39 protein-coding genes (2 of these 39 cut by a window edge) are annotated in these 57,671 nt (G+C 67.7%); 26 read left to right on the plus strand and 13 right to left on the minus strand.

Annotation, left to right across the window (positions count from 1 at the left end; translation table 11 throughout):
* On the plus strand, positions 1 to 1,133 hold the 3' portion of the coding sequence (locus GGR47_RS08970) for a tryptophan halogenase family protein (RefSeq protein ID WP_183949514.1). Its footprint begins 346 nt before the window's first position; the window shows 1,133 of its 1,479 coding nt (coding positions 347-1,479); the start codon falls outside the window, past its left edge; the stop codon is at positions 1,131 to 1,133.
* A gap of 171 nt (positions 1,134 to 1,304) precedes the next feature.
* Here GGR47_RS08970 and GGR47_RS08975 read toward each other — a convergent pair whose 3' ends face one another.
* From GGR47_RS08975 to GGR47_RS08985, 3 genes are read right to left on the minus strand one after another with little or no spacing between them, the layout of a single operon-like run.
* On the minus strand, positions 1,305 to 2,762 hold the full coding sequence (locus GGR47_RS08975) for an amidohydrolase (RefSeq protein WP_147035167.1): 1,458 nt from the start codon (positions 2,760 to 2,762) through the stop codon (positions 1,305 to 1,307).
* A gap of 23 nt (positions 2,763 to 2,785) precedes the next feature.
* A complete protein-coding gene (ggt, locus tag GGR47_RS08980) occupies positions 2,786 to 4,522 on the minus strand; it encodes a gamma-glutamyltransferase (RefSeq protein ID WP_147035165.1) in 1,737 nt (578 codons plus the stop codon).
* On the minus strand, positions 4,522 to 7,920 hold the full coding sequence (locus tag GGR47_RS08985) for a TonB-dependent receptor (RefSeq protein WP_147035163.1): 3,399 nt from the start codon (positions 7,918 to 7,920) through the stop codon (positions 4,522 to 4,524). Before GGR47_RS08985 ends, ggt begins: the two co-directional genes overlap by 1 nt.
* Positions 7,921 to 8,088: 168 nt before the next feature.
* On the opposite strand from GGR47_RS08985, the gene GGR47_RS08990 reads away from it, so the two are divergent.
* The gene (locus tag GGR47_RS08990; RefSeq protein WP_043059201.1) at positions 8,089 to 8,634 is read left to right on the plus strand and encodes an RNA polymerase sigma factor; all 546 of its coding nucleotides are present in this window, start codon (positions 8,089 to 8,091) and stop codon (positions 8,632 to 8,634) included.
* A complete protein-coding gene (locus GGR47_RS08995) occupies positions 8,631 to 9,566 on the plus strand; it encodes a FecR family protein (protein ID WP_147035162.1) in 936 nt (311 codons plus the stop codon). Before GGR47_RS08990 ends, GGR47_RS08995 begins: the two co-directional genes overlap by 4 nt.
* A 6-nt stretch (positions 9,567 to 9,572) precedes the next feature.
* On the opposite strand, the gene GGR47_RS09000 is transcribed toward GGR47_RS08995, so the two are convergent.
* The 5 genes from GGR47_RS09000 to GGR47_RS09020 form a co-directional block, all read right to left on the minus strand.
* Entirely contained in the window at positions 9,573 to 10,622 is a 1,050-nt protein-coding gene (locus tag GGR47_RS09000; protein WP_183949515.1) for a LacI family DNA-binding transcriptional regulator, read from the minus strand.
* Entirely contained in the window at positions 10,622 to 12,115 is a 1,494-nt protein-coding gene (locus tag GGR47_RS09005; RefSeq protein ID WP_147035159.1) for a tryptophan halogenase family protein, read from the minus strand. Before GGR47_RS09005 ends, GGR47_RS09000 begins: the two co-directional genes overlap by 1 nt.
* Entirely contained in the window at positions 12,112 to 13,143 is a 1,032-nt protein-coding gene (locus tag GGR47_RS09010) for a cupin-like domain-containing protein (protein WP_147035157.1), read from the minus strand. Before GGR47_RS09010 ends, GGR47_RS09005 begins: the two co-directional genes overlap by 4 nt.
* Entirely contained in the window at positions 13,136 to 13,858 is a 723-nt protein-coding gene (locus GGR47_RS09015) for a SapC family protein (RefSeq protein ID WP_147035155.1), read from the minus strand. Before GGR47_RS09015 ends, GGR47_RS09010 begins: the two co-directional genes overlap by 8 nt.
* Positions 13,859 to 13,966: 108 nt before the next feature.
* Positions 13,967 to 16,993, minus strand: a complete 3,027-nt coding sequence (locus tag GGR47_RS09020; RefSeq protein WP_147035153.1) for a TonB-dependent receptor — start codon at positions 16,991 to 16,993, stop codon at positions 13,967 to 13,969.
* A gap of 201 nt (positions 16,994 to 17,194) precedes the next feature.
* Here GGR47_RS09020 and GGR47_RS09025 point away from each other — a divergent pair, with 201 nt between their 5' ends.
* Positions 17,195 to 19,471: a beta-glucosidase gene (locus GGR47_RS09025; protein WP_147035174.1), complete on the plus strand. Its 2,277-nt coding sequence runs from the start codon at positions 17,195 to 17,197 to the stop codon at positions 19,469 to 19,471.
* A 55-nt stretch (positions 19,472 to 19,526) separates the two neighbouring features.
* The gene (locus GGR47_RS09030; protein ID WP_147035151.1) at positions 19,527 to 20,720 is read left to right on the plus strand and encodes an MFS transporter; all 1,194 of its coding nucleotides are present in this window, start codon (positions 19,527 to 19,529) and stop codon (positions 20,718 to 20,720) included.
* A 66-nt stretch (positions 20,721 to 20,786) separates the two neighbouring features.
* Here GGR47_RS09030 and GGR47_RS09035 read toward each other — a convergent pair whose 3' ends face one another.
* Entirely contained in the window at positions 20,787 to 23,282 is a 2,496-nt protein-coding gene (locus GGR47_RS09035; protein ID WP_147035149.1) for a TonB-dependent receptor domain-containing protein, read from the minus strand.
* A 207-nt stretch (positions 23,283 to 23,489) separates the two neighbouring features.
* On the opposite strand from GGR47_RS09035, the gene GGR47_RS09040 reads away from it, so the two are divergent.
* The gene (locus GGR47_RS09040) at positions 23,490 to 24,593 is read left to right on the plus strand and encodes an SGNH/GDSL hydrolase family protein (RefSeq protein WP_147035148.1); all 1,104 of its coding nucleotides are present in this window, start codon (positions 23,490 to 23,492) and stop codon (positions 24,591 to 24,593) included.
* Between the two features lie 97 nt (positions 24,594 to 24,690).
* Here the strand turns inward: GGR47_RS09040 and GGR47_RS09045 are convergent, their stop codons facing one another.
* A complete protein-coding gene (locus GGR47_RS09045) occupies positions 24,691 to 27,060 on the minus strand; it encodes a hypothetical protein (RefSeq protein ID WP_147035146.1) in 2,370 nt (789 codons plus the stop codon).
* A 139-nt stretch (positions 27,061 to 27,199) separates the two neighbouring features.
* Between GGR47_RS09045 and GGR47_RS09050 the strand changes: the two genes are divergently transcribed.
* Together GGR47_RS09050 and GGR47_RS09055 are read left to right on the plus strand one after the other, a co-directional pair.
* Positions 27,200 to 28,192 carry an alpha/beta hydrolase gene (locus tag GGR47_RS09050; protein WP_147035144.1) on the plus strand — a complete coding sequence of 331 codons (993 nt, stop codon included), beginning with the start codon at positions 27,200 to 27,202 and terminating at the stop codon, positions 28,190 to 28,192.
* Positions 28,193 to 28,234: 42 nt separating this feature from the next.
* Complete coding sequence (locus GGR47_RS09055; protein WP_147035142.1) at positions 28,235 to 29,560, plus strand: MFS transporter; 1,326 nt, start codon at positions 28,235 to 28,237, stop codon at positions 29,558 to 29,560.
* 158 nt (positions 29,561 to 29,718) lie between these two features.
* On the opposite strand, the gene GGR47_RS09060 is transcribed toward GGR47_RS09055, so the two are convergent.
* Positions 29,719 to 31,995 (minus strand): glycoside hydrolase family 3 N-terminal domain-containing protein, encoded by a 2,277-nt coding sequence (locus GGR47_RS09060; RefSeq protein WP_147035140.1) that lies wholly within the window; start codon positions 31,993 to 31,995, stop codon positions 29,719 to 29,721.
* 180 nt (positions 31,996 to 32,175) lie between these two features.
* Here GGR47_RS09060 and GGR47_RS09065 point away from each other — a divergent pair, with 180 nt between their 5' ends.
* The 6 genes from GGR47_RS09065 to GGR47_RS09090 all read left to right on the plus strand — a co-directional run bounded on the left by GGR47_RS09065 (position 32,176) and on the right by GGR47_RS09090 (position 41,984).
* Positions 32,176 to 33,177 carry a LacI family DNA-binding transcriptional regulator gene (locus GGR47_RS09065; RefSeq protein ID WP_147035138.1) on the plus strand — a complete coding sequence of 334 codons (1,002 nt, stop codon included), beginning with the start codon at positions 32,176 to 32,178 and terminating at the stop codon, positions 33,175 to 33,177.
* The gene (locus tag GGR47_RS09070; RefSeq protein ID WP_147035136.1) at positions 33,174 to 34,595 is read left to right on the plus strand and encodes a glucoamylase family protein; all 1,422 of its coding nucleotides are present in this window, start codon (positions 33,174 to 33,176) and stop codon (positions 34,593 to 34,595) included. The genes GGR47_RS09065 and GGR47_RS09070 overlap by 4 nt, the downstream gene beginning before the upstream one ends.
* A 56-nt stretch (positions 34,596 to 34,651) precedes the next feature.
* Entirely contained in the window at positions 34,652 to 36,199 is a 1,548-nt protein-coding gene (locus GGR47_RS09075) for a tryptophan halogenase family protein (protein ID WP_147035135.1), read from the plus strand.
* A gap of 212 nt (positions 36,200 to 36,411) precedes the next feature.
* Positions 36,412 to 39,456: a TonB-dependent receptor domain-containing protein gene (locus GGR47_RS09080; RefSeq protein ID WP_147035133.1), complete on the plus strand. Its 3,045-nt coding sequence runs from the start codon at positions 36,412 to 36,414 to the stop codon at positions 39,454 to 39,456.
* Between the two features lie 60 nt (positions 39,457 to 39,516).
* Positions 39,517 to 40,197, plus strand: a complete 681-nt coding sequence (locus GGR47_RS09085; protein ID WP_147035132.1) for a DUF6445 family protein — start codon at positions 39,517 to 39,519, stop codon at positions 40,195 to 40,197.
* Entirely contained in the window at positions 40,194 to 41,984 is a 1,791-nt protein-coding gene (locus GGR47_RS09090; protein ID WP_147035130.1) for a discoidin domain-containing protein, read from the plus strand. Before GGR47_RS09085 ends, GGR47_RS09090 begins: the two co-directional genes overlap by 4 nt.
* Here the strand turns inward: GGR47_RS09090 and GGR47_RS09095 are convergent.
* Positions 41,962 to 42,243: a hypothetical protein gene (locus tag GGR47_RS09095; RefSeq protein WP_147035128.1), complete on the minus strand. Its 282-nt coding sequence runs from the start codon at positions 42,241 to 42,243 to the stop codon at positions 41,962 to 41,964. The genes GGR47_RS09090 and GGR47_RS09095 overlap by 23 nt on opposite strands.
* A gap of 34 nt (positions 42,244 to 42,277) precedes the next feature.
* Positions 42,278 to 42,688, minus strand: a complete 411-nt coding sequence (locus GGR47_RS09100; protein ID WP_147035126.1) for a hypothetical protein — start codon at positions 42,686 to 42,688, stop codon at positions 42,278 to 42,280.
* Between the two features lie 212 nt (positions 42,689 to 42,900).
* On the opposite strand from GGR47_RS09100, the gene GGR47_RS09105 reads away from it, so the two are divergent.
* The 12 genes from GGR47_RS09105 to GGR47_RS09160 all read left to right on the plus strand — a co-directional run.
* A complete protein-coding gene (locus GGR47_RS09105; protein ID WP_147035172.1) occupies positions 42,901 to 45,450 on the plus strand; it encodes an ATP-binding protein in 2,550 nt (849 codons plus the stop codon).
* Between the two features lie 10 nt (positions 45,451 to 45,460).
* Complete coding sequence (locus tag GGR47_RS09110; RefSeq protein WP_017979773.1) at positions 45,461 to 45,715, plus strand: hypothetical protein; 255 nt, start codon at positions 45,461 to 45,463, stop codon at positions 45,713 to 45,715.
* A 308-nt stretch (positions 45,716 to 46,023) separates the two neighbouring features.
* Positions 46,024 to 48,513, plus strand: coding sequence for a sulfite reductase flavoprotein subunit alpha (locus GGR47_RS09115; protein WP_147035124.1), 2,490 nt, complete (start codon positions 46,024 to 46,026; stop codon positions 48,511 to 48,513).
* 241 nt (positions 48,514 to 48,754) lie between these two features.
* On the plus strand, positions 48,755 to 49,069 hold the full coding sequence (locus GGR47_RS09120; RefSeq protein ID WP_226341841.1) for an STAS domain-containing protein: 315 nt from the start codon (positions 48,755 to 48,757) through the stop codon (positions 49,067 to 49,069).
* A complete protein-coding gene (locus GGR47_RS09125; protein WP_017979769.1) occupies positions 49,066 to 49,434 on the plus strand; it encodes a response regulator in 369 nt (122 codons plus the stop codon). The genes GGR47_RS09120 and GGR47_RS09125 overlap by 4 nt, the downstream gene beginning before the upstream one ends.
* The gene (locus tag GGR47_RS09130; RefSeq protein WP_147035123.1) at positions 49,431 to 51,446 is read left to right on the plus strand and encodes a chemotaxis protein CheA; all 2,016 of its coding nucleotides are present in this window, start codon (positions 49,431 to 49,433) and stop codon (positions 51,444 to 51,446) included. Before GGR47_RS09125 ends, GGR47_RS09130 begins: the two co-directional genes overlap by 4 nt.
* The gene (locus GGR47_RS09135) at positions 51,433 to 51,954 is read left to right on the plus strand and encodes a chemotaxis protein CheW (protein WP_147035121.1); all 522 of its coding nucleotides are present in this window, start codon (positions 51,433 to 51,435) and stop codon (positions 51,952 to 51,954) included. The genes GGR47_RS09130 and GGR47_RS09135 overlap by 14 nt, the downstream gene beginning before the upstream one ends.
* Positions 51,955 to 51,995: 41 nt before the next feature.
* Positions 51,996 to 53,792, plus strand: coding sequence for a methyl-accepting chemotaxis protein (locus GGR47_RS09140; RefSeq protein WP_420877041.1), 1,797 nt, complete (start codon positions 51,996 to 51,998; stop codon positions 53,790 to 53,792).
* 119 nt (positions 53,793 to 53,911) lie between these two features.
* Positions 53,912 to 55,987, plus strand: coding sequence for a HAMP domain-containing methyl-accepting chemotaxis protein (locus GGR47_RS09145; protein WP_183949517.1), 2,076 nt, complete (start codon positions 53,912 to 53,914; stop codon positions 55,985 to 55,987).
* Positions 55,984 to 56,463: a chemotaxis protein CheW gene (locus tag GGR47_RS09150; protein WP_043059177.1), complete on the plus strand. Its 480-nt coding sequence runs from the start codon at positions 55,984 to 55,986 to the stop codon at positions 56,461 to 56,463. Before GGR47_RS09145 ends, GGR47_RS09150 begins: the two co-directional genes overlap by 4 nt.
* Positions 56,464 to 56,571: 108 nt before the next feature.
* Positions 56,572 to 57,426, plus strand: coding sequence for a CheR family methyltransferase (locus tag GGR47_RS09155; protein ID WP_043059176.1), 855 nt, complete (start codon positions 56,572 to 56,574; stop codon positions 57,424 to 57,426).
* Position 57,427: 1 nt separating this feature from the next.
* Positions 57,428 to 57,671: the 5' end (the start) of a protein-glutamate methylesterase/protein-glutamine glutaminase gene (locus GGR47_RS09160; RefSeq protein ID WP_147036844.1), read on the plus strand. Its footprint extends 830 nt past the window's final position; 244 of the gene's 1,074 nt are visible here — the first part of the coding sequence; it begins with the start codon at positions 57,428 to 57,430; the stop codon falls past the right edge of the window.

Raw genomic sequence — 57,671 nt, forward strand, 5'->3', positions numbered from 1 at the left:
TCCGCGCGCGCGCCGATGGCGATACCGCGTCCACCGAAGCCTATTCGTTGACCGCGCAGGCCGCGCGCGCCGGCCGCTTCACGCGACCGGTGCCCGATCGACGCTCGCTGCTGTCGACGCTGGGCTATGCCTATCACTTCGATGCCGGGCTCTACGCGCGCTACCTGCGCGGGCTCGCCGAACGCGCGGGCGTCACCCGGATCGAGGGCATGGTCGCGTCGGTCGAACGGCATGACGACAGCGGATACGTCCGGTCGCTGACGCTGGCGGATGGACAGGTCGTCGCCGGCGACCTTTTCATCGACTGTTCGGGGCTGCGCGGCCTGCTGATCGGCGAGACGTTGGGTGTGGGCTATGACGACTGGTCGCACTGGCTGCCCTGCGATCGGGCCTGGGCGGCGCCGAGCGCGGCGGAGGTCGGCCGCACGCCCTTCACCCGTGCGACTGCGGCGGAGGCGGGCTGGCGCTGGCGCATTCCGCTCCAGCACCGGGTCGGCAACGGCTATGTCTTCGCGAGCCGCTTTCAGGACGAAGAGGCGGCGCGCGCGTCGCTGATCGCCGGAATGGACGGGCCGCCGCTCACCAATCCGCGCCTGATCCGCTTCACGCCCGGCATGCGACGCGAGGCGTGGCGCGCCAATGTCGTCGCGATCGGCCTGTCGAGCGGCTTCCTGGAGCCGCTGGAATCAACCAGCATCCACCTGATCCAGAGCGGCATCGCCAAGCTGCTGTCGCTGTTCCCGGGGGCCGGTTGCTCACCGCTGTTGGCGCGACAGTTCAACCGCGTGTTCGGGCAGGAAATGCTCGACGTGCGCGACTTCCTGATCCTGCACTATCACGCCACGATGGGCCGTACCGAGCCGATGTGGCAGGAGCGGCAGGCCATGGCGATCCCGGATACGCTCGCCGAGAAGATCGCGCATTTCCGTGCTTCGGGCCGGATCGTGCTGTCGAGTGACGAGCTGTTCCGCGACGCGAGCTGGTTCGCCGTGCTTGACGGGCAGGGGGTGCGGCCGGGCGATCATAACCCGTTGATCGAAGCGGTGGGGCGCGACGACAATCTGCGCCAGCTGGCGGCGTTGCGCGCCGACATTGCGAAGGTGACGGCCACGTTGCCACCTCTACCGGCGTGATACGCCGCTGATGTTGCGCCCCGTCCTGCGTCGGAACCGTGTCCGCGGGCGGTGAGGTCACCCCGCTCCGTGTTATGGTCTGGCGAACGCGGCGGGCAACGCCGCGCTCGCCACGCGGCTTCTCGGGCGGCTGGCGGATGCGCTCCCCGACCTGCCGGCCCGATAGGCCGGTCAGCTCGCCGGCGTCGCGGTCTTGCGATAGTCGAGCGGGGGTTTGCGGTCACCGAGCATCGCCTTGTAGGTGAAGCCGTGGCCGCGGCGGCGGTTGAGCTCGGCCTTGGCCTCGGTGAGGGTCTGCGGGCTGCGCATCAGATCGGCGGCAGTGAGCGCGATCGTCTTCGCCGCGACCGTACCGCCCTTCGCGCCGATCGACATGCCCGAGGCGGCGACCGCCTGCCAACTGTGGGCGGGCGTGCCCGGCACCCAGGTCGCCGCGCCGAGGCCGATGGTCGGCACCACCCACGATACGTCGGCGACGTCGGTCGATCCGCCGCCATCGCCATCGGAGATCGGCGCAACGGCGGAGACGCTGTCCAGCGCCCGCTGCGTCGGCAGCGTCGGTTGCAGGCGACCGGCCCAGGCGGTTTCCTCCGCCGTCCAGCGCGGGCCGCCGACGGCGTGCAGGTTCGCATCCATCACCTTGGCCAGCGTCTCGCTCGCCAGCATCGAATAGACGCCGCCGGTCGCCTCGAACTCGGATGTCGTGCCGGTCGCCAGCGCCGCGCCCTCGGCCGCCTTCTGGACGCGCGCCATGACGTCGCGGACGACCTGCGGGTCGGTGTGGCGGACGTAATAATAGCTCTCGGCGAAATCGGGAACGACGTTGGGGGCCTCGCCACCGTTGGTGATGACATAATGGATGCGCGTCTTCATCGGGATGTGTTCGCGCAGGTAATTGACCGCGACGTTCATCACCTCGACGCCGTCGAGCGCGGAGCGGCCCTTGTCGGGCGCGGCGGAGGCGTGCGCCGACACGCCGTGGAAGCGGAACTTGCCCGAGATATTGGCCTGGCTGGCGCCAGTGCTGACGCCGTTCGAATCGCTGGGATGCCAGTGAAGGACGGCGTCGACGTCGTTGAACAGCCCGGCGCGAACCAGATAGACCTTGCCCGATCCGCCTTCTTCCGCCGGCGAACCGTAGATGCGGACTTCGCCATCGATCGCGTTCGCAACCATCCAGTCCTTGACCGCGATCGCCGCGGTGACCGACGCCGCACCGAAGATGTTGTGGCCGCAGCCGTGGCCGGCGGCCTGGCCGGGAATGGGATCGCGCTTGGTATCGGCGCGCTGGGCGAGGCCGGGGAGGGCGTCATATTCGGCGAGGATGCCGATCACCGGCCCCTTGCCGCCGCGCTTGAAGCTGGCGACGAAGGCGGTCGGCATGCCGGCGACGCCCGGCGTGACGGTGAAGCCGGCGCGCTTCAGTTCGGCCTGGAGCAGCGCGCTGCTCTTAGTTTCCTGGTAGCCGACCTCCGCCGCGTTCCAGATCGCGAGCGCGGTCTTGGCGAGATCGGGCGAGCGGGCGTCGACGTCGGCAAGGATCGCCTGTCGCTCCGGGGCGGCAATCTGCGCGGTGGCCGGGGTCGCGGTGAGAAGGGCGATGATGGGGGCGATGGCGGGGCGGTGCATGGCGGGCATCCTGCTTCGGTGCGTCACTTGACGGGAACGGCGGCGGCGTCGGGGCGGCGGGTGTCGGCGGCGCCGAGGAAGCGGTCGCCCTCGACCATGATCGACTGGATCGAGCCCATCGTGTTCGAGCGGCGCACCTTGTGGCCCTTCGCCTCGAGCAGCGGCACGATGTCGGGCGAGAAGCCTTCCTCCAGCTCCAGCGCGGCATCGCCGCCGCCCTGGTTGATGCGGGGCCGTTCGGCTGCCTCGCTGACGTTGAGGCCGTGGTCCATGACGTTGGATAGCAACTGCACCATCGTCGCGATGATATAGCCGCCGCCCGGTGTGCCGGTGACCAGCCACGGGCGGTCGTTGTCGAAGACGATGATCGGCGTGATCGTCGATCCGACGCGCTTGCCAGGAACGGGCAGTGTGGCTCGGCGCTCGGCCGCGGCGGCGCGGCGACCCCAGGCGAGATTGCCGAGCGAGTTATTGAGCAGGATGCCGGTGCCCGGTGCGACGACGTGCGCGCCATAAGAGGCGGACAGCGTATAGGTGTTGCTGACCGCGTTGCCCGCCGCGTCGGCGACCGAGAAGTGCGTCGTGTCGCGGCTTTCGTACGGATAGGGGTTGCCGTCGGGCACGTCGTCCTTGCCGAGGGCGCGGTCGGGGCGGATCAGCTTGGCGCGCTGCGTCGCATAGCCCTTGCTGGCGAGGCCGATCGCCGGTGTCCGCCAGTCCGGGCCGCCGCCGACCAGCCGGCGGTCGGCGGACACGATCTTCATAGTTTCGGACAACAGATGCAGGTTGGCGACGCTGCCCCATTTCTGCGCGCCGACGGGGAAGGTTTCGAGGATGTTCATCGCTTCCGCGACGCTGACGCCCGAGGCGGTCGGCGGCATATAGGCGATGCGCTTGCCGCGATAGCTCGACCAGATCGGCGTCGAGACGATCGCGTGATAGCCGGCAAGATCGGCGGCATCGATGACGCCGCCGCCGGCGCGAATGCCCGCCGCGATGCGGGTCCCGAGCGGGCCGGTGTAGAAGCCGTCGCGACCCTTGGCGGCGATCGTCTTCAGCGTCGCGGCGAGATCGGGCTGGCGGAACGTCTCGCCAGCGGCATAGGCCGCCCCGTCGGGCTTGAAGAACATCGCCATCGCCGCGGGATCGTCGGCCATCAGCTTGCGCTGTGCCGACTGAGCCTGCGCCTCGTCATCGGAGAGGATGACGCCCTGTTCGGCCATGGCGATCGCGGGAGCGATCAGCGTACCCCATGGCAATGAGCCGAAGCGGCGGTGCGCCTCCCACAGTCCGGCGACGGTGCCGGGGATGGCGACGCCCTTCATCGACATCACCTTCTTGGCGTCGACCTTGCCGTCAGGACCAAGCAACAGATCGTCGGTGATGTGGCGCGACGCCTGGCCATAATAGTCGATCGCAATGTCCTGCGCCGGCTTGCCGTCCTTCGCCGCCATATGGACGAGCATATAGCCGCCGCCGCCGACATTGCCCGCGCGCGGCAGCGTCACCGCCAGCGCGAAGCCGACCGCCACCGCGGCGTCGACCGCGTTGCCGCCCTTGCGCAGGATGTCGGCACCGACCGCGGCGGCGAGCTTGTTCTGGCTGACGACCATGCCGCCGCGCCCGACGATCGGCTTGTGGATCTGGTCGTAGGCGACGATGTCACCGCCCGATGGCGAGCGCGCCTGCGGCTCTTCCTCCTGCGCGATGGCGAGCGACGGGACGAGCAGCAGGGCAAGGGTGAGGTGCTGCACGCGCATCAGAAGGACGCCCGGATGTTGGCATACCAATAGCGGCCGTACGGATTGTACAGCGACCCGAGGAAGCCGTTCGACGACAGCGGCGGGGTCGCGTTGGTGAGGTTTCGGACGCCGATTCGCATGCGATACTGGCCTTCGCGTTTGTTGCCGACACTGACTTGGCCGTAGAGGTTGTACGTCATCTGGTCCTTGATCAACCAGGCCGCGCCGGTCGAATCGATGAGGCCGGTGTCGTCGACGTCACTGGTATATTGGGTGAAGCCGCCGAGCTGGAACCAGCGGTAATTCCACGTCGCGGTGCCCGTCACGCGCCAGCGCGGCTTGCCGTTCTGGCGGACGAGGTCGCCCGCATCGGCGATCGCGGTGCCGGCGTTGATCGTGCCCGCCGCGCGCGCGTCGATCAGCTGCTGGATCGGTTGCGAGGGTTCGAGGAAGAAGCGGCCTAGGTAGGCGGCGTTGGCCGACAGCGTCAGGCGCCCCGCGCCGAAGTCCGGCAACCGCCAGTTGAGACCGAGGTCGAGGCCGGACGCCTCCTGCGGCAGTAGGTTGACGTAGCGGTCGTTGACGAACAGCACGCGGCCCGCCGGTTGCAGGCCGGAGCCGGCGAACAGCGCGATATCGTCTGCGGTCGGCGCGGCGCGCACGACATTGGCGTTGGTGGTGCCCTGTACGCGAGCCAGATAGTCGGCGATCAGCGCATTGCCTTCGCCGAAGATGCCGACGATCCCCTTCTGCTTCACGTTCCAATAATCGGCGGTCAGCGTGATCCGGCCGATGGCGGAATCGAGGAAGTGCGGCTCCAGCACGACGCCCGCGCTCCACGTCGTGGAGGTTTCGGGCTTCAGGTCCGGATTGCCGGCGCGCTGCGCGCTGATCGCGAAGGATTGGGCGCAATTGGCGAAGGAGCTGATCGCCCCGGTGCGCAGCTGCGCCTCGCAGCGGACATAGTCGACGCGGGTGTTCGAGCGCGTGACGACGCGTGCGTTGATCTGTTCGAGGTTAGGCGCCTTGAACCCTTGCGCATAGCTGCCGCGCAGGCGGATGCCGCTGACCACGTCCCAGGCGCCTGCGATCTTGGGCTTCGCGACCGAGCCGACGTCGCTGTAATGTTCGAACCGTCCCGCCAGCTGGAATTCGAGATTGCGCACCAGCGGCACGTTCATCGACGGGCTGATGACCGGGACGGCCAGTTCGGCATAGGCGGCGGCGACGATCCGCCGGCCGCTGGTGTCGGGCGATGGGCTGGTGCCGACGAGGTCCGAGCCATAGGTGATGCCGCTGACGCTGTCGGTGAAGGTCGTCGTGCCGTCGACGCGCGGATCGCGGTCGTCGAGCTGCGTTTCGCGGCGGATTTCGGCACCGAGCGCCAGGCCGAGATTGCCGCCGGGCAGCGACAGCAGACGGGCGTTGGATAGCTTGAGGTCCGCCAGCGCCAGCGTCGCCTTGCTGAAGCGCGTCGTCTTGATGCGGATCGCCTGCAGCGCCGCGTCGTTGCTGGGCGTCGCATCGCGGCCCGAGGGCGTGGTGAGGTCGCTGCCGTTGAAGGGGTTGTAGGCATCCGGTGTCGACAGCGCCAATTGGCGCTGGAGCAGCGTCGCGCTGATCCCGTCCGACGTGTCGCGCACGCGCGCTTCCGAATAGAGCGCGGCGCTTTCCCACTGGAAGCCGAGCCAGTCCCAGCGCAGGCCGGCGAGCACTCGGTACTGGTCGTTTTCGACGTGGACGAGGTTCGGGCCGGCGTCGGCGACATTGTAGCTCGACAGCGTGACGGAGAGGCCGCTGGCGGGTGCGTTGATGCCGGGCAGGCGGTTGGGGTTGGCCGCACCGTTCAGCGTCGTCGGACCGAAGGGATTATAGTAATTGGTCGCCGGCACGATGATCGGCAGCGAGCTGAGCGTGCCTGACGACGACTGAATGCTGTCGGTCGTCGCCTTGTAATAGCCGGCCTCGCCGAACAGCTCGAGGCCCGGCGTCAGCTCGTAATGGCCGTTGGCGAACAGGTTGATCCGCTCGACCGAGGGGATGATGTAGGTGTCGTAGGCCGCGCGTGGATCGAAGCGCAGATTGCGGTCGGCAGCGGCGGTGTTGGTGCCATCGTCGATGCACAGGCCGTTCTTGAGGCCGGTCGTCGCAGTGGTCTGGCAGCCGGCATTGGTGAGCGGCTGGATGTGGAACTGGCCCGAGGCGTTGGTCAGCACGGTCGTGCCCTGCCGCACCTGGACGTTGCCGACCGTCTGAAACGAGCCCCAGGGCGTGATCGACGAGCGGCCGTCGAGCGCGGTCGCGCCGTCGAAGCGCGTGCCGGCAAACAGCGGGCGCTTGTCGTCGGAGGCGGTGTAATCCTGTTCCGAACTGCGCAACGGCGTGCGGTTGGTGTAATTGGCGAACAGCGTGATGTTGCCGCGGCCCTTGCCGATGTCGGTGCCCACAAGCAGGTTGACGGTGCTTTCGGTCTGGCTGGTGCGCTCGGGGTAGCCGACCTGCCCTTCGATCTGGACGCCGGTGAAGTCGGTGCGCAGCACGGTGTTGACGACGCCCGCCACCGCGTCCGAGCCGTAGATGGCGGCGGCGCCGTCGCGCAGCACCTCCAGCCGCTCCAGGCCGAAGACGGGGATGGCATTGGTGTTGTAGGTCAGCACGGGGACGAGATTGTCGTCGGCGCGGCTGGTCGGGTGGTTCACCACGCGGCGGCCGTTGAGCAGAACCAGCGTGTTGCCGACGCCCAGGTTGCGCAGATTGACCGAACCGACGTCGCCGCGCGCCGCGTTCGAACTGTTGGGCAGATACGAACTGTTGAATGTGACGTCGCCCAGCTGCGGGATCGAGCGGAACAGCTCGTCACCGCTGACCGCGGCGGTGGCGGCGATCTGCTGTTCGTCCACGATCGTGACGGGCAGAGCGGCGGTGTTCTTCGCGCCCTTGATCTGCGATCCGACGACGACGATGTCCGATGCGGGCGCCGATGCGCCGGGGTCGGCGTTGACCGCCGCTTCGACCGCGGCGTTCGAAGGCGCGAGGCGTTCGTCGCCCACCTGTTGCGGGGCCGGCGCCGTCTGAACGAAGTTGACGGGCGCGAGCGACGCCGTGTCGACCGGCATGACGCGCACGGTGCGCGGGCCGGTATAGCGCCAGCCGAAGCCGCTGCGCGCGAGCAGCATGTTCAGCGCAGCGTCGGGCGTGTAGCGGCCGGCGATCCGCGGCGCCTGCCGATCGGCGACGGCGGGATCGGTGAAGACGAGCTGCAGCCCGGCCTGCCGCGCCACGCGCATCAACGCTTCGTCCAGACGGCCGGCCGGCACGTCGATCGCAACGATCCGCTGTTCTTTCGCCGCCGCCGCGCTCGGCAACATCATCGCCGTCGCGCATGCGGACAGCAGCAGTCGATAGGCCCTGGTCATATTGTGTCCCCCCGGATCGGTATCGCAGCTTTCCGCTGCCCCCGATCCTATCGACGCAACGCGGCCACCAATGCGAACCCCATGCACGACATTTCTTTACATTTTTACGTCTCGGGGTTCGCGATCCGACTGAACCCGCGTCATAGAGGACAGGGGGGACGCACAGACGTGCAGCAGGATGCGAACAACCGGATGGCGCCAGCCGGCGAGGGGGAGGGCGCGACGATCGTCGCCGACTCGCTCGGCGCCTATCGTGCCGCGCTGCGGGCGTTCGTCGCGCGGCGCATCGCCGATCCGCATGAGGCCGAGGATCTGGTGCAGGAGGCATGCGCGCGGCTGATCGCCACCGCGCAGCAGCGGTCGCTCGAAGAGCCGCAGGCCTATCTGTTCCGTATCGCCGCCAATCTGATCGCCGATCGCGGCCGTCGCGGGCTCGTGGTGGTGCCGCTGACCGACGAGATGCATCCGTCGATCGCGCCGCGACAGGAGGAACGCCGCCGCGTCGTCGACCTGCAACAGGCGCTGGAGGCGGCGCTCGCCGAACTCAGCCCGCGCGCGCGCACGATCTTCGTGATGCGCCGGTTCGATGAGATGGGGACGGGCGATATCGCCCGCGCGCTGGGGATCAGCCCGCGCATGGTGCAGAAGCATCTGACGCATGCGGTCAGCCACCTCTACGCCCGGCTGGGCCATCTGCGCGAGGTGACGCCGTGAGCGATCGTCACGATCTGGGCCGGCGCCGCGATGCGGTGTTCGATGCGCTGCTCGGCGAACGGGCCGACGATCTCCACCCCGACGATCGCGCCGAGGCCGCCGCTTTCTGGGACTGGCTGGGCGAACAGCCACGCCCCGCGCCGGTGCGCGACGTGCCGCGCCGGCCGGCGTGGATCGGGTGGGCGGCGGCCGCGGCGCTGGTGCTGACGGTCGGCGCCAGCACGCAGCCGTGGCTGGCGGATGGCGACACGCATGCGCCGCTGACGCGCTATGTCGCCGGGCGGGCGGAGCGCAAGGTCATCCGTCTGGACGATGGCTCCACCGTGATCCTGGGCGCCCGGAGCGCGCTGACCGTAAGCTTCACGGCGGACCGGCGCAGACTGGCGCTGGAGGGGGGCGAGGCGCTTTTTCAGGTGGCGCACGACACCAGCCGGCCGTTCGTGGTGCAGACGCCGTTCGGCGCGGTGACCGCGGTCGGCACCGCCTTCGACGTGACGGTCGGTCGCCGGGCGGCCGATGTCGCGGTGACGGACGGCACGGTCCGCGTCACGGTCGCGGTCGACGCGCGTGACGAGGGCACGCCGGTCGCCAAGCTGGCACGCAAGGGCGAACGCGTGGCGTTCGGGACGATGGAACAGGGCGGCGCGCGCATGGGCTTCATCAGCCAGGCCGAACCGGTCGGTGTCGCCGATGCCGACGCCTGGACGCGCGGCCAGCTCGTCTTCCACGGCGAGCCGCTGGAGGAGGTGATCGACGCGGTCAATCGCTATGCCGTCCGTCCCGCCGACGAACTGTCGCTGACCGATCGCAGCGCCGCGCGCACGCCGGTCTTCGGCATCGTCGATCAGGGCGATCCCGCCGCGATCCGCGATCTGATCGATCGTCCGGAGGCCGTCGCGCCGCGTCGCGACGGAGCGATGGCGCCGCGGTGATGCCCGCTAACGCGGTGCGCCGGTGGAGGCGCGGATCGCGAGCGTCGCGGGGACGATAAGCGGTTCGGTCGACGGTTCGCGACCCGCTTTGTCGGCGATGACGCGCTCGACGGCGTTGGCGGTGACCTCGGCGATCGGCTGGACAATAGCGGTGAGCGGCGGATGGACGAAGCGGACGATCGGCGTGTCGTCGAAGCTGACGATCGACAGGTCGGCGGGAACGTCGAGGCCGCGCTCGCGCGCCAGTTCCAGCGTGGCGAGCGCCATCTGGTCGCTGCTCGCGACGATCGCGGTCGGCGGGGTCGCACCGTCCAGCAGGGCGGTGGCGGCGGCGCGGCCCGATGCGAAGCCGAAATCGCCTTGGGCGAACAGGTTATCGGTCGAAAGCCGCGCGTCGGCCATCGCCTGGCGCCAGCCGTCGACGCGCCAGCCGCTCAACGCATAATCGTCGGGGCCCGCGATGAAGCCGATCCGTTCGTGGCCGAGGCTGATCAGATGCTCCGTCGCGAGCCGGGCGGCGCCATCCTCGTCCATCGCCACGGCAAAGCCGCTGCCGGGCTGGCGCGAGCCGATGCGCGCGAAGCTGATACCCTGCGCCTCAAGCAACTGCGTGATCAGCGGGTTTTCCGAATGCGGCGGGGTCAGGATGACGCCATCGGGTTGCAGCGCGGCGATGGCGCCGAGCAATTCGCGCGCGATATGGTCGCTGTGCGTGTCGATCAGCTCGACCATCAGGCGATAGCCGTGTTCGGCACAGGTCAGCATGCCGCCGAGCAGCATCTGGTCGACCCAGTCGGTGCCTTCACGATTGCGCCAGCCGGCGATGGTGCGTTCGCGATCGTTGAGCGCGACGATCAGATAGGATCGCGACCCCGCCATGCGCTGCGCCGCGATCGAGGGGACGTAGCCGAGCTTGGCGATCGACGCCTGCACGCGCTCCATCATCTCCGGCCGGACGTTCGGCTCCTTGTTGATGACGCGGCTGACGGTCTGGAGCGAGACGCCCGCATCGGCGGCTACGTGGCGGATCGTCACCGCCTGACGACGGCGGACCATCAGGCGGGCGCCGCGCCGCAATAGCGCGCGACATAATCGGCATGGGCGGGCAGGCCGCGCACCGTCGTCGCGACGCCTTGGCGCAGGCCGCCGAGGAAGCGGGCGAGTTCGTCGTCGGGCAGCTTGGCGGCGATCGGGTGGTGGGTCTGCGGCACGATGCCCTGGCCCAGCATCACCTGGATCCAGCTGTTTTCCGCGAACAGCTCGTCGTTGCGGCGGAAGACGCGCCCGGTCTCGCGGAAGAGGCCGATCTTCTGGGCGAGGCTGTCGGGGATGTCCATCGCGGCGCACTGACGCCAGAACGGGGAATCGCGGCGTTCGGTGACCTTGTAATGCAGGATCAGGAAGTCGCGGATCTGATCCATGTCGGTCAGCTGCTGGTCGTTGAATTCGGCGATGTCATGCGCCGAGATCGCACCGGCCGGCGGCAGCAGGCGGATCAGCCGCAGGATCGCGCGCTGGATCAAATGGATGCTGGTCGATTCCAGCGGCTCCATGAACCCGCCCGCCAGACCGATCGCGATACAGTTGCGGTGCCATTGCTTGCGGCGCGCCCCGGTGACGAAGCGCAGGCGATTGGGCTCGGTCAGCACCGCGCCCTCGACATTGCCGAGCAGGCGATCGAGCGCGGCGTCCTGCGGCAGATAGCGGCTGCAATAGACGATGCCGTTGCCGACGCGATGCTGCAGCGGGATGCGCCACTGCCAGCCGGCGTCATGCGCCATCGCGCGGGTGAAGGGGACGGGGGGGCGCACGCTTTCGGTTTGCACGGCGATCGCCGCGTCGCACGGCAGCCAATGCGTCCAATCGTCATAGCCGACGTGCAGGGCCTGTTCGATCAGCAGCGCGCGAAAGCCGGTGCAGTCGAGGAACAGGTCACCCTCCACCCGCGTGCCGTCGTCCAGCACCAGCGCGGCGATGTCGCCGCTCTCGCCGTCCAGGTCGACACGGGCGATCTTGCCCTCGATCCGCGTCGCGCCGTCGCCTTCCGCCATGCGGCGCAGGAAGCGGCCGTAGAGCGTCGAGTCGAGCTGGTAGGCGTAGCTCATCCGGTCGTCGGGTAGATGCGCGAACTTGCCCGCGCGCGCCGCCATCAGTTCCAGGCAATAGTCGTCGTAGGACTCGGTATGGCCGCGTGCCTGGCCATCGAGCCAGAAATGCTGGAAGCCGGCGGCCCAATGGTCCTTCCCCGTCAGGCCGAAGGCGTGGAAGTAGCTGTCGTCGGGGCCTTTCCAGCCGTCGAACTGGATGCCCAGCTTGAACGTCGCCTGCGTCGCCGCCATGAACTCGGCCTCGTTGATGCCGAGCAGCCGGTTGAAGGTGATGAGCGGCGGGATCGTCGATTCCCCCACGCCGACGGTGCCGATCGCATCGGATTCGACGAGCGTAACGGTCGCGGTGCGGCCGAGCGTGCGGGTGAGGGCGGCGGCCGCCATCCAGCCGGCGGTGCCGCCGCCGGCGATCACGATACGGCGCGAGATGACGGCGTTCATCGGCTGAGCGCTCGCAACAGATAGGCGCGCAGTCGCGCGGCGAGCTCGGGTGTCATCGGCTCGAGCACGCCGCGGCCCCCTTCGGGAATATGGGCGGTGACGGCGTCGTCATTGTCGAAGACGTAATAGTCGAACATGTCGCGCCAATGGGCCTTCTGGTCGGCGGGAAGGTCACGGATCGCCATCAGCGCGTGGTTGAGCGCTTCCTGCGGCTGGCCCATCCAGCGCGGTGTCTGACGCCACCAATAGTTCACCAGCACGTTGAAATCGTCCAGCCCCTCGACATGGTGCCACCATAGCGCGGGGATATAGAGCGCGTCGCCGGGCGACATTTCGACGACCTGGCCATGCGCCATCGCCTCGGCAAAGCGCGGATGGCGGGTAAGATCGGGGTTGTGGAAATCGACCATGCTCACCGCGCGCCCGGCGGGGGTGTTGTCGACGGGGCCGAGATGGAGGTTGCGGAACTGGTCGCGCGGGAACAGCGTGAAGCGCCGGTGCCCGACCGCGACGACCGCAAGATTGTCCGGCACGTCATTGTGCGCGGCGATGCGCGTGCGCGTGCCCATCCAGATGCTGGCGAGCGGTTCGCGCGCGCCCAGATCGATGTGGTTGGCGGCATGCAGCCCGTCGAAATACTGGTGCATGTCGATCGAGGCGAGATAGACGGCGGGCGCCTCCGCCTGTCCGGCGAAGGAGGCGATGCGCGCGAAAATCTCGGGCAGTTTCGCATCGAACGTGCGGAAGTTCATCGCCATCGCGGCGTCGTAGAACAGGCGCCCGCCGCTGCCCGGCTGGCCGACCGCCACAGTGAAGGGGCGGTCGCGATGATGGCGCAACAGATAGTCGCGCGCGGTATCCGCCGATTGCAGTCCGGCGCGGACCAGCGGCCAGTCGCGCGCCAGACCGCGCACGACGAAGGGCGTGTCGGCCGTGCGCAGCCGCGCGTCGAGATCGGCGGCGTCGGCAACCGTGACTTCGGGCACGGCGGCAAGGCCGGCCAGCGGCCCCAGATTCGCCTCAGCCATGGGAGAGGCGGCGGTTGCGGCGCTCGACCAGATCGCCGAGATGCGCCAGCGAGGCGATCGCCATATACATGGGCTCCAGATGGCCGCCGGCGTGCAGGTCGGCGAGCGCCGCTGCGTCGAGCCCGGCGAGCCGATCCTCATCGATGATGTGGAAGCCGACCAGTCGGTTGCGGGCGCCGTCGTCCAGCGTCACGTCGAGCGTGAAGGGTTCGAGCAGGTCGTAGCGCTGAAGCGCGGCGAAGAAGGCGGGGGCGGCGCGATAGCCCTCGTCCAGCGTACCCAGCTGACCGGCGATGCGATCCAGATAGGGCGTGGGCTGGCCCAGCTCGTCGAACAGCCGCGTGCCCTCTCCCGTGGCGCTGATCCGGGGGGAGGAGAGGTCGATGTGGACCTGCCCCGGCCCTTCATGTGTCGCGCTGCCGCCGATCAGGAAGGGCTGGATCTCCATCGCCAGCGGGCGATAGCGCGCGTCCCAGCGATCGCCGTCGAGGAACAGGTTTTCACCATTTTCGAAGCCGAACATGGCAAGCGCGGTGAAACGGTCCCGCGTGTCACTGAGCCTGAAGAGGATGGGGTAGGTGCCTTGTACCGCGCGGAATTCGGTGGGGACGGTGATGCAGCACATCTGGGCGTCGCCTAGGGCCGCATCCCGCTCGGTACGGATGGCGAGATCGCGGTGCGCCTCCGCGGTCAGGATCGCGTGCTGGCTGGTCATCGAACGCACCACTCTTGGTCAAAATCTGGTCGTAGGCAGGGGTGCCGTCCCTGCACGAAAAAAGCCAGCCTTCTCTGGAGGGAGAAGGCTGGCAGGCCCGTGGGGGACTTAGAAGGTGAAGCGGGCGCCCGCCGAGTAGCGCGCATCCTGCTTGGTCACGAAATTGATGTTGCGGTCCGAGCGAAGGTGGCCGCCGCGATTCTCGCCGAGGATGTTGATCCCTTCGGCAAAGATCGTGACGCGTGGCGTGATCGCATAGCTGATCGTGCCGTCGAGCTGGCCATAGGTGTTGACGTAGACCGGGTTGGTGCCCGCCGCGGCCAAGAACCCCTTGCGCCAATTGTAGGCCGCACGCGCGTTGATGCCGTATTTGTCGAAGAACAGCACGGCATTGGCACTGTCCGACAGACCCAGCACCGCAAATTGCGCAACGCTCGAGGGTTTGGTGTTGTCGTACTTCTGGTTGCTGTTGACGATCGTGTAGTTGAGGATCGTGCCGAAGCCGGTGTTCCAGAAATTGTGCTGGATCGCGAATTCGAAGCCATCGATCGCGGCGGTCTGGCTGCTGTTGAACGGCGTCGAGACGATGAAATTCACCAGCGGATCATTCGCCTGCGCGATGATCGTGCCGTTGACCACCGAGCCCGGATAGTTGGTGCCAATGTAATCGCGGATGTTGGCGAAGGTCAGATCCTGGCCACGCGCGGTAAGAGCTGCGACCGCCGCCTGATAACGGGGGCCGTTATACGGCGTGGTGATGCCCGGGATCGTCGTGTTGACCTGGGTCGTGCTGATGTAGTTCGACACGTCCTTATGGAAGTATCCGACCGAGATGTAGCTGTCGCGCGTATAATACCATTCCACCGACAGATCGATGTTCTTCGACTTGTAAGGCACGAGGTTGGGATTGCCGACCGACCCGAAGCCGCCACCGACGCGGAATAGCTGGTCGATCCGGCGACCGCCCTGCAGGCTGCCGTAATCCGCACGGGCGATCGTATGGCTATACGATGCACGCAGCTTGACGTTCTCCAGCGGCTGGAAGTCGAAATCGACCGAGGGCAGCCAGTTCTCGTAATTGCCCTTGAACGTCGTGAAGCCGCTACCCTGGAACAGCACGTTGAATTCGTTCTGCGAATTCTGCCGCGCGCCGACCGGCGTGGGCACGAGCGCAGACGCGGAGACGTCGGTATGTTCGTAGCGCAGCCCGGCGATCAGGTGCGCGGTGCGCGAGAACAGGTCGAACTTGCCGTTGAACTGGGCATAGGCCGACATCGTCTTTTCATGGACGCGCGAATCGGTGTTGTACGGGATCAGGCACTGGCCGTTGCCACCGCAGATCTTGTACGCCTGGTCGAGCAGCTTGACGACGCTCGGCAGGTCGAAGCTGTAGAACGACTTGATGATGTTCGGATCGTTCGCGCCGCTGATCCCGGAGAACTTATCGGGAATGCTGGTCAGCTTGAACAGATTGTCGGGCAGCAATGCCGCCGCCGCGGCGCGCTGCGCCGGGCTGTCGCCGCCGGTGCCGCCCCAGGTATCGTTCTGCAGGACGCTGTAGGCCGAGCGCACCTTGTTGTCGGTATATTCGGTGCCCCAGTCCAGGCTGTCCATGAAGCCGTGGCCGTGGTCGTAATGGCCGCGCACCATGACCTGGTTGATCTCGTCGCGGAAATAGGAATTGCGGAACGCGTTGCCGGTGGGAACGATATTGGCCGCATTCAGCGGATCGATGCCCGAATACATATTGTACGAGATCACGGGCAGTTCGTGATCGAAGTTCAGCGTCTGGTTCTGGACGCCGAAGACGGCGGTGCCGACCGAGTTGCTGTTGCCGTACGGGCTGTTCGGCTTCGATTCGGCAGTCGAGTGATGCGCATCGAGCGTCATCGTCACGCCACCCGGGGCGTTCCACGTCAGGTTGCCGCCGAGCGACTTGTTCTCGTTGCGCACCGAGGTCTGCGACGCCGAATAGGCCAGATCCTTGGTTTCGCCCGCGCCGAAGCGCTCGGTGTAGAAGATCGGGCCGGCGACCGGGCCGTTGGTCCAGGCGCTCAGTGTGTCGTTGTGGTTATACCAGATGCCGACGCTATTGTCGCGAATGTCGATCGTGTTGCGTGCGTAGGTGTAATCGATCGTTGCGGTCAGATCGTCGGTCGGGCGGAATTGCAGCACCGCCTGGCCGTTGATGCGCTCGCGCCGGCCATTGACGACGTCGTAGCCGCCGTTCTGCGGCACCTGATACACGTCGGTGGCCTTGGGCCGGTTGGTGATGTTGGCGTAGCGCGGGTCGCCCGGCATCGCCAGCGACCCCCAGTTGTTCTCGTTACCCAGATAGCCGTCGCGCCAGCCGATGTTGGCGCTGTTCGAACTGAAGTTACGGCGCTGGTAGGTGCCGTTGATCAGGATCCCGATCCGATCGTCGGCGAACGTATCGGAAATGATGCCCGAGATTTCGGGCGTGACGTCCTTGCGGCCGTTCTGCGAGGTGTCGACGACGCCGCGCGCCGCGATCGACCCGCGCAGGCCGGGCTTGTCGAGCGGACGGGGGGTGCGGACGTTGACCGTCGCGCCGATGCCGCCGGTCGGAATGCTGGCGCGACCGGACTTGTAGACCTCCAGCGCGGCCACGCCTTCAGACGCGAGCGTGGCGAAGTCGAACGCGCGCGAACCCGGTGCGCTGTTGCCGTCGCCGATGAACGACGTCGGCATCTGGCGGCCATTAAGCGTGACGAGGTTATAGTCGGCGCCAAAGCCACGGACGGTGACGAACTGGCCTTCGCCGTTCGACCGGTCGATCGACACGCCGGTGATCCGCTGCAGCGATTCGGCGAGGTTCGTGTCGGGGAACTTGCCCATGTCCTCGGCGCTGATCGCGTCGACGATGCCCTGGGCGTTGCGCTTGATGTTGACGGAATCGCGCAGAGACGCGCGGATGCCGGTGACGACGATGTCGCCGTCCGCCTGGCCCGCGGTGCCATCGGCGGTGGGGGGCTGCGGATCAGTCTGCGCCGAGCCGGTCTGGCCGACGGTGGCGGCGGCATCCTGCGCCGCGGCGGCAGCCGGCAGCATCAGGGCGGCGGTCGAGACGCCGATAGCGAAGTGCGAAAGCAGGCGAGCATGGACGCTGCGCATGGAAATCCTCCCCAATAACAAAAGGGCGCGGTTGTCGCCGCGCTTCTTGGGAACGTTCACTCGTGCAAAGGCCCGAATGTGTCAAGACGTGTCCGGGGTGGGCGATCCGCAATTGTGAACGTTCTCTGGACAGGCTGGCAGAAATGCAACACAAGCGGCCAAAATCGGATATTCGGGAGGATGACGGTGACGAAGGCAAGGATGGCCGGCGGGCTGGCGACGATCGCGCTGGTCGCAGCGGGGATGACCGCACAGGCGCAGGCGCAAACGGCACAGGCGGCTTCGGCGAGGGCGCAAACCCCGGCGAACGGCGAGACACGCGGGCCCTCGTCGTCCCGTGCCCGCGCCGACCGGATCGTCGCGCAGATGACGCAGGCGGAGAAGCTCGCGCTGGTCCATGGCCTGTTCCCACCGATGGCGGCGGGCAAGACGCCGAACGAACTCATCCCCTCCGCCGGCCATATCGACGGCATCCCGCGCCTCGGCGTGCCGCTGGTGCGCGAAAGCGATGCGTCGCTCGGCGTCGCCAATCAGGTGGAGCAGCGCAAGGGCGACGTCGCCACCGCGCTGCCCTCCAGCCTCGCCACGGCGGCGAGCTTTGATCCCGCGATCGCACAGGCGGGCGGCGCGATGATCGGGTCGGAAGCGCGCGACAAGCGGTTCAACGTGCTGCTGGCCGGTGGCGTCAACCTGACGCGCGATCCGTGGAACGGTCGCAACTTCGAATATCTGGGCGAGGATCCGCTGCTCGCAGGCACGCTGGGCGGCGCGCATATCGCGGGGGTCCAGTCGAACAACATCGTCTCGACGATCAAGCATTTCGCGCTCAATTCGCAGGAAACCGGCCGCATGGTGGTCGATGCGCGGATCGGCCAGGCGGCACTGCGCATGAGCGACCTGCTCGCCTTCCAGATCGCGATCGAGAAGGGGCATCCCGGATCGGTCATGTGCGCCTACAACAAGGTCAACGGCGACTGGGCGTGCGAGAACAAGCATCTGCTGACCGATGTGCTGAAGCGCGACTGGAACTATGCCGGCTGGGTGATGAGCGATTGGGGCGCGGTGCATTCGACCGTGAAGGCGGCCAATGCGGGGCTCGACCAGGAATCGGGCCAGGAACTCGACAAGGCGATCTATTTCGGCGCGCCGCTGGCTGAGGCGGTGGCAAAGGGCAGTGTGTCCGAGGCGCGGCTGGACGACATGGTCGCGCGCTATCTGACCGGCCTGATCGAGACGGGCGCGTTCGACCGGGCGGTGCCCGCACGCACCGTCACCTCCGATTACGCCGCGCATGCGCTGGTCGCGCAGCGTACCGCCGAGGCAGGCATCGTGCTGCTGAAGAATCAAGGCGACCTGCTGCCGATCGCGCGCACCGTGAAGCGGATCGTCGTGATCGGGGGCAATGCCGATGTCGGCGTCCTGTCGGGCGGCGGGTCGAGCCAGGTGCGATCGGTCGGCGGGGCGCCGGTGGAGATTCCGCTATCGACCGGCGGATCGGCGTCGTTCGCGCGGATCACCTATCACGCTTCCTCGCCGCTCGACGCATTGCGCAAGGCGCTGCCGGGGGTGAAGGTCGACTGGGTCGACGGGCGCAATTTCAACGCGACGCTGGACGCCGCGCGCTCGGCGGACCTCGCCATCGTCTTCGCGACGCAATGGACGACCGAGGCGGACGACGTGCCCGACCTGCATCTGCCCAACCAGCAGGACGCGCTGATCGCTGCGATCGCGGACGCTCAGCCGAAGACGATCGCGGTGATGGAGACGGGCGGCCCGGTGCTGATGCCGTGGATCGCCAAGGTGCCGGCCGTGGTGCAGGCCTGGTATCCGGGTCAGCGCGGCGGCGAGGCGCTGGCCGCGATCCTGACGGGGAAGGTCGCGCCGTCCGGACGCCTGCCGATCACCTTCCCGGCCGACGCCTCGCAGCCGCCGCGCCCGCGGCCGGTGGGCCTCGACACAATGACCGACCTGCAGGCGGCGGCAGCGGCGAACCCGGCGGCGGCCTCCACCTATCAGCTGCAAAGCTTTCCGGTCGAGTATGTCGAGGGTGCCGATGTCGGCTATCGCTGGTATGAGAAGAAGGGGCTGAAACCCCTGTTCCCGTTCGGCCATGGCCTCACCTACACGCGCTTCGCCTATAGCAACCCGGTGGTGACCGGCGGCAAGGCGCTGAGCGTGACGTTCACCGTGACCAACGTCGGACGGCGCGAGGGCGTGGACGTGCCGCAGATGTACGTCGCGCGCGACGATGGTGCGACGCCGATGCGGCTCGGTGCCTTCACCCGCCTCACCCTGAAGCCGGGCGAGACGCGGCGCGTGACGCTGACCGCCGAACCGCGCATCGTCGCCGATTACGACACCGGACTGCCCGGCTGGCGGATCACGGGCGGCCGCTATCGGGTCGCGCTGGCGCAGGATGCGGCGGATCGTACGATGGTGTCGACCGCGACGCTCGAAGCGCAGACGATGAAGCCATAGGGCACGGCCGCTGACGTGGATTGCCGGGCGGCGCAAAGGAGCGCAGGGGAGGGCGATGGCGTCCCGATTTCCCTTGCGCTCGCCCGGCTTCCTCGGGGCGGTGGCGCTGGCCAATGCCGGTGGCGTCATCGCCTATCTGCCGCTGCTGACGCTGCTGCTGCCGCTCAAGGTCGAGGGGCTGAGCGGTGAGGCGCGGATCGGCGTCTTCACCGCCACAGTGTTCGCCGGCGCCATCGCCGCCAGCATATCGAACGTGCTGTTCGGCTGGCTCAGCGACCGGTCGGTGGCGCGCGGCGGCGGGCGGCGGGCGTGGATGGCGGGCGGCGTGGCCGCGACTGCGGCGAGCTATGGCGGGCTGATCGTCGCGGCGACGCCGGTTGCACTGGTCGCCGCGCTCGTTGCGTTTCAAATCGCGGTGAATGCGCTCCTCGCGCCGATGATGGCGATCATGGCGGAAGAGGTGCCGGACGCGCAGAAGGGCGTCGCGGGCGGCCTGTTCGCGCTTGGGGGACCGCTCGCGTCGATCGTTTCGACCGTGCTGGTCGGACAGGCGACTTTAACGGAGGCCGCACGGTTCGCGATCCTGCCGGCGGCGGTTGCCGCCTGTATCGCGCCGCTTTTGCTGGCCCGCGCCCGCACCGCGGTGGCGGATCGCGATCCGCGTGGCGACGTGCGCGCGTCGCGTCGCGACCTGATCGTCGCGGGCGTGGCGCGCCTGTTCGTCCAGATCGCCGGGGTCGTGACGCAGACCTATCTGCTCTATTATTTCGAAAGCATCGTGCCGGCCGGGGAGCGGGCGGGCTTGCCCGGCCGGATCGGGCACCTGCTGACGATTGCGTTCATCGTCCCGTTGCCTGCGGCGCTGATCCTGGGCCGTCTGTCCGACCTGACACGGCGGCGGAAGCCCGCGATCCTGCTGGCCGCGCTGATCGCGGCGGCGGGGCTCGCCGGCATGGCGCTGGCGCGGGGATGGCCGGCCGGGGCGGCGGCATTCGTCGTCTATACGCTGGGGTCGTCGGTATTCGTCGCGCTCAACGCGGGCGTCGCGATGCAACTGCTGCCCAATCCACGCCATCGCGGGCGCGACCTGGGCCTGCTCAACCTCGCCAATACCTTGCCCTCTCTGCTGGGGCCGCCGCTCGCCTGGGTCTTTGCGACGCCGCACGATTTCGTCGGGGTCATGCTGGCGCTGGCCGTCCTGGCGGTGGGCGGCGGGCTGACGATGCTGTGCGTCCGAACGGGGCGATAGCGGATCGGAGGTGACGGCACAGGCGGAGACCGGGATGCCGGTTTCCGCCCGTCGCCTTCGCGCGCGTCAGAAGTCGAAGCGGATCGCGGCGCCGATCGTGCGGCCGTTGATCGAGCGCGCGCGGACCAGACCGTTGGCCGGGATCGCGGCGTCTTCCGCTTCGGTGATGCCCTTTACGTTGAAGATGTTGTTGGCGTTGACGTTGATGCTGACATTGTCCGCCGGGCGGATCACGATGAAGCCGTTGACCTGCGTATAGGCCGGCATCTTCAGCTGGTTGACCGGCTGCGTGTAGCTGGGCGTGGTGCCGATGACGTTGGCGCCGACGCTGATCCGGCCGAAATCCACCTGCGGCGTCGCCTGATAGACGAAGGACGCCTGCCGCTGCGGACGCTTGCCGTTCAGCGTCGCGTCGGTCGCATCGCGCGTGATCTTCGAGTCGGTGTAGGTGCCCGCGGCGGTCAGCGAGAACGGTCCGCGGCGGAAGCGGCCTTCCAGCTCGACGCCGGTCGCTTCGTAATCGCGGCTGGTGAATTGCTGCTGCGAGAGCAGATAGTTCGTCTCCTGCGTCCGCGCGTTGAACACGGTCGCATAGAGGCCGATCGGGCCGGAGTTGAACTTCACGCCGCCTTCGGCCTGCTTGACGAAGTCGTAGGGCTTGGCGCCGTTCACGAGCGCGCCGGTGGTGGTGTTGACCAGCGGGCCGAACAGCAGGCGATCGGCGTTGACGCGGCCGCCGCGGCTGTAGCGGGCGAAGACCGCCAGTGTGTCGCTGAGGCGATAGTTCGCGCCGGCCGAATAGGACAGATAGTTGTAATCGTAGTTCACCGGCGCGCGGTTCGTGGGCAGGAACGCCACCGTCTGTTCGGCGGGCGAGATCACGCCGTTGCCGTCCATGTCCTGCGCCCGCGTCGTGACCGCGCCCGGCAGATCGCCGCGGATGCCGCCCTTGGCCGAGCCGAAGTCGTAGCGGACGCTGGCATCGACGTTGAGCCGCCCGACCTCGAAGCCCAGCTGCGCGAACGGCGCGTTGGTGGTGTAGCGCACGTCATAGCTGCGGCGGCAGCAATTGCCGAAGAAGGCCGCCGAATAGAGCGTGCCGCCCGCCGTCTGCGACACGCCGGCCGCGTTGCGGATGTCGACCAGCACCGATCGGCCATCGCCCTGCACCGTCTGGAAGAAGGACGTCCACAGCCAGTCGGTCTTCACGTCCTGCCGCGAATTGTACATGCCGGCCGCGATCGACAGCGCGCCGCCGCCCAGATCGACCTTGCCGTTGATGCGCAGGTCGTTGGTGATGTTGTCGAGGCTGTTGAGCTTCACGTCGAACAGCACGACGCTGGCAAGCAGGCCGTTGCCGCCGAGCGCCGACGGGTTGGTGATCCGCTGCCCGGCGAGCGGGCCGCTCGCGTAGAAGAGCTGCGCATTGGCACCGGCGAAGCCGTTGGCGGTCGTCTGCGCGTCACCCGCCGCCGCGGGGAAGGGCGAGACGAAGTCACCCGAGATCGCCGAATAGCGGAAGCGTTCGGTGATGTTCCAGCCGTCGGCGATGCGGAACTGCCCTTCAAACCCGACCGACTTCACGTCCGGATGCATGCCGTCGCCGATCTGCCGGCGGACGGGGTTGTTGTTCCCGTCCAGCGTCAGCACCGACTGGATATAGCGGCTGTGCAGCGTATCCTCGTTGATCGAGAAGCCGGGGACGTTCTGGTAGTTCGGGTCGCCGTTGCTGCCCGTCACGCGCACCGGGTTGGGGAGGAAGGCGATGCTGCGGTCGTCGAGATACTTGCCGTACAGGCGGATATAGCCGCCGTCGAATTCGCGGGTGATGTTCGCCTTGATCTGACCGCCGCGCATGGCGTCATAGCCGACATGGCGCGGGCCGTCGCCGATCCGGTAGAAGCCGCTCATTTCATAGCGGGTGTTGGCGTCGATATGGCCGCCATAGGCAAAGTCGGCGCGATATTCGCGGTAGTCGAGGCCGCTCGACAGCTGGAACGACCCGCCGTCCTTTTCGCCCGTCTTCGAGATGAAGTTGATGATGCCGCCGGGCGAGTTGCTGGCGAAGGTCGAGGCCGAGCCGCCGCGGACCGATTCGATGCGGGCGAGCGACAGGTCGTTGCGAATGAAGATGTCGGCATTGCCGAAGATGATGTCGCCGAATTCCAGCACCGGCAGGCCGTCTTCCTGCAGCTGCAGGAACTTCGAACCGCCCGAGGCGACCGGCAGGCCGCGGACCGAGATATTGGCATTGCCTTCGCCGCCCGATGCCTCGACGCGAACGCCGGGCAGGTTGCGCAGGATTTCGGCGGTGTTGCGCGGCGGGATCTTCGAGGTGAGATCGGCGTCCAGCGAGCTGACCGAGATCGACGTGTCGAGGCGATTGCGCCCTTGGGCGACGCCGGTGACGACGATGTCCTGACCCTGATCGGGCGCCGGCGCGGCATCGGTCTGCGCGGTATCGTTCGCTGCCGTGTCGGCAGGCGCGGGCGCGACCTGCGCATGGGCGGTGCCGGCGATCAGCAGCGCGGCAGTGGTCAACAGATAATGGCGAGCCTTCATGCGATCCTCCCTGACACCGACTCTCTTTCGAAGTCTGCGAGACTGCCAATAGCATGACGGCAATCGATTGCAACGCTCATTTTCAATCGATTGCGATTGCAGTGGACATGTGGCCGTTAAGAGACACGGTGGCGCTGCGCAGGCACCCTTGGCGTTGCCGTGCTTGCTCTGCCATGAGGGGGCCACACGGCGGAGAGGATGAGGGCGATGCGACGGGCGATGACGGGATGGCTGACCAGCGTGGTCCTGATCGCGGCCGCGCCCGCCGCGGGCCTGGCACAACGTGTCACGCGCGTATCGACCCCGCCGCCGCGCCTTACTGCGCTGCCGATGGCGGTCCATGGGCGCGCGGCGCGGGACGGAGGGGGGATCGTCCGCCAATGGCCGGGCGGCTATATGGAAACGGCGGTGCGCGGCGGTGGCGTGCTGTTCCGGGTGGGCGCGGGGGACGTGGCGCTCCATGTCCTCGTCGACGGGCAGGCGGTGGACACGCTCGTCAAGCCCGCGCCGGGGCTCTACCGGATCGGCGGGCTGTCGAACACGCGCCATGTCGTACGGGTCGAGGTCGCGTCCGAAAGCCAGGCGGCGCCGACCGGCCTCGGCCCTTACTACGCGGATCCCGGCACTGTGGCGGCGCCGCTGCCCCGCCGTGCGCGACAGATCGAGTTCGTCGGCGACTCGCACACCGTCGGCTATGGCGTTACATCGCCCACACGCACCTGCTCGGAGGCGGATGTATGGGCGACGACCGATACGTCCCGCGGCTTCGGCGCGATGCTGGCCCGGCGTTATGGGGCGGATTATCAGGTGAACGCGATCTCCGGTCGCGGCGTCGTGCGCAACTATAATGGCTTCGCGGCACCGAAACTGCCCGAGGCGTATCCGTATGTCCTGTTCGATTGCGCGACGCAGGCGTCGGAGCCGGAGTGGCACCCGCAGGTGATCGTCGCGGCGCTCGGCACGAACGACTTCAGCACGCCGCTGCACGCGGGTGAGCGATGGGCGACGCGCGCGGCGCTGCACGCCGATTACGAGGCGACCTATTTGCGCTTCCTGCGGACGCTGCGGGCGCGCGATCCGGATGCGCTCATCGTTCTATGGGCGACCGACCTCGCCGATGGCGAGATCGCGGCGGAGGAAGGCAAGGTGGTCGGCGCCATGCGCGCGGCGGGGGACCGGCGCATCGTCTTCGTGCCGGTGACGGGCCTCGCCTTCGGGGGCTGCAATGCGCACCCCTCGCTCGGCGATCAGCGCATCATCGCCGATCGGATCGGCGCGGCGATCGCCGCCAACCTGCCCGGCTGGCGTTAGCGGGCAGCGGGAACGCCCAGGCAGTCATCCCGGCGGAGGCTGGCATCTTCCGGTGGGAGCACGCCGCATGCCCCGCGCGTGGCGCCGTCCTGTCCGGCTATGGCGCCAGACGCACCGTCACCACCGGCTGCGGCGTGTCGCGCAACGTCAGCCTCAGCGCCCCGTCCGCCGGGGGCGGCACGGCGATAGAAGCGCCGGTAAATCCATCCGGCACTGGCACGCTCTGTCCGCCGCTGGCGATGCTGCGGATCAGGAACAGGGCGTCGCCGGTCAGCGTGCAGGACCCGCTCTTCGGGCAGTGCCAGGCGGTCAGCGTCGGCAGGCGCACCAGCGTCGCGAGCGGCTGCCACGGACCCGCAACGCCGCTTTGCACCAGCCGGAAGCGCAGCGCCCCGTGCGCCGATGCGCCCAGTGCCGTGGCGGGGACGAGCGAGGCGATCCCCACCTCCGCATCCTGGAGCTGGAGCGGCACCGTCACGGATCGCGAGGCGTCGCTTGCCGTCACCTCTACCGCATCGCCGGGCGAGAGGCGCGCGTCGCCCGCTACCCGCAGCGAGAAGGTCAGCCGCGCATCCTGCGGCACCAGATCGTCCCCCGTCAGCGCGATCGGTAAAGCGGGGGCGGGGCCGACCCGTTCCACGGATTTCGCGACCAGCGTCGCCTGCGGGCGGGGGGCGCCGATCGTCACCTTCAGCGCGATCTGGCGGCCGTCGCGCAGCGTCACCTTCGCCTCGCGTGCCTGTTTGGGCTGGAAGGCGCCGACATCGGCCATGTCCGTCACCATCGGCAGCCGGTCGCCCGTGCCGGAGCGCTCGAGCGCGCCAGGCCGGAACAGCACGCCCGCCATGTCCAGGCTGGCGACCTGATCCAGCCGCGTGCCGGTCAGCACGCCCTGTCGGTCGCCGGCGTGCAGGTCGAAGCCGGCGATCCGGCTCGTTTCGGCGAAGGTGCGCAAGGCCAGCCGTTGCGGCTGGTCCGATCCATAGCCGTACAGCGCCAGCGTCACCGGCCCCGGCGTCGCATCGGCGAGCGGCACTTTCAGCGCCAGGCTGTCCGCATCCGCTGCCGTCCAGGCGACCGGGCGGGCGGCACCGTCCGCCTGTTCCAGCACCACGCGCGTGACGCAGGGCGCCGCGCCGCCAACCAGCCGTAGCGGCGTTTCGCGCCCGACGATCAGCGTGGCGTCGTCCGCGACCCGCCACGTGCGACCCGCGGTCGCCACCAGTCGGAACGTCGGCCCCTCGAACGGCTGATAGCCCCACAGGCCGCGGACCGTCGCCTCCGCGCTGGGTCCGAAGGCACCGTCGGTCTTGCCGAGGACGAAGCCGCCGCCGACCGGATCGATCGTCAGCGGCACCTCGCGCGTCTGTCCGTCCCCGCTCTTCACGCGCAGCGACAGGTCGCGGGCATAGCGGGTCGCGAATACCAAAGGCGCGCCCGCGACGGGCAGCAACAATCCGGGCCGGCTGGCGCACAGCGCGCCATCCACCCGCGCCGACAGCGGCGGCAGGATCGGCGCGGCAACGCCGGGCAGCGCGGCGACCAGCACCGATTGCGGCTTGCGGAACGAAGGTACGGTGTTGAGCAGCAGCGCGGTGCTCGCGTCATGCTGTACGCCGAGTGCCGGAATGAACTGGAGCTGCGCCGACTGGAAGGCGCCGAACAGGCGCACGACGTCGCGGATCACGCCGATATAGGAGCTGTAATAGCCATAGCCCGCCTGGGGCGTCGAACTGAGCTGCAAGGCGATGTCGGCAGGCGTCCCGGCCAGCGTCTGCGCGATCGAGCTGGTCTGCGCATCGGCGAGCACGGCGGCGTTGCTCGATTGCGTCAGGCAGGCGGCGCGCGCATCGGGCTGGCGCAGCAGACAATCGGTATCGAGCTTCACCGCAAGGCTGCGCGCGAGCTGTGGTGAAACGTCGGCCAGCTCCGCCGGATCGCGATGGGTGACGTTGGCGATGAACGTCTCCAGTCGCGCCCGGTCGAGCATCGCCTGATTCAGCTCCTGCGATGCGCGCACGAACGCACCGGGTCGCCCCCGGATCGCCGACGACACGGCATCCAGCGCGCCGCCGGTATCGGGGACCAGCAGCACGATCGCCTGCTCCGCGCCCGCGGGAACGGTCGCGTCGATCGTCGCCTTCTTCGCCTTCCACGGTTCGGCGTCGAACAGCCAGTCTTTGGGCGGCGGATTGGTCGCGCCACGCAGGAAGGCGAGCACCAGCCGGTAGCGTGCGCCCTGTGCCCGCGGCAGATCGACCGCGACGCGGACGCGGTCACCCACCGCCAGATTGGGCACCTGCGACAAAGGGAGCGTGACGCCGCCGTGCGTGACGCTGACCGTCAGCGACGGGCCTGCCAGATCGAACCCCGTCGATTGCGCCCCGGCGTTGCCGACACCCATCGCGGCGAGCGCACAAGCGGCGAACAGGACGCGGGTCCGGCGGGCGAGGGCGGTAGCGGTCACGGCCTCGCCTCTTACTCCCGCGGCGCACCAAGGCAATCGCCACTGGTCGCATTCCGCCATCGTGGCCCGGCAGCGACGGCCTATGCACCGGGACTCCGCTATGGCATCCGTCCGGACCGGAGTGACGAGGGAGGGCCGCATGGACGACGCCACGGGACGGATCGATCGGCGCGCGCTGCTGCTGGGCGCAGGCGCGGCTGCGATGGTGGCCGGCGCGGCATCCGCGGCGCGCGAGCCGTTGCACACGCCGCCCGGCGGTGGCGAACTGCCGCCGGCCTGGGAAGCGGCGGAGCGGATACCCTTGTGGGACGGAGCGCCGCCGGGCGGTCCGTTCGTGGCGCGCAAGGACCTCGACCGGCGCGGCCCCACCTTCGTCACCGGCGTGACGATGCCGGACCTGCACGTCTTCCAGCCCGCCAAGGCGAACGGCCGGGCGTTGCTGGTCATGCCGGGCGGCGCCTACAGCTTCGTATCGATCCGCAACGAGGGCGTCGGCGTGGCGAACGTGTTCGCCAAACTGGGCTATACCGTGTTTGTGCTGACCTATCGCCTGCCGGGCGAGGGCTGGACGCCGCGCGCCGACGTGCCGTTGCAGGATGCCCAGCGTGCGATGCGGCTGATCCGCGCGCGGGCGGCGCGATATGGCGTCGATCCGGCCAAGGTCGCGGTGCTGGGCTTTTCGGCGGGCGGGCACCTCGCCGCCTCGCTGCTGACGGGGTATGACGAGCGCGTCTATGCGCCACGGGACGCGGCGGACCGGGGCAGTGCGCGACCGGATGCCGGCGGGCTGCTCTATCCGGTGATCGCCGCCGCGCCGCCGCTCACCCACCCGCTGTCCGCGCAATTGCTACTGGGGCCGAACCCGGATGCGGCATTGGTGGCGCGGCGTTCGCCCGCCCAGCATGTCACCGCGACGACCCCGCCGACCTTCCTTGCCCATTCCATGGATGACGGCGCGGTGCCGTGGCAGAATAGCGAGCTGTTCCTCACCGCGCTGAAGGCCGCGAAGGTGAAGGCGGAGGCGCATTTCTTCGAAGAGGGTGGCCACGGATACGGCATCGGCCCCGACAACGCGCCCGCCGGCCTGTGGCCGCAGCTGTTCGCGCGCTGGCTCGACCGGACGCTGGGGTAACGCGCTCTCGACATCGCCGCCTGCGCAGTCGATGGGGCGGGGATGGAGCAGGATCAGCGTGAGCCGGGCCGCGTCGGCCGATGGCGCCTTGCGGGCTTCGCGGCCGGCGACTTCGCCTTCAACCTCTATTGGCAGAGCGCCATGCTCTACCTGCTGTTCTATTACACCGACGCGCTCGGCATCGGGGTGGAGGCGGCGGCGGCGATCTATTTCGCCGCGTCGGTGTGGGACGGGATCGTCAGTTTTGCGGTCGGCGCGCTGGTCGATCGGCACGCCGCACCCGGCCGCTATCGGCTGGCGCTGGTCGGGGGCGCGGTGCCGCTGGGGCTCGCGTTCGTCGCCGCCTATGCGCCGCCGCCGGTGACGGGCGTGGCGGCGACGGTGTTCGTCGTCGTCGGCCATCTGCTGTTCCGCACCGCCTACGCCTGCGTCAACATCCCCTATCTCGCCATGTCGGCGCGGGTGAGTGGCGACGATCGCGACCGCTCGTTCGTCGCGGGATTGCGCATGCTGGCGGGCACGCTCGCCGCGGTGGTGGTGGCGATTGGAACGGTGCCGCTGGGCGGCGCGCTGATGCAGGTGGGGGAGGGGCCGCGCGCCTTCCTGGGCGCGGCGTGGCTGTTTGCCGGGATCGCCAGCCTCGTGCTGGTTGGCGTCGGCTGGACGTTCCGCGATGCGATCGCGGCGCAGGACGGGCCGGTAGGGCCGGTGCCCTCGATCGGCACCTCGCTGTTGCTGGCGGCGCGCAACCTGGCATTCGTGACGCTGGCGGGGGCGATGATGGCGATGATCGTCGCGACCACCGTGCTCAACAAATCGGTGCTCTATTATTTCAAATATGCGGTGGGCGACGAGGGCGCGGGGCAGCTGGCGCTGGCGTCGATGATGGCGGTGAGCGCGGTGGCGGTGCCGGCGTGGATGGCGGTGGCGCGCGGCATCGGCGTGCGGCGGCTGTGGTTCGTTGCGGTCGGCCTGTGTGCTGTCGGCCTGATCGTCTTCGCGCTGGCCGATGTCACCCGGGCGGGCACGGCGCAGCTGTTCCTGATCGCGATGCAGGCAGCGACGGTCGGCCTGCACTTCGCCTTCTGGGCGATGCTGCCCGATGCGGTCGACCATGGTCAGCGCACCACCGGCGTGCGGGTCGAGGGCACGCTGTTCGGCCTCGCCGCGCTGTTGCAGCGGGTTGCGATCGGCCTGGCGACGGTGGTGATCGGCCAGGCGTTCGGGCAGGCGGGCTATGTCGCCAATGTGGCGCAGACGCCCGAGATGCTGGCGACCATGCGGACGACGATCGCGCTGATCCCGCTGGGCTGCTTCGCGCTGTCCGCGCTGGTAATGGCGTTCAACCCGATCCGCCCGCGTCGGTAGGCATAGAGCCGGACGGCATGACGGAGACCCGTTCGTGCTGAGCCTGTCGAAGCACAGGCGCCCGCAAGGACGGACCTTGCAAGGGGCGCCCCGCCCTTCGACAGGCTCAGGGCGAACGGTGCGGTGGGATCAACGCCCTGTCATCGCGCTATGGGCATTCAGCGCACCAGATCGAACGTCCCGTGGACGCCGTCGGCCTGGGCGGACGGCGCGATCCAGACGTCGAACGTGCCCGGCTCGACCGTCGGCGCCAGATCCTTGCCCAGGAATTCCAACTGCGCGCGGGTGAGCGTGAACGTCACCGTCTCGCTCTGGCCGGGCTTTAGCGCAACCTTGCGGAACGCCTTCATCTCGCGCACCGGCCGCGTGATGCTGGCGACACGGTCGTGGATATACAGCTGTACCAGTTCCTCGCACGCGCGCTTGCCCGTGTTGGTCACCGTGGCCGACACGGTGATCTTGCCATCCCATGGCAGCGTCGCTGGCACGACGGGCGCGTCGTAGCTGACCGCGCCATAGGTCAGGCCGTGGCCGAACGGATAGAGCGCGGCATTGGGCGCGGTGCGCCATTGCGCCTTGTACGGCTGGCGCGGGCCGGCGGGGGCGGGGCGGCCGGTCGCCTTGTGCGCGTAATAATAAGGCTCCTGCCCGCTTTCATACGGGAAGCTCAGCGGCAGGCGGCCCGAGGGCCCGACCTTGCCGAACAGCACGTCGGCGATGGCATTGCCGGTTTCCGACCCGAGGAACCAGGTGACGAGGATCGCGGGTGCGTCCTTCACCGCGCCTTCCAGCGCGAGGCCGCGGCCGTTCTTCAACAGGACGACGATCGGCTTCCCCGTTTTCGCCACCGCTTCGGCGAGCGCCATCTGCGGCGCGGGCACGGTGATCGACGTGCGCGACTGCGCCTCGCCCGACATATTCTCGCTCTCGCCGATCGCGAGCACGACGACATCCGCGGCCTGCGCCGCCGCGACCGCCGCGTCGATGCCACCGGCAAGCGACTCCTCGACGTTCGACCCCTGCGTCACCGTGACATTGGCGACGCCCGCATTGCGCAGGCCGGTGGCGAGGTCGATCGCCTGCTTGTTGTCGCCATAGACGACCCATGGGCCGTTGAGGTCGTGCTGGCCGCTGGCGAAGGGGCCGATCAGCGCGATCTTGCGGGCGGGGTCGAGCGGCAGCAGGTCGCCGTCGTTCTTCAGCAGCACCATCGATTTCTGCGCCGCCTCGCGCGACAGTGCGATCGCCGCCTTGGTCCGCGACCGCGCCACTTCGCGCTTGCGGTCGATGCGGCGGAAGGGGTCGTCGAACAGGCCGAGCATCTGCTTGACCGCGAGCACGCGCCGCACCGAGCGGTCGAGCACCTCCTGCGGCACCACGCCTTCACGCACCAGACTGGGGAGGTATTGTGCGTAATAGTTCGACTGCATGCTCATATCGACGCCCGCCAGGAAGGCGATGCGCGTGGCGTCCTTGCCGTCCTTGGCGAAGCCCGCGGCGATCATCTCTTCGTCGCCGGTGTAATCGGACACGATGATGCCCGGGAACTTCCACTCGTCGCGCAGCACCTGCTTCATCAGCCAGGGGTTGCCGGTGGACGGGATGCCGTCGATCTCGTTGAACGAGGCCATGCCGCTCATCGCGCCGGCATCGAAGCCGGCCTTGTATGGCGGCAGATAGACTTCGCGCAGCGTCCGTTCGGACAGGTCGACGATATTATAGTCGAGGCCGCTTTCCGCCGCGCCATAAGCGGCGAAATGCTTGACGCAGGCCATGACGGCATCGTTCGCGTCGAGGCTCTTGCCCTGGAAGCCCTTCACGCGCGCCGCGGCAAACAGGTTGCCGAGCAGCACATCCTCGCCCGCGCCCTCCATCGTGCGGCCCCAGCGCTGGTCGCGTGCGATGTCGACCATCGGGAAGAAGGTCCAGTCGATGCCGGCCGCCGCCGCCTCGAACGCCGCCATGCGCGCGGTGCGCATCGCCAGATCGGGATCGAAGCTGGCGGCTTCGGCGACCGGCACGGGGAAGATCGTGCGGTGGCCGTGGATGACATCGGCGGCGAAGATCAGCGGGACCTTCAGGCGCGAATCGCGCATGACCGCGCTCTGCATCCGCCGCGCCATTTCCGCGCCGTTGCCGTTGAACACGCCGGTCAGCTTGCCCGCGACCGCGTCGGCGACCTGGCCGTCGAAGCTCGGCCCGTTCGACGGTGGGTTGAGGCCGGTGGCGACGCCACCGCTCCACGCCGCGGCGTTGAGCTGCAGCTGTCCCGCCTTTTCCTCCAGCGTCATGGCCGCCAGGATCGCCTCGACCCGCGGCGGCAATGCGACGCCGTCCGCCTCCGCCAGTAGCGCGCGCGCCGGGCTGGCCGCCCAGGCGGCGACCGCGCCCGCGCCGAGCAGCGCCGCGCGGCGCGAAATGGTATGATCCGTCATGTTCCAGCCTCTCCCCTGATCTGCTATCGTCCAGCGTCCGCGCTTGCACGGATGCTTCCGGCTTTTCGCGTTGACCGTTGCCTGTAACCGGTTACACAGGCCGGGCGTGCGGTACAAGACGTGTCGGTTCACGCGCGGATGATCGTTCGCGGCCAGCGGACGGCAGGGGGAGGACAAGGGTTGAAGTCGGCATCGGCCACGATCCGCGACGTCGCGCAAGTCGCTGAAGTATCGGTCGCTTCTGTCTCACGTGCGTTGAATGGCCATAGCAGTGTCCATCCCGACACGCGCGCCCGCGTGCTCGCGGCGGCCAAGGCGCTGGGCTATGTGCCGCACGCCGGCGCGCGCAGCCTGTCGCTGGCGCGCAGCCATGCGATCGGCGTGGTGCTGCCCGACCTGCACGGCGAGTTCTTTTCCGAAATCGTGCGCGGCATGGATCGTGAGGTCGGCGCGCGCGGCTATCACCTGCTGCTGTCCAACATGCACGCCGATGCCGAGCTGGCGGCGCAGGCAATGCGATCGATGCGCGGGCGCGTCGACGGGCTGATCGTCATGGCGCCGCAGCTGGATGCGGAGGGCTTGCGCGAGGCGCTGCCGGGCGGCGTGCCGGCGGTACTGGTCAATTCGCTCGACGGGGCAGGGCGCGCCGGCTTTCGCATCGCCAATGCCGAAGGGATCGCGACGGTCGTCGCGCACCTCGCCGCGACCGGGCGGCGGCGGCTGGTCCATGTCGGCGGGCCTGCGGGCAATATCGACGCGCGCGAACGCTGCGAGGGATTCCTCACCGCGATGGCGCATCACGCGCCCGACATCGAACCGGTGGTGATCGAGGGCGACTTCCGCGAGGATTCGGGCGCGGCGGCGGTTGCGATGCTGCGCGCGCGCGGCGTCGCGTTCGATGGCATCGTCGCGGCCAACGACATGATGGCGCTGGGCGTGCTCGCGGCCTTGCGCGAACAGGGCCTGTCAGTACCGGGCGACGTCGCGGTCACCGGTTTCGACGACATTCCGCTCGCACGGTATCTCGGCCTCACCACGATGCGCGTGCCGCTCGCCGAAATGGGCGCGCGGGCCGTCGCGCGGCTGATCGACGCGCTACAGGGCGGCACGCTGACCCCCGACACGCAGGTCGTCGCCACCGATCTCGTCATCCGCACCACCACGGAAGCCCTTACGTCATGACCCTGTCTCTCGATCGCCGTGCGCTGCTGCGCCATGCGCCGCTTGCCGCCGCCGCGAGTGCGCTGCCCCGCCACGCGCTGGCCGCCCCTGCCGCAACCACGCTGCCGGCATGGTTCGGCGACCTCGAACAGCGCACCTTCCGCTATTTCTGGGACCTCGCCAATCGCAAGAACGGGCTGGTGCCCGACCGCTGGCCGACGCCGTCCTTCGCCAGCATCGCCGCGGTCGGCTTCGCGCTGACCGCCTATCCGATCGGGGTGGAACGCGGCTGGATCACGCGCAAAGAAGCCCGCGACCTGACACTGACGACGCTGCGCTTCTTCGCGACCGCGCCGCAGGGCGATGCGCCGACCGGCATGACCGGGCACAAGGGCTTCTTCTACCACTTCCTCGATATGGAAACCGGGCAGCGCTATCGCGACACAGAGCTGTCCAGCGTCGACACGACATTGCTGTTCCTCGGCATCCTGTTCGCCGGTGCCTGGTACGATCAGGTCGATCCGGTGGAGGCGGAGATCCGCCGGCTCGCGGAAACGATCACCGATCGCGCCGACTGGCCGTGGTTCACCAACGCGCGCGGCACCGTGTCGATGGGCTGGCATCCCGGCAAGGGCTTCATCGAGCGCGCGTGGGATGGGTATAACGAGGGGATGATGGTCTATGTCGTCGGCCTCGGCAGCCGCGGCCGGTCACTCGCCGACGGGGCGTGGGACGCCTGGGCGCAGACCTATCCCGCCTTCTGGCGCGGGCAGGGGGACACGCGGCACCTCGCCTTCGCGCCGCTGTTCGGCCATCAATACAGCCAGATGTGGATCGACTTCCGTGGCATCCGCGATGCGACGATGCGGCAGGCCGGCTTCGATTATTTCGACAACAGCCGCCGCGCGACCTATGCCAATCGCGCCTATTGCATCGCCAATCCGATGCACTGGGACGGCTATTCGCGCGACATCTGGGGCCTGACTGCTTGTGACGGCCCCGGCAATTTCCAGCTGCCGTTCAAGGGGCGGACCGCGGAGTTCTTCGGCTATGCCGCGCGCGGACCGCTCGGCCAGCCCGACGAGCGCGACGACGGCACGATCGCGCCGACCGCGGCGCTGGGCAGCCTCGCCTTCGCGCCCGAGATTTGCATACCCGCGGCGAACGCGATGCAGCGCTGGCCGCACCTGTACGGCAAATACGGCTTCCTCGACAGCTTCAACCCCTCGTTCCGCTATCCCGACGTCAAGCTGGAGACGGGATCGGTCGACCCCAAGAGTGGCTGGGTGGCGCGCGATTACCTGGGCATCGACCAGGGCGCGATCGCTGGCGCTATCGCGAACACCCGCGACGAGGGTGTTTGGCGCGTCATGCGCCGATCGCCCGCGATCCGCCGCGGCTTGCAGCGCGCGGGCTTCACCGGGGGATGGCTCGGGTGAGATAAGCCCGCCTGTCATCTCCGCCTGCGCGGGGATGACGGCTATTGGGACGTACTATGTTGAGCGAGCCTTCGATGACCGACGCCCATCCCAATCCCCCGCTCAAGACGATCACGATCGTCGGCGGCGGCACCGCCGGCTGGATGGCTGCGGCCCTGCTGTCTCGCCTGACGCTGGGCGCCTACACGATCCGCCTGATCGAATCGGAAGAGATCGGCACGATCGGCGTCGGCGAAGCGACCATCCCGGCGATCCGCACCTTCAACGGCCTTGCCGGCATCGACGAGTTCGAAATGGTCCGCGCGACGCAGGCGACGTTCAAGCTCGGCATCGAATTCCGCAACTGGGGCGCGCCCGGCGACAGCTACATCCACGGCTTCGGCAAGATCGGGCAGGATCTGTACTGGCTGCACTGCCATCAATTCTGGCTGAAGGAGCGCGCGGCAGGGCGGGCGAAGCACCTCGACCATTATGCGCTCAACACGCTGGCGGCGCGGATGAACCGCTTCGCGATGCCCGACCCCAGCAATCCGCAATCGCCGATCGCCGACATCGATTACGCCTATCATTTCGATGCCTCGCTGTTCGCGCGCTTCCTGCGCGGCCGGGCAGAGGCGGCGGGCGTCGAGCGGATCGAAGGGCGCATCGTCGCCGCCAACCGCCGTGGCAGTGACGGCTTCCTCGACCATGTCGTGCTCGCCGATGGCCGCACGGTGGATGGCGACCTGTTCGTCGACTGCTCCGGCATGCGCGGTCTGCTGATCGGCGACGCGATGGGCGTGGGCTATGAGGACTGGAGCGAGTGGCTGCTGTGCGACCGAGCCCTCGCGGTGCCGAGCGCGCGCGGGACGGGGCCACTCACGCCGTACACGCGCGCGACCGCGCACGGGGCGGGCTGGCAGTGGCGCATCCCGTTGCAGCATCGCACCGGCAACGGCCATGTCTACGCCAGCCGCTTCGTGTCGGACGAGGCGGCGGCGACGACGCTGCTGGAACATCTCGACACGCCCGCGCTCGGTGATCCGCGCCCCGTCCGCTTCCGCCCCGGCAAGCGCCACCGCGCATGGGAGAAGAACGTCGTCGCGCTGGGTCTGGCCGGCGGCTTCCTCGAGCCGCTCGAGTCGACCAGCATTCACCTGATCCAGACCGGCATCCTGCGGCTGATCGCGCTGTTCCCCGGGCGCGGCTTCAACGCCGCCGACACCGACGAATACAACCGCCAGACCGATTTCGAATATCGCGACGTGCGCGACTTCATCATCGCGCATTACAAGGTGACGGCGCGCGAGGACACGGAGTTCTGGCGCTATCTGAAGCACATGGCCGTGCCCGACAGCCTGACCGAACGGCTGGAGCTGTTCCGATCCTCGGGCCGGTTCTTCATGCATGCGAAGGCCGAACTGTTCCGCGAGGAAAGCTGGGTACAGGTGCTGCTGGGCCAGGGGTTGCCGGCGCATCACGACCCGATGGTCGACATGATTCCCGCCGAACAAACCACCGCTTTCCTGAAGGATGTCGAGGACGTGGTCGCCGATGTCGCCGCCGGCCTGCCGACGCACGAAGCCTTCATCGCGCGCCACTGCCAGGCGCCGAAAGTCGGCTGAGCGGCTCCCCGCGCCACCGACTGTGACACGCAAGCAACAATCCGGCGGATAATGAACCGATCCTGACCGGCGCGGCAGGCAGGCGGTTGTAACCGGTTACGCGGGCGAGTAACCGGTTCCATACGCCCTCCGCGATCCGTGGAGCCGTCGCGCGTCGGCGGTTTCCACGGGAGCAAAAACGGGGCGATGGGACCGACGTGGAGGGGTTTGAAATGGCATCCAGGATTCATCGTGCGCGCTTCGGGCGCGGCATTTCGGCAGCGGCCCTCGCCGCGACGCTGGTCATCAGCGCGCCGGCGATGGCGCAGATCAACTCGACGCTGCGCGGCCGCGTGACCGGTGCGCAGGCAGGCGCGACCGTTACTGCGACCGACGTGAATACCGGCCAGCGCATCAGCGGCCGCGTCAATGCCGACGGCAGCTACACCATCGCGGGCTTGCGCCCGGGCACCTATCGCGTCGAGGCGACCGGTCTGCCTGCCGAGCAGCTGGTCATTCCGGTCGGTCAGGTCGTAACCTTCGACATCGGTGCGGCGGCGCCTGTGGCAGATACCGCCGGCACGGACGCAGGCACGGGCACCGACATCGTCGTCACGGGTCGCCGTGGGCAGGAAGTCCGCTCGGCGATCGTGTCGACCAATGTGTCGACGCAGCAGATCGACAGCCTGCCGCAGAACGATCGCAACTTCCTGAACTTCGCCGCGCTCGCGCCGGGCGTCGCGATCTCGACCTCGCCGGGCAGCCGCCAGGTGCAGGCCGGTGCGGTCAGTGCCGACAACATCAACGTCTTCATCGACGGCCTCAGCCAGAAGAACGCCGTCAATCACGGCGGCGTCGCGGGCCAGAACTTCAGTCGCGGCAACCCCTTCCCGCAGCTTGCCGTGCAGGAATTCCGCGTCGATACGCAGAACTTCAAGGCGGAATACGAACAGGCCGGATCCGCCATCATCAGCGCGGTGACGAAAACCGGCGGCACCAGCTTCCACGGCGATATCTTCGGCGAATGGCAGCCCAAGGCCTTCATCGGCATTCCGTATTTCGATCGGCCCGGCAAGACGAACAACCGCGAGGGCCGCCCGAAGGCGGATTACGATCGCAAGCAGTACGGCGCCGATCTGGGCGGTCCGATCATCAAGGACGTGCTGCACTTCTACGGCGCGTTCGAGGCGACCGATCAGAAGCTGCCGTCGAATGCAATCAACCTGCTGACGACCCGCAACGTTAACGGCGTCGCGGTGCCGAACGTGCCGCAGGCGATCGCCAGCCAGTTCAACGGTAGTTATCCGCAGAGCTTCAAGCAGCGCCTGTATTTCGGCAAGCTGACGCTGTTCGCGGGCGAAAAGGACACGATCAACGCTAGTGCGTTCCTGCGCCGCGAGAGCAATCTGGCTGACTTCCAGGGAACGTCGGTCCCGTCGCATGGCCGGTTCCTGACCAGCAATAACGACACGTACCAGCTGGAATGGACCCACCGCAGCGAGGGCTTCCTCAACGAGTTCACCGGCGCGTACCAGAAGGTGTTCAACGGTACCCCGCGGGTCAGCAACGGGCCTGAGATCATTCTGTCGCAGGGACCGGCATCGGGTCCGGTCGGCGTCGGTGCGTCGCTCGATACGCAGGCGGAACTGGGCGCCGCCTCGTTCCAACAGTTCGACGATCAGAAGAGCTGGACGATCAAGGACAACGTCACCTTCTTCGGTGAGAAGCACATCGTGAAGGCAGGCGTGCGCCTGTCGTTCAACAAGTACGGCCGCTCGGAGGACTTCCGCAGCAACGGCACCTTCTTCTTCGCTGCGCCGTCCTACACCACTTTCGACGCATCGACTCCCATCGCGGCTTCGGTGACGACGGTGCCGGTGCGTGCCGCGACAGCGAACAATACGCAGGTGGGCCTGTTCCTGCAGGACGATTGGTCGCCCGACGAGCATTGGACGATCAATGCCGGTATCCGCTGGGATTACGAGAGCAACGCGAAGAACGAGAATTTCGTAACCCCCGCGCGTATCGCGACTGCGCTGCGTAACTATCAAGGCTGGAAGGCCGCGGGGATTAACCCCGAGGACTATATCTCGACCGGCAACAACCGTAAGCCCTACTGGAAGGCGTTCCAGCCGCGCCTCGGCGTGTCGTACGACGTGTACGGCGATCGCGACACGATCCTGTTCGCTGGCGCCGGGCGCTATTACGATCGTCCGCTGTTCATCACGGCGGGCATCGAAACGGTGAAGGCGATCTACCAGTCGGCGCCGACGGTGTATTTCTGCGATGGCGCCGGCCAGCCGACCTGTGCGCAGGCGCGCGCATCCAACGGCGGCGTGCTGCCGAACAACTACCTCGCCTACAATGCGTCGCTGAAGACGGTCGATGGCCTGCGCTCGGCGGTGACCGCATCGGGGTTGGGTGGTGACGTCTGGCTGCTCAACAACGACACCAAGCTGCCCTATTCGGACCAGTTCAACTTCGGCGTGCGCAAGCGCTTCGGCGGCATCCAAACGGCGGTGACGTTCAGCCACGTCCGCAGCCACAACATCTTCAAGTTCGTGCGCGGCAACCGCCTGCCCAACGGTCAATACACCACGCAGGGCGACCAGTGGATCGAGGACAACTTCCCAGAGTCGGGCCAGTTGCCGGGCTATTCGGGCAAGCTGAACATCGGCTCGAACGACGGCAAGGCCTATTACACTGCGATCTACTTCACTGCGGAAAAGCCGTTCGTGACCGGGTCGAGGTGGGGCTTCACCTCGACGCTGACGCTGCAGCGCGCACGCTCGAACGTGCCGCAGGAACTGCAGGGTGACGAACTGTACAACGCACCGCGCTTCGGTGCCTATGGCATGAACTATGTCGCGGGCGTCGAAAAGTGGCGCTTCGTCGGCACCGGCATCGCGCGCGGTCCGTGGGATACGAAGGTCTCGCTGACCGGCACGTTCAGCTCGGGTCCGTCGTTCGGCAACGTCATCTTCCGCTCCAACCCGCCCGAAAACGCCTGCTGCTACGGTAACTTCGGTGGCGTCTTCTGGCCGGGTGAGGTCGTCGGTTACGGCAGTGTCGATGCCCGCATTTCGAAGACGTTCAACTTGCCTTGGGGCCGCGGGCTGGAAGTCAGCTTCGCTGCGTTCAACCTGTTCGACTCGATCAACCGCAACTATTCGGCTTGGGGCGCCGGATCGGGCACCAACCCGATCAAGAAGAATGACGGCGACGGCACGACGGGTGTCCCGCGGTCGTTCCAGGTCGGTGCGAAGTTCAGCTTCTGATCCGACGGGGGCGGGGGTCGTGACGATCCCCGCGTCTGCCTGCGTGTCCGCGGCGTTCGCATGACGCCGCGGCTGATCCGGGTCGGGGCTAGTGACAGTCCCGTCGTCGTGGTCGACGATGTCGTCGGCGATGTCGGCCGGATCGTCGATCTGGCCGCGGCACTGGCGCCGTTTCCGGCGGTGGCGGGCAGCTATTATCCCGGCGTGCGGCGGGTGCTGACGCCGGCGGACGGCGCGGCGCATGATTATGCGACCGCGCTGCTCCAGACGCTGGCGCCCTTCATCGGCGGGGCGTTCGACGTCGAGGGCTTCGACTGGATCGAGGGTAGCTTCTCGATGGTCACGGCGCCGCCCGCCACGCTGTCACCGGCGCAACGCGCGCCGCATTTCGATGCGGTCGATCCCGGCTATCTCGCCGTGCTCCACTATCTGTCCGATACGTCGGGCAGCGGCACCGCCTTCTATCGCCAGCGCAGCACCGGGATCGAACGGGTCGATGCCAGAAACCGCGACGCCTTCGTCGCGGCCGCCCGCCGCGATAGCGCTCTGCTGTCAGGCTATACCAATGCCAGCAACGCCGCGTTCGACCAGATCGGCGCGGTCGCGGCGAAGCGGGACCGTGTCGTCCTCTATCAGGGTTGCCTGCTCCATTCGGGCATCATCCCCGCCGACATGCCGCTGTCCGCCGACCCGCGCGTCGGGCGGCTGACCACCAACCTCTTCGTACAGGCGCACCGATGACCCTGCTGCTCTCGATCCTGGCGGCCGCGACGCCGCAGACCTACGCCAATCCGGTCGACATCGACTATCGCTACAATTTCGAGCAGGTGAACGAGGGCGTGTCGTATCGCACCGGCGCCGATCCCGTCATCGTGCCGTTCAAGGGCGCCTATTATCTGTTCCTGACGCTCGCCGACGGATATTGGCGATCGACCGACCTCCTCACGTGGCACTTCATCACGCCAAGCCGCTGGCCGGCCGAAGGGATCGTCGCGCCCGCCGTCACGTCGGACGGCCAGCGTTTGCTCATCATGCCGTCGATGACGACGCAGGGCACGATCTACAGCACCGAAGACCCGGCGAGCGGTAAAATCGACTATTTCGTCCGCCGCATGCCGCCGCTGCCCGGCGCGGTAAAGTCGGGGCTGGAGGATACGATCAAGCCGGGGCAGGTGCCGCCGGGCCCGTGGGACCCCGACCTGTTCCAGGACGACGACAAGCGCTGGTATCTCTATTGGAACTCGTCGAACGTCTTTCCGATCTACGGCGCGCCGGTCCACTTCGCCGATGGCAAGATGACCTATGGCACGCCTCGCGCATCGTTCATCCTGCTCGATCCCGATCATCACGGCTGGGAACGGTTCGGTCAGGATCATAGCGGCACGTTACCGAACGGCACGCCGATCAAGCCCTTCATGGAGGGGGCTTGGATGACGAAGGTCGGCGGCCGCTACTATCTGCAATATGGCGCGCCCGGCACCGAGTATAACGCCTATGCCACGGGCACCTATGTCGGCACGTCGCCGATGGGGCCGTTCACCTACGCCGCCTACAACCCCGTCGGCTACAAGCCCGGCGGGTTCGTGCAGGGGGCAGGGCACGGCAATACGTTCCAGGATCTGAACGGCAATTGGTGGAATACCGGTACGCCGTGGATCGGCTACAATTGGACGTTCGAGCGGCGGATCGGGATGTGGCCGACGGTGTTCGACGCGGACGGGCAGATGCGCGTGTCGACGCGCTTCGGCGACTTTCCGCAGCGCATGCCGACGCGCCGCTTCAGCGACCCGGATTCGCTGTTCACCGGCTGGATGCTGCTGTCTTATCGCAAGCCGGCGACGGCGAGCGCGAGCGTTCCCGGCTTCGCGCCGGACCAGGCGACCGACGAAAACCCGCGCACCTTCTGGCTGTCGCCCAGCGAGGCACCGGGTGCGACGCTGACGATCGATCTGGGCGGGCCGAAGACGGTGCGTGCGGTGCAGGTCAACTTTGCCGATTACAAAGCGGGCCGCTTTGGCGATGCGCCGGATATCTATACCGAGTTTCGACTGGAACAGTCGCTTGACGGCCGGACGTGGCGGCCGCTCGCCACGACCGACGGGCCGCGTCGCGATCGGCCCAACACCTATATCGAAATGCCGCAGCCAGCGCGCACCCGCTACGTCCGCTACGTTCACGGCCATATCGGGGGCGCGCACCTCGCGATCAGCGACCTGCGCGTGTTCGGCAATGCCGATGGCCCGCCGCCGGGCGCGCCAGAGCTGCTTGCGGCGACGCGCGCGGCGGACACGCGTGATGCGACGATCCGCTGGCGGCGCGTGCCGGGCGCCGTCGGCTATAATGTGCGCTGGGGCATCCGCCCCGATCGTCTGGCACTGACCTACCAAGTGTTCGCCGACCGGGTCGCGCGTGGCGAGGCGGCAACGTTGCCGCTGCGCGCGCTGACCGTCGGCCAGCGCTATTATGTTGCGGTGGAGGCGTTCGACGAGCGCGGCGTGTCGCGGCTCAGTCGCGTGGTGGCGATGTAGCCGCGTCCGCGAGCCGCTCGGTCAATTCCATCCAGTTGCGCGCGGCATCGCGATCGGCGGCGTCGGGAAAGACGATGTCGAGGGACGGTGCCGCGCCCAGCATGTGCAGCAATGTCCACAAGGCGAACCGTCGCGCGCGATCGGTTTCGAGGCCGAGATCGACCTGCATCCGCTCGATCCCGGCGTCATAGGCCGCCGGCGGCACGGCACCGAGGTCGGCGGTGCCGAAATAGCGGCGCATCTGGTCATCGAGGTCCATCCCGCCCCCTAACGCGGGACGACCCCCGATGCCATCAGCGCAGCGTGTCCTTGGCGGGCAACGTATAGGGGACGAAATCGCCCAGCGAGACGAAGCCGCGCGGGAATTGCGAGGCACGGTCGACCAGGCGGACCGTGTCGATGCTGCACAATTGCGATCCGATGGTGTTGGTCACCAGAATGTCGTCGTCGCGCAGCGACGGCGCACCCGATCGCGGTTCGTTGAGGTAGAGGCGTCCGCCGACGCGATACAGGATCGCCTTGCCGTCGATGATGCGGGTCGAGGTGACGCTGGCGAGATTGATGCAGCTCGTCGGCTTGCCGGCGACGCGTCCGGCAAGCGCGGTCTGCAATTGCTCGTCCGGCGTGGGTTGCGGCTTGGCGGCGGAGGCCGCGGCGGTGGTCAGCGCCAGGGCGACGCCGACGAGGAGCAGGGGCTTTTTCATGCTTCTTACCCTATCACGAACAGGCTGAACCGAGCCTGACCGGCGACGAGTCGTGCGGGGATCGGGTAATGGGCGGTCCGGCGTCGATGGGTGTTCACAGGGCGCCCGCTTTGCAGTGGGTCGATATTGGTCTAGTGTAAAAAGAAGGTGGTGACGCAATGACCCGACATTCGGGGTGGTGCGTTACCCGATGTAGAATGAGCTACTACTCCATGGCGGACGCCGATCAGGTCCCTAACCGCGCCACCGGACAGGATTTCCTGACCGGCGGAGGGGCGTGCGGCGCGCTGATTGGAGAGCGTGACTGGTCGGCGACGCCGCTGGGGCCGATCGGCGACTGGCCGCAAAGCCTGCGCACGGCGACGGCATTGCTGCTCCGCTCGCCGGTGCCGATCGTGATGCTGTGGGGCGAAGACGGCGTCATGCTGTACAACGACGCCTATTCGGTCTTTGCCGGCGGCCGGCATCCGCAGCTGCTGGGATCGAAGGTTCGCGAGGGCTGGCCCGAGGTCGCCGACTTTAACGACAATGTGATGCGCGTCTGCCTGTCGGGCGGAACGCTGCATTATCATGACCAGAAGCTGACGCTCTATCGGCACGGTTCGCCCGAGCGCGTGTGGATGGACCTCGATTATTCGCCGGTGCTCGACGAAAGCGGCACGCCGGGCGGCGTCATATGCGTTCTGGCGGAAACGACCGAACGCGTCGCGGCCCAGCGGCGTACCGCCTTTCTGCTGTCCTTGTCCGATGCACTGCGCGGGCTGAGCACGCGGGAAGCGATCAATGCGCTCGCCTCCGAACGGCTGGCCGAATGGCTGGACGCCGATCGCACCTTCTACGCCGAAATCGCCGATAGCGGCTGGATGACGGTGCCCCGCGATCACTGTCGGGGCGTGCCCTCGATCGCCGGCCTGCATTCGCTCGAATCCTTCGGGCCGGACCTGCTGAAGGCCTATCGCTCGGGGCAGCCGATCGTCGCCTGCGACATTCCCGGCGACGAGCGGCTGAGCCTGGATGCGCGCGCGGGGCTGGCGGAGCGCCGGGTCGCCGCCTTCATCGACGTCGTGGTGTTCGACGAGACCGAATATGTCGGCGTGCTGGCCGCGCAGTCGGCGACGCCGCGCGTCTGGACGGCGGCGGAGATCGCGCTGGTCCAGGACGTCGCCGAACGCGTCAAGACCGCGATCGAGCGGGCCCGCGCCGAGGAGGGGCTGCGCCAGCTCAACGAAACGCTGGAGGAACAGGTCGCCGCGCGCGTCGCCGAGCGCGACCGGTTGTGGACGCTGTCGCAGGATATGCTGGCGCGCGCCGATTATGTGGGGATGATGTCCGCCGTCAGCCCGGCCTGGACGCAGGTGTTGGGGTGGAGCGAAGCGGAGCTGCTCAGCCGTAGCTACATCAGCATCATGAACCCCGAGGATGTGGCGCACACGACGGCCGCGATCGCCGACATGGCGCAAACGCGTCGCCCGGCCCGGTTCGAAAATCGGATCGCCACGCGCGACGGGGGTTGGAAGCATATCGAGTGGACCGTCTCGCCCGAAGCGGACGGCGTGAATTTCGTCGCGATCGGCCGTGATCTCAGCGATGCCAAGGCGCGCGAGGCGGATCTGGAAACCGCGCGCGAGGCGTTGCGGCAGAGCCAGAAAATGGAGGCGATGGGCAGCCTGACCGGCGGCGTCGCCCACGATTTCAACAATCTGCTCACCCCGATCATCGGTTCGCTCGACCTGCTGGTGCGCAAGGGCGTCGGCACCGAACGCGAACAGCGGCTGATCGAAGGCGCGCTGCAATCGGCGGAGCGCGCGAAGACGCTCGTACAGCGCCTGCTCGCCTTCGCGCGGCGCCAGCCGTTGCAGGTGACCGCGATCGATGTCGAGCGCGTGGTCGAGAATATGGCGGGTCTGATGGCGGCAACGCTGGGCCCGATGATCGACGTGCGGGTCGACCTGTCCGATCTGCCGCCCGCCCGCGCCGATCTCAATCAGCTGGAAATGGCGCTGCTCAACCTGGCGGTCAACGCGCGCGACGCCATGCCCGACGGCGGCGAACTCAGGATCAGCGCACGGCGCGAAAGCGTGGCGGCGCTCGACGATCGGGCCCTGCCGCGCGGCCATTACGTGCGGCTGAGCGTCAGCGATACCGGCGTCGGCATGGATGCCGATACGCTGCGCCGCGCGATCGAGCCGTTCTTTTCCACCAAGGGCGTCGGCAAGGGCACCGGGCTGGGATTGTCGATGGTGCATGGCCTTGCCGCGCAGCTCGGTGGCGGGTTGACGATCGAGAGTGCGCCGGGCGCGGGCACGACGATCAGCCTGTGGCTGCCGATCAGCGCGACCGCGGCGCTCGACGACGAACCGCCAATCGAGGTGACGCACGTCGTCAAGCGCCTCGGCATCGCGCTGCTGATCGACGACGAGGACTTGGTGCGGATGAGCACCGCCGACATGCTCGCCGATCTCGGCTACGACGTGGTCGAGGCGTCATCGGCTGAAGAGGGGCTGCGGCTGATCCACAACGGGCTGGAGCCGGCGGTGCTGGTGTCGGACCATCTGATGCCCGGGATGAGCGGCGCCCAGCTGGCGCGCGAGATCCGCCGGTTGCGGCCCGGCCTGCCCGTGCTGATCGTGTCGGGCTATGCCGAGGAAGAGGGGATCGACCCCGACATCCCGCGTCTGACCAAGCCGTTCCGCAATGCCGAGCTTGCCGCCAGCCTGGCGTCGGCCCCGGCGTCCGTCGTGCTGCCGGCCACCGCCGCCTGAGCCACGCGCCATGGCGAAGCGCAAGCGGCTGCTGACCGCCACTCTGTCCGACGGCTATGTGAAGACGATCGGGCCGACCGCCGCGCCCTTCACCCATTATTGGCGGATCGTTGCGGTGACCGAGGCGGGCGGCACCGAGGTGTTCTGGGGCCATAGCAATTCGCTGCGCGAGGCAAACGGCAAGCGCGCCGCCACCGCCGACGCCGCCCGGCAGCGCGGCTGGACCCGCTACGATTTCGAGGTCGTCGAGCTCGTCGAAAGCTGACGCTCGCGGATCGAGAATGCGTCCCCCGCCAAGCGTCAGCGTCGGCGCGGGAGGGATCGTTGGGACTGCCATCGCTTCGGAATACCGCGATCTGCCAATCGAGCACGCGGTCGTCGTCGACATCGATCGACTGGGTGGCGGCATGGTCACCCGCAATTCCGATATCTTGCGCCCGCGCGGCCATTTCGAGCGGCTGCGCCTGAGCCCTCACCGGCACAGTCGCTTAACACCGCCGCGTCATTGACCCTCAACACATGGGCCGCTAACGCAACTAAATCGCAATAACAACAGCGGAACGAAAGAGCCGGATGACGCGCAGGGTCCTGTTTCAGATCCATTGGTTCCTGGGGATCACTGCGGGCCTGGTGCTGGCGGTCATGGGCGTGACCGGCGCGATGATCAGCTTCTCGCCGGAGATCATCGCTGCAATCAACCCCGGCATCGTCACCGTCACGCCGCAGCCGGGACCGCGTCTGTCCGCGCCCGAGCTCGTCGCCCGGTTCCAGGCGCAACGGCCCGATGCCCGGATCGGCCGGCTGGTGGTCGAGCGCGATCCCACCCGCGCGGCGATGGCAAGCTATACGGCGGGAGCGTCGAAGACGCGTCACGTCACCTATCTCGATCCCGTGACGGGTCGGGTGCTGGGCACACCGCGCGGCGAAGCCGTTCTCGACACGGTGGAGAATCTGCATCGTTGGCTCGCACTGCCCGGTGGCGGCAAGGGCATCGGGCGGCAGATCACGGGCTTTTCGGCGCTGGCGCTGATCTTCTTCGCGCTGTCCGGCCTGTATCTGCGCTGGCCGCGTCGCCCGCTCGACTGGCGCAACTGGTTCGTGCTCGACCTGCGGCGCACCGGGCGCAACCTGTACCGCGCGCTGCATGCCGTGGTCGGCGGATGGGTGCTGCTGTTCTACCTGATCAGCGCCAGCACGGGTTTGTGGTGGTCGTACGACTGGTATCGCACCGGTGTGCGGCACCTGCTTGTCGCCGAACAGCCCGGCGGCAAAGCGGGCGCGGCGGCAGAGCGCAAGGGTAAGGGCAAGGCCGATGCGCCCGTCGACTGGCGCGCCGCCTGGACGGCGTTCGACCGCGCCACGGCGGGCCGATCCTATGCGGCGGTGACGGCGACCGCGCGCGAGGGCAAGATCGAATTCCGCGCGAAACTGCCCGATGCGCGGCACGATCGCGTGTCGGACGAGGTGACGATCGACGCACGTACGAACAGGGTGACCACCTACACCCCCTATGCGCAGCGCAGCTGGGGGCAGGACATCGTCTTCGGCATCTACGAAATCCATCGCGGCGCGTATTTCGGTCTGGCGGGCCGGTTGGCGATGACGCTCGCCAGTCTGACGATGCCGCTGTTCACGATCACCGGCTTCCTGCTCTATCTGGCGCGGCGCCGTCGCAAGGCCGCGCTCGCCGAGGTGATGGCGGACGATTCGCCGACGATCGTGCCGGACGATGCCCGGACGCTGGTCGCGTATGGGTCGCAGACCGGCACGGCCGAACGGATCGCGCGCCTGACCGCACAGGCCTTGCCCGATGCCGTCGCCTTGCCGCTGTCGGCATTGGACGAGGCGGCGCTGGCCCGCGCCTCGCGCCTCTTCGTGGTCGCCAGCACCTACGGCGAGGGCGAGCCCCCCGACACGGCGCGCGCCTTTGCCCGGCGCCTCACGCAAGCGTCCGGCGACCTGTCGCACCTCGATTATGCGGTGCTGGCGCTCGGCGATCGCGAATATCCCGACTTCTGCGCCTTTGGGCATCGGATCGATCGCTGGCTGCATGCGGGCGGTGCGACCCGGCTGTTCGATTGTATCGAGATGGACGGTGACGCGGCCGACGCGCAACGCCAATGGCAGCAGCAGCTGGGCGCGCTCGGCGCACGCACCGATCAGCCCGACTGGGCACCCGCGCCGATGGGCGACTGGCGGCTGATCGAGCGGCGCCTGCTCAATCCGGGCAGCAGCGGCGGTGCGACCTGGCATGTCGCCCTCGAACCGGTGGACGCGACGATCGCCTGGGTGGCAGGGGATATCGTGGAAATCCTGCCGCAGCACGACCCGCGGCGGGTCGCGGCCGTTGTGCAGCGTATGGACTGGGACGACACGCCCGAGCTGCGCGCATGGCTCGCGACGCGGATCCTGCCGGATACTAATGCAGGCGTCATCGACCCCGAATCGCTGCCGCCGCTGGCGCATCGCGACTATTCGATCGCCTCGATCGCGCCGTCGGGCCGCGTCGAGCTGATCGTGCGCCACTGTCTTGCCGCGGACGGACTGCCGGGGCTGGGATCGGGCTGGCTGACGCAGGGCGCGCCGATCGGGGGCGTCGTACGCGCGCGCGTCCGCAGCAACCCGGCGTTTCATGCGCCGCAGGCGGAAGCCACGCCACTGATCCTGATCGGGAACGGCACGGGCCTTGCCGGATTGCTCGCGCACGCACGCCACCGGCATGCGACCGGCGGCGGTCCGGTGTGTCTGTTCTGGGGCGAACGCCACCCGGCGCAGGACGATTATCATGCCGCGGAGCGTGCCGCATTGCGCGACAGTGGTGCGCTGACGGCGGAGCATGTCGCATGGTCCCGCCTGGGCAGCGGCCCCCGCTACGTCCAGGATGCGCTGGCGGCACACGCGGGGATCATCGCCCAGGCGGTGGCGAACGGCGCGGCGATCTACGTCTGCGGCAGCCTTCAGGGCATGGCGGGCGACGTCCATAACGCGTTGGCGTCGATACTTGGCGACACGTGCCTGGAAATGATGCTGGAAACAGGCCGGTATCGGCGGGACATCTATTGATCTGTATCAGCCCGTGCTACTGACTCAATAAAATCCAGCCCAATCTATGGGTTATAAACCTCATTTGGCGCGCTGTTTACTGGGGTATGACAGTGAGCATTACCTTAAAACGCCATTTTGAGTAGAAAAGCCTTTGCGGCGCGAATTTTTTACTTCGTCGAATTGCCGCCGGCCACTCAGTCTTAAATGGACATTAACCGTTAAGTCCTAATTGGCCTAATCAGCCAAGGGGGGCACCGACATGACTAGCATCCCAACTGCGCCATCGTCGCTGACGATGGCGTCGATACACGACTTCGCCCTGACGATCGGGCAGTGCCAGCAGGGAGGGGAAGGCCCGCTGACGCTCGACCTGTCGCAGGTCGCAGCACCCGATCTCAGCCTTTTGCAGCTCGTCGAAAGCGCCCGTGCGCAGGCGCGCGTCGGCGGCGGCAGCGTCCGCCTGTCGGCGCCGGCCGCCGGTCCGCTCGCGGCCTTGCTGGGCCGCGCCGGCTTCACCGACGCGATGACGCCCGACGACCTCGATTTCTGGTTCCACGGAGACCTGCCACAATGAGCGCTTCCATTCTTGCCGTCGATGATTCCGCCAGCCTGCGCATGGCGATCCGCATCGCACTGACCGGCGCGGGCTATACCGTCACCGAAGCGTCCGATGGCGTCGATGGCCTGACGAAGGCCAATGCGACCCGCTTCGACATGATCGTCACCGATCTCAACATGCCCAACATGGATGGGCTGACGATGATCAAGGAAATCCGCAAGAACCCGTCGCAGGCGGGTGTGCCGATCATCTTCCTGACCACCGAATCCGATCCCGAAATGAAGAACCAGGCCAAGGCGGCCGGCGCCACCGGATGGCTGGTCAAGCCGTTCGTGCCCGACCAGCTGGTGAAGGTCGCCCGCAAGGTGCTGGGACAGTGAGCGCCGACGATCCGATCGCCGCCTTCCGCGTGGAGGCGGGCGAGCTGCTCGACCAGGTCGAACAGGGGCTGCTCGATCTGACCCACCGGCTCGGCGACATGGACCTCGTCAATGCGGTGTTCCGCGGTCTGCACACGCTGAAGGGCTCGGGCGCGATGTTCGGCTTCGACGCGCTCGCCGGCTTCACCCACCATTGCGAAACCGCCTTCGACCGCGTCCGCAAGGGCCAGGTGCCTGCAACGCCCGCGCTGGTCGGCGTGATCCTGTCGGCACAGGACCATATGCGCGGGCTGGTGGAGGGCAATGCCTCCGAAAGCGAAGGCGCCGCGATCCTGGCGTCGCTGCAAAAGGCGGTGGACGCCGCCTCCGGCGGTGCCGCGGCCCCCGCAAAGGACGCCGCCCCGGCGGCGCCCGCTCCGGCAACCACCGCCGTCGCACAGGTCGCTGGCTGGAACATCCGGTTTCGCCTGCCGCCCGACTCGATGGCGAATGGCACTAATCCGCTGATGTTGCTCGACGAATTGCGCGAGCTTGGCACCTGCACCGTCGTCGCGCTGACCGATCAGGTGCCGCCGCTGCCCGACCTCAATCCGACGCACTGCCACATCGGCTGGGACGTCACGCTGATAGGCGACGTCAGCCGCGATGCGATCGACGATGTCTTTATCTTCGTGATGGACGACATGGAGCTGACGGTCACGCCGATCGCCGATGCGGCCGAGCCGGCTGCGGTGGAAGAGGCTGCCCCGGCAGCGGTCGTGGAGGCGGCAGTGGCGCCGTCCGCTGCGCCGCCCGCCGCCGCCAACGATGCCGCCGCCGCGCGCACGCCGGTGAAGGCCGACGAAAGCGTCCGCGTTCCCGCCGCACGGCTGGATTCGCTGATGGATCGCGTCGGCGAGCTGGTCATCGCGCAAAGCCGCCTGTCGCAGCTTGCGCATCATGGCCACGACCTCGTGCTCCGCTCCGTCTCCGAAGAGATCGAACGGCTCGCCGGCGAACTCCGCGACACGATGATGGTGCTGCGCATGGTGCCGGTCGCCAGCCTGTTCGGCCGCTTCCGCCGCCTGATCCACGATCTGGCACGCGACACGGGCAAGAACATCGTTTTGGTCACTGAGGGCGAGGCGACCGAGGTCGACAAGACCGTCATCGAGCGCCTGTTCGATCCGATGGTCCATTTGGTCCGCAACAGCTGCGACCATGGCCTGGAAAACGCCGAACAGCGCGTCGCCGCAGGCAAGCCGGAGGCGGGCACCGTCCGCCTCGGCGCACACCAGAGCGGCGGCGAGGTGGTGATCACCATTCGCGACGACGGCCGCGGCATCGATCGCGCCCGCGTCCGTGCCAAGGCGGAAGCGAACGGCCTGATCCAGCCCGATCAGGTGCTGTCCGACCAGGAATTGCTGCAGCTGATCTTCGCGCCGGGCTTCTCGACCGCGGCGCAGATCACCAACCTGTCGGGCCGCGGCGTCGGCATGGATGTGGTGAAGCGCACGATCGAGGGGCTGCGCGGCACGATCGACATCCAGTCGGTCGACGGGCAGGGATCGACGATCTCCCTACGCATCCCGCTGACGCTTGCCATCATCGATGGCCTGCTCGTCCGCGTCGGCGCCAGCCGCTACGTCATTCCGCTGACCGCGGTCGAGGAATGCCTGGAGCTGAGCCTTGAGGACGATATGCGCCATCGCGGCCGCAGCCTCATCACGCTGCGCGAAAAGCTGGTGCCGTTCCTACGCCTGCGCGAACTGTTCGCCAGCGGCACGAAGCCCGATCCCTATCAGAAGATCGTCGTGGTCGCGACGGGGCAGGGCCGCGTCGGGCTGGTGGTCGATCAGATCATCGGCAACCACCAGACCGTCATCAAGCCCATGTCGCCGCTGCATCGCGGCGTATCCACCTTCGCCGGCGCGACGATCCTCGGAGATGGCGAGGTCGCACTGATCCTCGACATCGCCCAGCTCGTCGCCGCGGGCCAACCCCAAGAGGAGAGCCTGCGTGCAGCCGGATGAATCGCGCCGATCCACGGCCATACCATGGACCGATGACGGCCAGCTCGAAGTGCTGGTGTTCGACCTCGGCGGCCAGAGCTTCGCGCTCGAGGCGGTGCTGGTCCGCGAGATCCTGGACATGATGCCCGAAACCACGGTGCCGGGGGCGCCACCGCTGGTCGCGCATGTCCTCAACTTCCGTGGGCGGATCATTCCGCTCGCCGACCTGCGTCTCGCCTTCGGCATGCCCGTCACCGGCGCGACGCTCGACAGCCGCATCGTCGTGATCGAACTCGATCTCGATGGGGAGGCGACGTTGATCGGCCTGCGCACCGACAAGGTGCACGAGGTCGCGACGTTCCACGCGAATACCAGCGAGGATGCACCTGTCGTGGGGCTGCGCTGGCGCCGGGATCTGGTGCGCGCACTGATCCGGCACGAGGGCGACGACATCGTCGTGCTGCCCGATCTCGAAGCGATTTTCCTGAACCTCGCGCACGGCGACGCCGCGGCGCGCTCCATCCACTGATTTTAACGGGGGGGACCCAACACATGCGTGCTACGATTAAAATGAAACTGGGGGCAACATTCGGTGTCCTAATCTTGGCCCTGATCGCCGTCGTGACCGTTGGCGTCACGCGGATGGCCAGCCTCAATGAGGGTATCTCCGAGGTCATTTCCGGCCCGGCCCATCGTCTGAGCGTCGCCCAGCAGATCGCGACCGAAGTCAATTTCGTGCTGCGCTACGAAAAGAACATGGCGCTGACCAATGATGACGCGCTTACACGGACCTTCGACGGGCAGATCACCGAACATCGCAAGAAGGTCGATGGCCTTGTGGCGGAAGGCCTGGCCACGGCAAGCGAGCAGGGGAAGCCTTCGTGGCTGAAGGTGCAGAGCCAGTGGGAGGCGTTCAAGCCGATCAACGATCGCGTCCGTGCTCTGGGCATCGCCAACAAGAACGCCGAAGCCGGCGCCTTGTCGATCACCGAATCGCGTAAGGTGGCAGGTGAGCTGACCGCGACGATCGACCAACTCGTGTCGATCCAGCAGGACCAGATGCATCAGGCGGATCAGGACACCAATGCTCTGTATGCGGAATCGCGTACGATGCTGATCATCGTCGCGGCGATCGCCACGATCATCGCTGTGGCAGGTGCCATCTGGATTTCGTTGCTCGTGTCGAATGGCCTGAAGCGGATCGGCGTCGCGCTGGACGCGGTGGCGATCGGCGACCTCGACCAGGAGGTCAAGGTCAACACCAACGACGAGATCAAGGATCTGGTCAACACCGTCAACGGCATGACCGCCAACCTGCGCAAGAGCGCGGCGCTGGCGACCGAGATCGCCGGCGGCAACCTCACCGTCGAGCATCAGCCGCTGTCGGACAAGGACGGCCTGGGCCTGGCGCTGGTGTCGATGATCGAGCGTCTCCGCAACGTCGTGGGCGATGCCTCGGCGGCGGCGGATAACGTCGCGGCGGGCAGCCAGCAGCTGTCGGCGTCGTCGGAACAGGTCTCGCAGGGCGCGACCGAACAGGCCGCGGCGGCCGAGGAAGCCTCGGCGTCGATGGAGCAGATGGCGGCCAACATCAAGCAGAACGCCGACAATGCGGCGCAGACCGAAAAGATCGCGCGCCAGTCGTCGAAGGACGCCGAAGCGAGCGGCGTGGCGGTCGACCGTGCGGTGGGCGCGATGCGCACGATCGCCGACAAGATCGGCATCGTCCAGGAAATCGCCCGCCAGACCGACCTGCTCGCGCTGAATGCGGCCGTGGAAGCAGCCCGCGCCGGCGAACATGGCAAGGGCTTTGCGGTGGTCGCATCGGAAGTGCGCAAGCTCGCCGAGCGTAGCCAGACGGCGGCGGCCGAAATCAGCTCGGTCTCGACCGAGACGGTCAAGGCTGCGGCCGACGCGGGCGAGATGCTGGGCAAGCTGGTCCCGGATATCCGCCGCACCGCGGAACTGGTGTCCGAAATCAGCGCGGCGTGCCGTGAGCAGGACATCGGTGCCAGCCAGATCAACCAGGCGATCCAGCAGCTCGACCAGGTGACGCAGCAGAATGCCGGCGCATCCGAGCAGATCTCGTCCACCTCGGAAGAGCTGGCGGCCCAGGCCGAGGAACTGCAGCAGAGCATCGCCTTCTTCCGTGTCGAGGATCGCGCCTCGCCGGTCGCCCGCGCCGCCACCGCGCAGCGCAAGGCCGCCCCGGCCCGCAAGGCGGCGCCCGCCAAGAAGGCGGCACCTGCGCCCCGCCCGAAGGTCAACTCGGTCGCCGACCAGCAGGCCCGCGCCCGCGGCTTCGCCCTCGACCTGACCCAGGGCGGCCCGGACAGCGAGGACGCCGACTTCGGTCAGGCTGCCTGATCCACAGCGCGATCCGGCCGCCCGACGGGGTCCGCCTCGTTCCACGGGGCGCGATCACCGCCAGGCGGCCGGATCGGAACTGATTATTCTTCAAGCACGACAATAAAGGGAAAATTGCCATGCTGAACGCCACCGTACCGGGGAAATTCCGATCGATCGGAACGAAGGTACTGACCACCCAGGTCGTTTCGCTCGCCGCCATCGGGGCCATCGTCGGGGGTGGCGGATATTATGGCATGTCGGCACTGACCGATGCCATGACCAGCATCTACGACGATCGCGTCATACCGTTGCAGGAATTGAAGTCGGTTTCCGATGCCTATGCGGTGAATATCGTCGACACCACGCACAAGCTGCGCGCCGGCAAGTTGAGCAGCGCCGAAGCGCTGTCGAACATCGACCAGGCGAAGAAGCAGATCGCCCAGCAATGGTCGGCCTATATGAACACGCAGCGCGACGCCAATGAGAACGTGATCGCCGACGCGGTGAAGACGTCGATGCTGACGTCCGATCGTGCCGTTCAGGAGCTTCGCAGCATCATCGCGCGCAACGACACGGCGGCGCTTGCCCGGTTCGCGACCGAGGACATGTATCCGGCGATCGATCCGACGACGTCGAAGATTTCGCAGCTGTCGGACTTCCAGCTGAAGGCTGCGGCCGATTTGCGTGCCGCGGGCGTCAAGCAGTCCAATCTGCTATCGTTGATGATGGTGCTGGTGACGCTGCTGACGATCGGCGCGGCGACGGCCGTGGCGATGGTCGTGACCCGCGCGATCAAGCGCAATCTGGGCGAGGCAACGGCTCTGGCCGGCGCGGTCGCCGAAGGCGATGTCTCCGCGACCGCCTCGGTCACGTCGAACGATGAGGTCGGCGAGCTCTTGCAGGCGCTGAACAAGATGGTGTCGAACCTCAGCGCGACCGCGACCGTCGCCGAAACCATCGCCAAGGGCGATTTGACGATCGACCATCGTCCGCTGTCCGACAAGGACACGCTGGGGCATGCGATGGTCGGCATGGTGACGAATCTGCGCCAGTCCGCGGTATTGGCCGAAACGATCGCGCGCGGCGACCTGTCGGTGGATGCACAGCCGCTGTCGGACAAGGACACGCTCGGCCTCGCGTTCGCCACGATGGTGCAGAACCTGCGCAAGTCGGCGTCGCTCGCCGAAACCATCGCCAAGGGCGACCTGACCGTCGAACATCAGCCGTTGTCGGACAAGGACACGCTGGGCGTCGCCTTGGTCGAGATGGTGGACCGTCTGCGCAGCGTCGTCGGCGACGCGTCGGCGGCGGCGGATAACGTCGCGGCGGGCAGCCAGCAACTGTCGGCGTCGTCGGAACAGGTCTCGCAGGGCGCGACCGAGCAGGCCGCTGCGGCCGAGGAAGCCTCGGCGTCGATGGAGCAGATGGCGGCCAACATCAAACAGAACGCCGACAATGCGGCGCAGACCGAAAAGATCGCGCGTCAGTCGTCGATGGATGCCGAGGCAAGCGGCGTTGCCGTCAATGCCGCCGTGGGCGCGATGCGTACGATCGCCGACAAGATCGGCATCGTCCAGGAAATCGCCCGCCAGACCGACCTGCTCGCGCTCAACGCCGCGGTCGAGGCGGCCCGTGCCGGCGAACATGGCAAGGGCTTTGCGGTGGTCGCATCGGAAGTGCGCAAGCTTGCCGAGCGTAGCCAGACCGCGGCGGCTGAAATCAGCGCAGTTTCGTCGGAGACGGTGAGCGCCGCCGCCGACGCGGGCGACATGCTGGGCAAGCTCGTGCCGGATATCCGCCGCACCGCGGAACTGGTGGCAGAGATCAGCGCCGCGTGCCGCGAGCAGGACATCGGGGCGAGCCAGATCAATCAGGCAATCCAGCAGCTCGACCAGGTGACGCAGCAGAATGCCGGCGCCTCCGAGCAGATCTCGTCCACCTCGGAAGAGCTGGCGGCCCAGGCCGAGGAACTGCAGCAGAGCATCGCCTTCTTCCGGGTCGAGGATCGCGCATCGCCGGTCGCCCGCGCCGCCACCGCGCAGCGCAAGGCCGCCCCGGCCCGCAAGGCGGCGCCCGCCAAGAAGGCTGCGCCGGCCCCGCGCCCCAAGGCCAATTCGATTACAGACCAGCAGGCTCGCGCCCGCGGCTTCGCCCTCGACCTGACACAGGGCGGCCCGGACAGCGAAGACATGGAATTTGGAGAGGCAGCATGAGCGACACGACTGTGATGCAGGCCGTCACCTTCGGCCTTGGAGATGAGGTGTTCGCGGTATCAGTGACGCTGGTCCGTGAAATCCTCGATTATGCCCCCGCCTTTCGGGTTCCCAATGGACCCGGCTGGCTGCTCGGGCTGACCGACGTGCGCGGGCAGGGGGTGCCGACGGTCGATCTGCGCGTGCGACTGGGCCTCGCGCCTGCGGAGCCGACGCTGTCGACGCGGGTGCTGATCGTCGACGTGCCGCTCGCTGACCGCACCGTGTCGCTGGGCCTGGTGGTCGATCGCGTGCTCGCGGTCACCACCTTCGCCGCAGAACGGCTGGAATCGGCGCCCGACATCGGCATGCGCTGGCGCTCGGACTATATCGAGGGCGTCGTGCGCGAACCCGAGGGCTTCGTCGTCGTCATCAACGTCGCCGAGATCTTCTCCCGCGACGACATCGACGCCACCGCGCTCGCCGCCGCGGCCTGACCCGGCGTCGGTCTTTCTAAGAGGAGCCGCGGTCGCTGCGGCTCCCACCCCCCTTTCACTCACTGACGACGGCCCGGACCCCCGGTTCCCGTCGATGGAACGACCATCATGGCTGCTGTCGCCAAAGCGCTTGCCCCGTCCGATCTCGATCACCTCAGCGCCGACCGGTTCACCCGTCTCGCCGCGCTGATCTACGATGAAACGGGCATCAAAATGCCCCGGACCAAAGCGACGATGCTGGAGGGGCGGCTGCGGCGCCGCGTCCGCGACACGGGGACGGCGACGCTCAACGCCTATTGCGACCTGCTGCTCGCCGATCCGACCGCCAATGGCGAGATCGATCATCTGATCAATGCGGTGACGACCAACAAGACCGACTTCTTCCGCGAACCCGGCCATTTCGACTTTCTGGCGGGCACGGTGCTGCCGACCATGCTCGCACAGGGCCGACGCCGAATCCGCACGTGGAGCGCGGCCTGTTCGACCGGGGCGGAGCCCTATACGATGGCGATGGTGCTGGATCGCTTCGCCGAAGCGAACCGCATGGAATATGGCATCCTCGCCACCGATATCGATACCGAGGTGCTGGAGACCGCGCGGCGCGGCATCTATCCCGCCGAGCAGGTCGATCCGGTGCCCTCGGTGATGCGTCAGCGCTACGTCGCCGCCTCGACCGACCGGCGGGCGGCCAAGGTGCGGATCGCGCCCGAACTGCGATCCGCGATCGGCTTTGCGCGACTGAACCTGATGGACACGCATTATCCCGTCGGCGAGCCGATGGACATCATCTTCTGCCGCAACGTGCTCATCTACTTCGACAAGCCGACGCAGGAGGCGGTGGTCCGACGATTGTGCGACTGCCTGCGCCCCGGCGGCTATCTGTTCCTGGGTCATTCGGAATCGATCGCGGGCATGGATCTGCCCGTGAAGACCGTGTCCTACACCGTATTCGAGCGCTGCTGATATGAAACCCGTCCGCGTCCTCATCATCGACGACAGCGCCAGCGTCCGCCAGGCCATGACCGCGATCCTCGGCGAGGATCCCGACATCCAGGTGATCGCCGCCGCCGCCGATCCCTTCGCCGCCGCCCGCTACATCCAGGAAGAGGTGCCCGACGTCATCACGCTGGACGTCGAAATGCCGCGGATGGATGGCGTCACCTTCCTGCGCAAGCTGATGAGCCAGCGCCCGATCCCGGTCGTCATGT

Source organism: Sphingomonas aquatilis, from assembly GCF_014196115.1.
GTDB classification, from domain to species: Bacteria; Pseudomonadota; Alphaproteobacteria; order Sphingomonadales; family Sphingomonadaceae; genus Sphingomonas; species Sphingomonas aquatilis.

Coding starts and splice junctions, on each gene's coding strand:
- GGR47_RS08975 (WP_147035167.1), bottom strand. CDS start 2,762: ATGCACCGCCCCGCCATCGCCCCCATCATCGCCCTTCTCACCGCGACC.
- ggt (WP_147035165.1), bottom strand. CDS start 4,522: ATGCGCGTGCAGCACCTCACCCTTGCCCTGCTGCTCGTCCCGTCGCTC.
- GGR47_RS08985 (WP_147035163.1), bottom strand. CDS start 7,920: ATGACCAGGGCCTATCGACTGCTGCTGTCCGCATGCGCGACGGCGATG.
- GGR47_RS09000 (WP_183949515.1), bottom strand. CDS start 10,622: ATGGTCCGCCGTCGTCAGGCGGTGACGATCCGCCACGTAGCCGCCGAT.
- GGR47_RS09005 (WP_147035159.1), bottom strand. CDS start 12,115: ATGAACGCCGTCATCTCGCGCCGTATCGTGATCGCCGGCGGCGGCACC.
- GGR47_RS09010 (WP_147035157.1), bottom strand. CDS start 13,143: ATGGCTGAGGCGAATCTGGGGCCGCTGGCCGGCCTTGCCGCCGTGCCC.
- GGR47_RS09015 (WP_147035155.1), bottom strand. CDS start 13,858: ATGACCAGCCAGCACGCGATCCTGACCGCGGAGGCGCACCGCGATCTC.
- GGR47_RS09020 (WP_147035153.1), bottom strand. CDS start 16,993: ATGCGCAGCGTCCATGCTCGCCTGCTTTCGCACTTCGCTATCGGCGTC.
- GGR47_RS09025 (WP_147035174.1), top strand. CDS start 17,195: ATGGCCGGCGGGCTGGCGACGATCGCGCTGGTCGCAGCGGGGATGACC.
- GGR47_RS09030 (WP_147035151.1), top strand. CDS start 19,527: ATGGCGTCCCGATTTCCCTTGCGCTCGCCCGGCTTCCTCGGGGCGGTG.
- GGR47_RS09035 (WP_147035149.1), bottom strand. CDS start 23,282: ATGAAGGCTCGCCATTATCTGTTGACCACTGCCGCGCTGCTGATCGCC.
- GGR47_RS09040 (WP_147035148.1), top strand. CDS start 23,490: ATGCGACGGGCGATGACGGGATGGCTGACCAGCGTGGTCCTGATCGCG.
- GGR47_RS09050 (WP_147035144.1), top strand. CDS start 27,200: ATGGACGACGCCACGGGACGGATCGATCGGCGCGCGCTGCTGCTGGGC.
- GGR47_RS09055 (WP_147035142.1), top strand. CDS start 28,235: ATGGAGCAGGATCAGCGTGAGCCGGGCCGCGTCGGCCGATGGCGCCTT.
- GGR47_RS09060 (WP_147035140.1), bottom strand. CDS start 31,995: ATGACGGATCATACCATTTCGCGCCGCGCGGCGCTGCTCGGCGCGGGC.
- GGR47_RS09070 (WP_147035136.1), top strand. CDS start 33,174: ATGACCCTGTCTCTCGATCGCCGTGCGCTGCTGCGCCATGCGCCGCTT.
- GGR47_RS09075 (WP_147035135.1), top strand. CDS start 34,652: ATGTTGAGCGAGCCTTCGATGACCGACGCCCATCCCAATCCCCCGCTC.
- GGR47_RS09080 (WP_147035133.1), top strand. CDS start 36,412: ATGGCATCCAGGATTCATCGTGCGCGCTTCGGGCGCGGCATTTCGGCA.
- GGR47_RS09085 (WP_147035132.1), top strand. CDS start 39,517: ATGACGCCGCGGCTGATCCGGGTCGGGGCTAGTGACAGTCCCGTCGTC.
- GGR47_RS09090 (WP_147035130.1), top strand. CDS start 40,194: ATGACCCTGCTGCTCTCGATCCTGGCGGCCGCGACGCCGCAGACCTAC.
- GGR47_RS09095 (WP_147035128.1), bottom strand. CDS start 42,243: ATGGACCTCGATGACCAGATGCGCCGCTATTTCGGCACCGCCGACCTC.
- GGR47_RS09100 (WP_147035126.1), bottom strand. CDS start 42,688: ATGAAAAAGCCCCTGCTCCTCGTCGGCGTCGCCCTGGCGCTGACCACC.
- GGR47_RS09105 (WP_147035172.1), top strand. CDS start 42,901: ATGGCGGACGCCGATCAGGTCCCTAACCGCGCCACCGGACAGGATTTC.
- GGR47_RS09110 (WP_017979773.1), top strand. CDS start 45,461: ATGGCGAAGCGCAAGCGGCTGCTGACCGCCACTCTGTCCGACGGCTAT.
- GGR47_RS09115 (WP_147035124.1), top strand. CDS start 46,024: ATGACGCGCAGGGTCCTGTTTCAGATCCATTGGTTCCTGGGGATCACT.
- GGR47_RS09120 (WP_226341841.1), top strand. CDS start 48,755: ATGACTAGCATCCCAACTGCGCCATCGTCGCTGACGATGGCGTCGATA.
- GGR47_RS09125 (WP_017979769.1), top strand. CDS start 49,066: ATGAGCGCTTCCATTCTTGCCGTCGATGATTCCGCCAGCCTGCGCATG.
- GGR47_RS09140 (WP_420877041.1), top strand. CDS start 51,996: ATGAAACTGGGGGCAACATTCGGTGTCCTAATCTTGGCCCTGATCGCC.
- GGR47_RS09145 (WP_183949517.1), top strand. CDS start 53,912: ATGCTGAACGCCACCGTACCGGGGAAATTCCGATCGATCGGAACGAAG.
- GGR47_RS09150 (WP_043059177.1), top strand. CDS start 55,984: ATGAGCGACACGACTGTGATGCAGGCCGTCACCTTCGGCCTTGGAGAT.
- GGR47_RS09155 (WP_043059176.1), top strand. CDS start 56,572: ATGGCTGCTGTCGCCAAAGCGCTTGCCCCGTCCGATCTCGATCACCTC.